This window comes from Gluconacetobacter johannae, from assembly GCF_014174305.1.
In the GTDB taxonomy this organism is placed as follows: Bacteria; Pseudomonadota; Alphaproteobacteria; order Acetobacterales; family Acetobacteraceae; genus Gluconacetobacter; species Gluconacetobacter johannae.
On record NZ_JABEQH010000009.1, the window covers coordinates 1 to 56,902 of the forward strand.

At 67.9% G+C, this 56,902-nt stretch carries 55 protein-coding genes and 1 tRNA gene (1 of these 56 cut by a window edge); 25 read left to right on the plus strand and 31 right to left on the minus strand.

Annotated features, from left to right (window positions below):
* Positions 1-322: 322 nt before the first annotated feature.
* The 5 genes from HLH21_RS07760 to spt all read left to right on the plus strand — a co-directional run bounded on the left by HLH21_RS07760 (position 323) and on the right by spt (position 6,303).
* Complete coding sequence (locus HLH21_RS07760) at positions 323-1,717, plus strand: lipopolysaccharide biosynthesis protein (RefSeq protein WP_246379399.1); 1,395 nt, start codon at positions 323-325, stop codon at positions 1,715-1,717.
* 6 nt (positions 1,718-1,723) lie between these two features.
* The gene (locus tag HLH21_RS07765; RefSeq protein WP_182943010.1) at positions 1,724-2,857 is read left to right on the plus strand and encodes a sensor domain-containing protein; all 1,134 of its coding nucleotides are present in this window, start codon (positions 1,724-1,726) and stop codon (positions 2,855-2,857) included.
* Positions 2,858-2,907: 50 nt separating this feature from the next.
* The gene (locus HLH21_RS07770; protein ID WP_182943257.1) at positions 2,908-4,644 is read left to right on the plus strand and encodes a fatty acyl-AMP ligase; all 1,737 of its coding nucleotides are present in this window, start codon (positions 2,908-2,910) and stop codon (positions 4,642-4,644) included.
* 189 nt (positions 4,645-4,833) lie between these two features.
* Positions 4,834-5,085, plus strand: coding sequence for an acyl carrier protein (locus tag HLH21_RS07775; RefSeq protein WP_182943012.1), 252 nt, complete (start codon positions 4,834-4,836; stop codon positions 5,083-5,085).
* 3 nt (positions 5,086-5,088) lie between these two features.
* Entirely contained in the window at positions 5,089-6,303 is a 1,215-nt protein-coding gene (gene spt, locus HLH21_RS07780; RefSeq protein ID WP_182943014.1) for a serine palmitoyltransferase, read from the plus strand.
* On the opposite strand, the gene HLH21_RS07785 is transcribed toward spt, so the two are convergent.
* The gene (locus HLH21_RS07785; protein WP_182943016.1) at positions 6,275-7,252 is read right to left on the minus strand and encodes a hypothetical protein; all 978 of its coding nucleotides are present in this window, start codon (positions 7,250-7,252) and stop codon (positions 6,275-6,277) included. The two genes, spt and HLH21_RS07785, sit on opposite strands and share 29 nt — an antisense overlap.
* Positions 7,249-8,223 (minus strand): diacylglycerol/lipid kinase family protein, encoded by a 975-nt coding sequence (locus tag HLH21_RS07790; protein WP_182943018.1) that lies wholly within the window; start codon positions 8,221-8,223, stop codon positions 7,249-7,251. The genes HLH21_RS07785 and HLH21_RS07790 overlap by 4 nt, the downstream gene beginning before the upstream one ends.
* Before the next feature lie 197 nt (positions 8,224-8,420).
* Here HLH21_RS07790 and HLH21_RS07795 point away from each other — a divergent pair, with 197 nt between their 5' ends.
* The 10 genes from HLH21_RS07795 to HLH21_RS07840 all read left to right on the plus strand — a co-directional run bounded on the left by HLH21_RS07795 (position 8,421) and on the right by HLH21_RS07840 (position 18,204).
* The gene (locus HLH21_RS07795) at positions 8,421-9,326 is read left to right on the plus strand and encodes a metallophosphoesterase family protein (RefSeq protein WP_182943020.1); all 906 of its coding nucleotides are present in this window, start codon (positions 8,421-8,423) and stop codon (positions 9,324-9,326) included.
* A 16-nt stretch (positions 9,327-9,342) separates the two neighbouring features.
* Complete coding sequence (locus HLH21_RS07800) at positions 9,343-10,557, plus strand: LptF/LptG family permease (protein ID WP_182943022.1); 1,215 nt, start codon at positions 9,343-9,345, stop codon at positions 10,555-10,557.
* Positions 10,554-11,666, plus strand: coding sequence for an LptF/LptG family permease (locus tag HLH21_RS07805; protein ID WP_182943024.1), 1,113 nt, complete (start codon positions 10,554-10,556; stop codon positions 11,664-11,666). Before HLH21_RS07800 ends, HLH21_RS07805 begins: the two co-directional genes overlap by 4 nt.
* Positions 11,663-12,442, plus strand: coding sequence for a sterol desaturase family protein (locus HLH21_RS07810; RefSeq protein ID WP_182943026.1), 780 nt, complete (start codon positions 11,663-11,665; stop codon positions 12,440-12,442). Before HLH21_RS07805 ends, HLH21_RS07810 begins: the two co-directional genes overlap by 4 nt.
* The gene (locus HLH21_RS07815; RefSeq protein ID WP_182943028.1) at positions 12,439-13,227 is read left to right on the plus strand and encodes a nucleotidyltransferase family protein; all 789 of its coding nucleotides are present in this window, start codon (positions 12,439-12,441) and stop codon (positions 13,225-13,227) included. The genes HLH21_RS07810 and HLH21_RS07815 overlap by 4 nt, the downstream gene beginning before the upstream one ends.
* A 16-nt stretch (positions 13,228-13,243) precedes the next feature.
* Positions 13,244-14,329 (plus strand): glycosyltransferase family 4 protein, encoded by a 1,086-nt coding sequence (locus HLH21_RS07820; RefSeq protein WP_182943029.1) that lies wholly within the window; start codon positions 13,244-13,246, stop codon positions 14,327-14,329.
* Positions 14,330-14,400: 71 nt separating this feature from the next.
* Complete coding sequence (locus HLH21_RS07825) at positions 14,401-14,898, plus strand: MmcB family DNA repair protein (RefSeq protein ID WP_182943031.1); 498 nt, start codon at positions 14,401-14,403, stop codon at positions 14,896-14,898.
* Between the two features lie 95 nt (positions 14,899-14,993).
* A complete protein-coding gene (locus HLH21_RS07830; RefSeq protein ID WP_182943033.1) occupies positions 14,994-15,782 on the plus strand; it encodes an inositol monophosphatase family protein in 789 nt (262 codons plus the stop codon).
* A gap of 139 nt (positions 15,783-15,921) precedes the next feature.
* Entirely contained in the window at positions 15,922-16,764 is an 843-nt protein-coding gene (locus tag HLH21_RS07835; protein ID WP_182943035.1) for a lipid-binding SYLF domain-containing protein, read from the plus strand.
* Positions 16,765-17,148: 384 nt separating this feature from the next.
* Positions 17,149-18,204 (plus strand): acyltransferase family protein, encoded by a 1,056-nt coding sequence (locus HLH21_RS07840; protein ID WP_182943037.1) that lies wholly within the window; start codon positions 17,149-17,151, stop codon positions 18,202-18,204.
* A 57-nt stretch (positions 18,205-18,261) separates the two neighbouring features.
* Here the strand turns inward: HLH21_RS07840 and mltG are convergent, their stop codons facing one another.
* The 11 genes from mltG to HLH21_RS07895 form a co-directional block, all read right to left on the minus strand.
* Entirely contained in the window at positions 18,262-19,242 is a 981-nt protein-coding gene (mltG, locus tag HLH21_RS07845) for an endolytic transglycosylase MltG (RefSeq protein ID WP_182943039.1), read from the minus strand.
* Between the two features lie 37 nt (positions 19,243-19,279).
* Entirely contained in the window at positions 19,280-20,566 is a 1,287-nt protein-coding gene (gene fabF / locus HLH21_RS07850; RefSeq protein ID WP_182943041.1) for a beta-ketoacyl-ACP synthase II, read from the minus strand.
* A 49-nt stretch (positions 20,567-20,615) separates the two neighbouring features.
* Positions 20,616-20,855: an acyl carrier protein gene (locus HLH21_RS07855; protein ID WP_012227163.1), complete on the minus strand. Its 240-nt coding sequence runs from the start codon at positions 20,853-20,855 to the stop codon at positions 20,616-20,618.
* A gap of 272 nt (positions 20,856-21,127) precedes the next feature.
* Positions 21,128-21,877 (minus strand): 3-oxoacyl-[acyl-carrier-protein] reductase, encoded by a 750-nt coding sequence (fabG, locus tag HLH21_RS07860; protein ID WP_182943043.1) that lies wholly within the window; start codon positions 21,875-21,877, stop codon positions 21,128-21,130.
* Positions 21,878-21,903: 26 nt separating this feature from the next.
* Positions 21,904-22,875, minus strand: coding sequence for an ACP S-malonyltransferase (fabD, locus tag HLH21_RS07865; RefSeq protein WP_182943045.1), 972 nt, complete (start codon positions 22,873-22,875; stop codon positions 21,904-21,906).
* Positions 22,876-22,941: 66 nt separating this feature from the next.
* Entirely contained in the window at positions 22,942-23,481 is a 540-nt protein-coding gene (locus HLH21_RS07870) for a YdcF family protein (protein ID WP_182943047.1), read from the minus strand.
* Positions 23,481-24,734: a class I SAM-dependent methyltransferase gene (locus HLH21_RS07875; RefSeq protein ID WP_182943049.1), complete on the minus strand. Its 1,254-nt coding sequence runs from the start codon at positions 24,732-24,734 to the stop codon at positions 23,481-23,483. The genes HLH21_RS07870 and HLH21_RS07875 overlap by 1 nt, the downstream gene beginning before the upstream one ends.
* A gap of 22 nt (positions 24,735-24,756) precedes the next feature.
* Positions 24,757-25,515, minus strand: a complete 759-nt coding sequence (locus HLH21_RS07880; RefSeq protein WP_182943051.1) for a glycine betaine ABC transporter substrate-binding protein — start codon at positions 25,513-25,515, stop codon at positions 24,757-24,759.
* A gap of 100 nt (positions 25,516-25,615) precedes the next feature.
* Positions 25,616-27,703 (minus strand): M13 family metallopeptidase, encoded by a 2,088-nt coding sequence (locus HLH21_RS07885; protein WP_182943053.1) that lies wholly within the window; start codon positions 27,701-27,703, stop codon positions 25,616-25,618.
* A 51-nt stretch (positions 27,704-27,754) separates the two neighbouring features.
* Positions 27,755-28,375, minus strand: a complete 621-nt coding sequence (locus HLH21_RS07890; RefSeq protein ID WP_246379409.1) for a Dabb family protein — start codon at positions 28,373-28,375, stop codon at positions 27,755-27,757.
* Positions 28,376-28,414: 39 nt separating this feature from the next.
* The gene (locus HLH21_RS07895) at positions 28,415-29,239 is read right to left on the minus strand and encodes an acyl-ACP desaturase (protein WP_182943260.1); all 825 of its coding nucleotides are present in this window, start codon (positions 29,237-29,239) and stop codon (positions 28,415-28,417) included.
* 225 nt (positions 29,240-29,464) lie between these two features.
* On the opposite strand from HLH21_RS07895, the gene sucC reads away from it, so the two are divergent.
* The 7 genes from sucC to HLH21_RS07930 all read left to right on the plus strand — a co-directional run bounded on the left by sucC (position 29,465) and on the right by HLH21_RS07930 (position 36,220).
* Positions 29,465-30,667 carry an ADP-forming succinate--CoA ligase subunit beta gene (sucC, locus tag HLH21_RS07900; protein ID WP_182943055.1) on the plus strand — a complete coding sequence of 401 codons (1,203 nt, stop codon included), beginning with the start codon at positions 29,465-29,467 and terminating at the stop codon, positions 30,665-30,667.
* On the plus strand, positions 30,667-31,548 hold the full coding sequence (gene sucD, locus HLH21_RS07905) for a succinate--CoA ligase subunit alpha (RefSeq protein WP_182943057.1): 882 nt from the start codon (positions 30,667-30,669) through the stop codon (positions 31,546-31,548). Before sucC ends, sucD begins: the two co-directional genes overlap by 1 nt.
* A 126-nt stretch (positions 31,549-31,674) precedes the next feature.
* Complete coding sequence (bioB, locus tag HLH21_RS07910; protein WP_182943059.1) at positions 31,675-32,685, plus strand: biotin synthase BioB; 1,011 nt, start codon at positions 31,675-31,677, stop codon at positions 32,683-32,685.
* A gap of 73 nt (positions 32,686-32,758) precedes the next feature.
* Complete coding sequence (gene queE, locus HLH21_RS07915; protein WP_182943061.1) at positions 32,759-33,394, plus strand: 7-carboxy-7-deazaguanine synthase; 636 nt, start codon at positions 32,759-32,761, stop codon at positions 33,392-33,394.
* A gap of 19 nt (positions 33,395-33,413) precedes the next feature.
* A complete protein-coding gene (gene queC / locus HLH21_RS07920) occupies positions 33,414-34,178 on the plus strand; it encodes a 7-cyano-7-deazaguanine synthase QueC (RefSeq protein ID WP_182943262.1) in 765 nt (254 codons plus the stop codon).
* The gene (locus HLH21_RS07925; RefSeq protein WP_182943063.1) at positions 34,171-34,698 is read left to right on the plus strand and encodes a 6-pyruvoyl trahydropterin synthase family protein; all 528 of its coding nucleotides are present in this window, start codon (positions 34,171-34,173) and stop codon (positions 34,696-34,698) included. The genes queC and HLH21_RS07925 overlap by 8 nt, the downstream gene beginning before the upstream one ends.
* Before the next feature lie 52 nt (positions 34,699-34,750).
* Entirely contained in the window at positions 34,751-36,220 is a 1,470-nt protein-coding gene (locus tag HLH21_RS07930; RefSeq protein WP_182943065.1) for a SulP family inorganic anion transporter, read from the plus strand.
* 75 nt (positions 36,221-36,295) lie between these two features.
* On the opposite strand, the gene HLH21_RS07935 is transcribed toward HLH21_RS07930, so the two are convergent.
* From HLH21_RS07935 to HLH21_RS07980, 10 genes are all read right to left on the minus strand, one after another.
* Complete coding sequence (locus tag HLH21_RS07935) at positions 36,296-37,168, minus strand: hypothetical protein (protein WP_246379411.1); 873 nt, start codon at positions 37,166-37,168, stop codon at positions 36,296-36,298.
* Positions 37,165-38,121: an MlaD family protein gene (locus tag HLH21_RS07940; RefSeq protein ID WP_182943266.1), complete on the minus strand. Its 957-nt coding sequence runs from the start codon at positions 38,119-38,121 to the stop codon at positions 37,165-37,167. The genes HLH21_RS07935 and HLH21_RS07940 overlap by 4 nt, the downstream gene beginning before the upstream one ends.
* Positions 38,121-38,816 carry a P-loop NTPase family protein gene (locus HLH21_RS07945; RefSeq protein ID WP_182943067.1) on the minus strand — a complete coding sequence of 232 codons (696 nt, stop codon included), beginning with the start codon at positions 38,814-38,816 and terminating at the stop codon, positions 38,121-38,123. The genes HLH21_RS07940 and HLH21_RS07945 overlap by 1 nt, the downstream gene beginning before the upstream one ends.
* 3 nt (positions 38,817-38,819) lie before the next feature.
* Entirely contained in the window at positions 38,820-39,698 is an 879-nt protein-coding gene (locus HLH21_RS07950; RefSeq protein WP_182943069.1) for an MlaE family ABC transporter permease, read from the minus strand.
* Positions 39,698-42,019, minus strand: coding sequence for an adenylate/guanylate cyclase domain-containing protein (locus tag HLH21_RS07955; protein ID WP_182943071.1), 2,322 nt, complete (start codon positions 42,017-42,019; stop codon positions 39,698-39,700). Before HLH21_RS07955 ends, HLH21_RS07950 begins: the two co-directional genes overlap by 1 nt.
* Before the next feature lie 91 nt (positions 42,020-42,110).
* Positions 42,111-42,791 carry a DNA polymerase III subunit epsilon gene (gene dnaQ, locus HLH21_RS07960; RefSeq protein WP_182943073.1) on the minus strand — a complete coding sequence of 227 codons (681 nt, stop codon included), beginning with the start codon at positions 42,789-42,791 and terminating at the stop codon, positions 42,111-42,113.
* Positions 42,792-42,794: 3 nt separating this feature from the next.
* Entirely contained in the window at positions 42,795-43,418 is a 624-nt protein-coding gene (gene coaE, locus HLH21_RS07965; protein ID WP_182943075.1) for a dephospho-CoA kinase, read from the minus strand.
* A gap of 1 nt (position 43,419) precedes the next feature.
* Positions 43,420-44,274 (minus strand): shikimate dehydrogenase, encoded by an 855-nt coding sequence (locus HLH21_RS07970; protein ID WP_182943077.1) that lies wholly within the window; start codon positions 44,272-44,274, stop codon positions 43,420-43,422.
* On the minus strand, positions 44,271-45,071 hold the full coding sequence (locus HLH21_RS07975) for an N-formylglutamate amidohydrolase (protein WP_182943079.1): 801 nt from the start codon (positions 45,069-45,071) through the stop codon (positions 44,271-44,273). Before HLH21_RS07975 ends, HLH21_RS07970 begins: the two co-directional genes overlap by 4 nt.
* Positions 45,072-45,149: 78 nt before the next feature.
* Positions 45,150-45,746: a TlpA family protein disulfide reductase gene (locus HLH21_RS07980; protein ID WP_182943081.1), complete on the minus strand. Its 597-nt coding sequence runs from the start codon at positions 45,744-45,746 to the stop codon at positions 45,150-45,152.
* Positions 45,747-45,749: 3 nt separating this feature from the next.
* Here HLH21_RS07980 and argH point away from each other — a divergent pair, with 3 nt between their 5' ends.
* Positions 45,750-47,201, plus strand: coding sequence for an argininosuccinate lyase (argH, locus tag HLH21_RS07985; RefSeq protein ID WP_182943083.1), 1,452 nt, complete (start codon positions 45,750-45,752; stop codon positions 47,199-47,201).
* Positions 47,198-47,353, plus strand: a complete 156-nt coding sequence (locus HLH21_RS07990; protein WP_182943085.1) for a lipoprotein — start codon at positions 47,198-47,200, stop codon at positions 47,351-47,353. The genes argH and HLH21_RS07990 overlap by 4 nt, the downstream gene beginning before the upstream one ends.
* Positions 47,354-47,429: 76 nt before the next feature.
* Here HLH21_RS07990 and HLH21_RS07995 read toward each other — a convergent pair whose 3' ends face one another.
* The 4 genes from HLH21_RS07995 to HLH21_RS08010 form a co-directional block, all read right to left on the minus strand.
* Positions 47,430-50,207: a DUF4175 domain-containing protein gene (locus HLH21_RS07995; protein WP_182943087.1), complete on the minus strand. Its 2,778-nt coding sequence runs from the start codon at positions 50,205-50,207 to the stop codon at positions 47,430-47,432.
* Between the two features lie 7 nt (positions 50,208-50,214).
* Positions 50,215-51,573, minus strand: coding sequence for a diaminopimelate decarboxylase (gene lysA / locus HLH21_RS08000; protein WP_182943089.1), 1,359 nt, complete (start codon positions 51,571-51,573; stop codon positions 50,215-50,217).
* A 159-nt stretch (positions 51,574-51,732) separates the two neighbouring features.
* Positions 51,733-52,152, minus strand: coding sequence for a GtrA family protein (locus HLH21_RS08005; RefSeq protein ID WP_182943091.1), 420 nt, complete (start codon positions 52,150-52,152; stop codon positions 51,733-51,735).
* A 17-nt stretch (positions 52,153-52,169) separates the two neighbouring features.
* Complete coding sequence (locus HLH21_RS08010) at positions 52,170-52,862, minus strand: class I SAM-dependent methyltransferase (protein WP_182943093.1); 693 nt, start codon at positions 52,860-52,862, stop codon at positions 52,170-52,172.
* 285 nt (positions 52,863-53,147) lie between these two features.
* Between HLH21_RS08010 and HLH21_RS08015 the strand changes: the two genes are divergently transcribed.
* Positions 53,148-53,546, plus strand: a complete 399-nt coding sequence (locus HLH21_RS08015) for a cytidine deaminase (RefSeq protein ID WP_182943095.1) — start codon at positions 53,148-53,150, stop codon at positions 53,544-53,546.
* Positions 53,547-53,575: 29 nt separating this feature from the next.
* On the opposite strand, the gene HLH21_RS08020 is transcribed toward HLH21_RS08015, so the two are convergent.
* The 4 genes from HLH21_RS08020 to gatB form a co-directional block, all read right to left on the minus strand.
* Positions 53,576-54,607, minus strand: coding sequence for a glycosyltransferase family protein (locus HLH21_RS08020; RefSeq protein WP_246379413.1), 1,032 nt, complete (start codon positions 54,605-54,607; stop codon positions 53,576-53,578).
* Between the two features lie 336 nt (positions 54,608-54,943).
* Complete coding sequence (locus HLH21_RS08025) at positions 54,944-56,239, minus strand: O-antigen ligase family protein (RefSeq protein ID WP_264811619.1); 1,296 nt, start codon at positions 56,237-56,239, stop codon at positions 54,944-54,946.
* 334 nt (positions 56,240-56,573) lie between these two features.
* Positions 56,574-56,666, minus strand: a tRNA-Ser gene (locus HLH21_RS08030).
* Between the two features lie 94 nt (positions 56,667-56,760).
* A protein-coding gene (gene gatB / locus HLH21_RS08035) for an Asp-tRNA(Asn)/Glu-tRNA(Gln) amidotransferase subunit GatB (protein ID WP_182943097.1) crosses the window boundary here: on the minus strand, positions 56,761-56,902 show its final stretch. The gene runs 1,307 nt beyond the window's last position; 142 of the gene's 1,449 nt are visible here — the last part of the coding sequence; its start codon lies beyond the right edge, outside the window; the stop codon is at positions 56,761-56,763.

Sequence of the window (56,902 nt, forward strand, 5' to 3'; positions counted from 1 at the left end):
AACCGGGCCAAAGACCTTAGCAAACCCAGACCCACCAGGCAAGTGCCTTTCGGCCCCGCCCCTGCGGTGAACAGCGATCTACACCCCACCCACATCACCGTCAACAGCGGTGAGGCATAAAAACCAAAAAAAGCGACCATCGCCCGTCCAACCCCAGGGAAACCGCCATTTCGCCAATCGTCGACATGGCATCCCGACAAGAGGCTCCCCCGCCCCCGGCGGACCGCTCAAGTCTGGACATGGGGTCGTCTTTCATGTTTTCGGTCCTGGCCCCCATATGATGTGGCATCCCCTTGGAGCCATCAGGACAGGTTTTCCGTCATTGTCTGCTTCCGCCCCCTTCCCTCCCCCTGTAGAGCCGGACGTTGCTGCCGAGCGCGGGCGCGGGCTGCGGCGGATCTTTCGTAACGTTGGCGTCCTGCTGGGGGGGCGGGCGATCAATGCGCCGCTCAGCCTGCTTCATGCCTCGCTCGCCATCCGGCTGCTGGGCGGGTACGATTTCGGCCTGGTGGTCATGCTATATGCGTTCGCACGCACGATCGGCGACCTGGTGGATTTCCAATCCTGGCAGACCTTGCTGCAATACGGCTTTCGTCCTTTGGCCGACGGCGAACTGCGTCAGTTCCACCGCGTGCTCCGCTTCAGCCTTGTCCTCGACCTGATCGGCGGCATCGCCGGGGTGGTCATCGCCGTGGCCGCCAGCCTGACCTTGGGGCCGGTGCTGGGCTGGCCACCCGCCCTGCATCCCATCGGCTCGATCTATTGCGTGTCGACCCTGTTCATGGCGGCCGCCACCCCCACCGGCATTCTGCGTATCCTGAACCGGTTCGACCTTCTGGCGGTGCAGGGCACCGTCGCGACGATCGTGCGGCTGGCCGGAACGCTCGCCCTGCCGCTGGTCGGCGCCAGTTTCATTCATCTGGCGGTCGCCTGGATGCTGGCCGAGGCCACGTCCTGCATCCTGCTGTTCGGGCTGGCATGGCGCGAATTGCGCCGGAAAGGCCTGACCCGCGACTTGTGGAATACCACGGCCGACATCGTGCCCGACCTGCTGCGCCGGCGGATCGGGCAGGATTTCCCCGGCATCTGGCGCTTTGCCTTCGTCACCAACGCCAATGCGACCCTGTCCCTGGTATTCAGCCATGCCACGACCCTGATCGTCGGCAGTCGCCTGGGCCCTACCAGCGCGGGCTATTACCGGATCGCCAGTCAACTCGCGGCGGGTATCGCCAAACCCGGAACATTGGTGCAGCAGACCCTCTATCCCGAGATGGCCACCCTGTGGCGCGACCGTGCGCTCGGGTCGATGTATCGCCTGGCCCTGCACGCCAGCCTGGCGGCAGGCGGGATCGGCTGCGCGCTGATGGGTCTGGCCTACTGGCTGAGCGCCCCCCTTCTGAGCCTAGTCATCGGCACGCACGACCCGGCCGCGGCGACGATCACGCTGTGGTTGCTTGGTTCCGAGGTCATCGGAATCTGCGGCCTGCCGCTGGAGCCGCTGCTGATGACGACGCGGCGGGCCGGCGCGGTGATGATTTCGCGCTGCGTCGATATGATCTTTTTCCTGCCCACCTTGCTGATTTTCATCCGCCTGTATGGCCTCGATGGGGTGGGGCCGGCGACCGTCGCGGGCATGCTGCTGCTGGTCCTGCTGCAACTGGGGCTGGTGTTTCGCGCCCATGCCGCCATGACGCGGCCCATCCCTATCGAATCATGAGAACCGATGCGTATCGTCTTTCCTTATATCGCCCAGCCCCATCAGACCCTGCATTCGCTTCCGATCGCGCTGGAAATCGCCCGCCGCCATCCGGGCATCGCGGTGCATGTCGCCTGCCTGTCCCAGGCGCATGAGGATTATGCCCGTTACCTCGCCGGCTTTTATCCGGATTCACAGGTGACATTCGACCGGCTGCACCTGCCGGCCCTGTTGCGCCGTCGCATGGACCGGCGGGGTCAGGACGTCCTGACCAAAATGGCCGCCCTGCTATATAACAAGAATTATTTCTCCGGATTTCAGGCCATCGTCGTGCCGGAACGCACGTCGCTCTATCTCCGCACGATGGGCGTGCGTGCGCCGCGCCTGATCTGGACCAGCCATGGCGCCGGGGACAGGGCGATCGGCTTCGCGCGCGACGTGCGAGATTTCGATTTTATCCTGATGGCCGGCCGAAAATTGGAAAACCGCTTTCTGGCCCAGGGCAGCCTGCGTCCTGGCCATTACGTTACCGGAATCTACGCCAAGTTCGACATGGTCCGCCGCCTGCACCAACAGGCCCCGCCCCTGTTCCCGAATGAACGGCCAACAGTCCTGTATAATCCGCATTTCAGCCGGAAGCTGTCCTCGTGGCATAAGTTCGGGTTAAAGGTGTTGGATTATTTTGCAACTCAGGACCAGTACAATCTTGTTTTCGCCCCACATTACAGGCTGTTCGATGGACGGCGCACCGAGGCCGACGCGCTTGTCCGCGCCTATGCGGGCATATCCCACATGCTGATCGACCCCGGCAGCACGCGGAGCATCGACATGACCTACACCATGGGGGCCGACCTCTATCTGGGTGACGTCAGCAGCCAGGTCGCCGAATTCCTGATTACCCCGCGGCCGTGCCTGTTCCTCGACGCGCACGCCGCGAACTGGCGCGACAATCCGAACTACCGATTCTGGACGCTTGGCAACGTCGTCACATCAACCGATTCACTCGGGCAGTCTATCGACAGGGCATACACGATGCAGGCAGATTTCCTTGAACGGCAAAAATCGTATATACGCGACACTTTCGGCCTCTCGGATGCTGGCCCTACCGCGCCTGCCGGCGCGGATGCCATCGTAGAATTTCTCCGGAAGGCCGGCCAGTGACCGCCTTTCCCGCACTCGACACGCTCCAGGTGGAAGATTCGTTACCGGACATGACACGTCATCCGTCTCCGACAGATTCCGGCCAGGCCCGTCGCCTGGGCGATTTTGCAACGTTTCCGGACGCGCTGGACTATGCCGCCCTTGGGGAGGCCGGGTTCAACATCTATTCGGGACGCGGCCAGCTTCTGGAGGCCCTGCCCTACCGCACGCTGCGCGCGCAGGCGCGCGACGTCGCGCGCCGCCTGCTGGCCCGCGGCATGCTGCCGGGCGAGCGGGTCGCCATCGTCGCGGAAAGCGACGGCGACTTCGCCCGCATGTTCTTCGGCTGCCAGTATGCCGGTCTGGTCCCGGCCCCGCTGCCGCTTCCCGTCGCATTCGGCGGCCGCGAGGGATATGTCGCCACCCTGCGCGGCATGATCGAGAGCGCCGGCGCCACGGCCGTCGTCATCCCCGACATCATCGCCTCCTGGACCGATGAGATCGTCGCGGGATTCGACCTGCGCTTCGCCGGCAGCCCGGCCGACCTGCTGGGCCTGCCGATCGGCGATGCCGACCTGCCCGTCGTGTCGCCCGACGACCTGTCCTATCTCCAGTTCTCGTCCGGCAGCACCCGCTTCCCGATGGGGGTCGCCGTCACCCAGCGCTCTGGCATGGCCAACGCCCGCGCCATCGCCCGGGATGGGCTGAAGGTCCGCGAGACCGGCGATCGCTGCGTGTCCTGGCTGCCGCTCTATCACGACATGGGGCTGGTGGGCTTCTTCCTGACGCCGGTGACCTGCCAGTTGACCGTGGACATGCTCCCCACCCGGGAATTCGCCCGGCGTCCGCATGTCTGGCTGGACCTGATTAGCCGCAATCGCGGCACGATTTCCTACAGCCCGTCCTTCGGCTACGAATTGTGCGCCCGGCGCGCCTCCTCCATCTCGCTCGACCTGTCCAGCTGGCGGATCGCGGGCATCGGCGGCGACATGATCCGCCACCATATCCTGGAGGAATTCGCCGAGCGCTTCGCCGCCTCGGGCTTCGACAGCCATGCGTTCACCGCCAGCTACGGCATGGCCGAGGCCACGCTGGCCATCAGCTTCGTCCCGCTGGGCTCCGGCATCCAGACCGATACGGTCGATCTGCGTTTCCTGGAAACCCAGGGCGTCGCGCGGCCGTCGAACGATCCGTCCCATGCCTTGCGGACATTCGTCCGGTGCGGGAAGGTCCTTGCCGAGCACGATCTGGTGGTCCGCGATCCGTCGGGAAATCCCCTTCCCGACCGTAAGGTCGGCACGATCTTCGTACGCGGGCCCAGCCTGATGCGCGGCTATTTCAACCAACCGCAGGACACCCAGCGCGTGCTGGACCGGGACGGATGGCTGAATACCGGCGATCTGGGCTACATGCTCGACGGGCAGGTGGTCGTCACCGGGCGCGCCAAGGATCTGATTATCATCAACGGCCGCAATATCTGGCCGCAGGACCTGGAATGGTCGGCCGAGACCGAGATCGGCACCCTGCGCAGCCGCGATGTCGCCGTCTTTTCGATCGACCAGGAAAAGGGCGAGAAGGTCGTGGCGCTGATCCAGTGCCGGGCCTCGTCGCCCGAGGCGCGGGAATTGCTGCGCAACGAGGCCGCGAACCTGTTCCGCCGGCAGCATGGGGTGGACGTCTCGGTCATCCTGGTGCCGCCGCATACGCTGCCGCAGACATCGTCCGGCAAGCTGACGCGCGCGCGGGCCAAGGCGATGCTGCTGTCGGGGGCGTTCGATACGCCGGCCGAGACCGCCTCGGTCGCCTGACCCCCGGACAGGCGTCCCCGCCCGGCGATCCGTACTGGTCAAGAGGCCGGATTTCGATCATAAGGGCGTCCCTCTTCCCAGGACGGGTGGCGATATCCTGCCTGCGCCGGGACGAGGCCGCCAGATGTGACATGCGGGCGCCCCAGGCCTTGCCTGCCGGGGGGACGGCCCGCAGAAGGATGCAAATACATGAGTGAAACGGTTGCAGACGTCTCTGCCCTGATCGTCCAGACGCTGCTGGCGAACCCCAAGGTTCCCCGCGACATCAACGGCAGCAGCAAGATCGTCGAGGACCTGGCCTTCGATTCACTCGCCGTGATGAATTTCGTCATGGAAATCGAGGATTCGCTCGACGTATCCGTCCCCCTCGACCGCCTTGCCGATATCCGGACCATCGACGATCTGGCCGCCTGCGTCGTATCCCTCAAGCAGGCCACCTGATCCATGTCGATCTTCAGCAAATATGACGGTCTGGCCCAGTCTCTGGCAGCCGTGACGGCAGATGGCGGCCGCAATCCGTTCGCCGTCGTCATCGACCGCCCACTGTCCTCGACCGTCGGCCTGATCGAGGGGCGCGAAACGCTGCTGTTCGGCACCAACAACTATCTGGGCCTCAGCCAGTCCGAAGCCGCGATCGAGGCCGCGATCGCCGCCGCGCGGACCCATGGCGTCGGCACCACCGGATCGCGGATCGCCAACGGCACGCAGGGCCTGCACCGCCAGTTGGAAGAACGGATCGCCGCCTATTTCCAGCGCCGTCACTGCATGGTGTTTTCCACGGGATACCAGGCCAACCTGGGCATGATCTCGGCGCTGGCCGGCAAGGACGATTACCTGCTGCTGGATGCCGACAGCCATGCCAGCATCTATGACGGCAGCCGCCTGGGCCACGCGCAGGTCATCCGGTTCCGCCATAACGACCCCGAGGACCTACGCAAGCGCCTGCGCCGCCTGGACGGCACCCCGGGGGCCAAGCTGATCGTCGTCGAAGGCATCTATTCGATGATGGGCGACGTCGTCCCCATGGCGGAATTCGCGGCCGTGAAGCGTGAGGCCGGGGCCTGGCTGCTGGCCGACGAGGCCCATTCCTTCGGCGTGATGGGCGCGCACGGACGCGGCGTGGCCGAGGCCGACGGTGTCGAAGGCGATGTCGATTTCGTGGTCGGCACCTTCTCCAAGAGCCTGGGCACCGTGGGCGGCTATTGCGTTTCGGACCATGACGGGCTGGATCTGATCCGACTGTGCTCGCGTCCCTATATGTTCACGGCCTCGCTTCCGCCCGAAATCATCGCGGCGACAATGGCGGCGCTGGACGAGATGGGGCGTCGTCCCGAACTGCGCCACACCCTGATGGACAACGCGCGCCGCCTGCATGCGGGCCTGAATGCGGCTGGCCTGCGTACCGGCCCGCAGGCCAGCCCGGTGGTCTCGGTCATCCTGGACGAGGTGGACCAGGCCGTGCGGTTCTGGAACCGGCTGCTGGATCTGGGCGTCTACGTCAATCTCAGCCTGCCGCCCGCGACGCCGGACCAGCATCCGCTGCTGCGGACCTCGGTCATGGCGACACACACACCGGCACAAATCGACCGCGCGGTGGACATCTTCGCGACCGTGGCGCGCGAGTTCGGCCTTATGCGCCCGGCGGCCGCGTCCGCCTGAACAGGCCGGCCCGCCGCAGGGTCCACAGCAGCCACGGCAGGCAGATCAGGGGATGGCGCTCGGAAAAGGGCGTCAGCGCAAGCTCGATCCCCGTATGGCGCCTGATCTTCCAGGCCACGTAACGCGCCCCGCCCGTGAAGGTGAAGGCCCCCTTGGCCAGGCGGGCGATGTTCAGGGGGCGCCCCAGCGTGTCGCGCAGGCGCCAGCGCCGCAGCGCCCGGGCGCGGACGCTGTCACTGACCTCCGGACGCAGGACCGCCCCCTTCTGGCGGAAGGACAGGCCCGAGGCCGTCCAGGCCGCGATCAGCAGATCCCGGTAGCGATCCCCCTTTCCGCCCAGCAGGCTGCGGGGACGTCCTGCGGATTCGACCCGCAATTCCGCGCCGTAGGTCCGTTCAAGCAGCGATTCCCAGTATTTTTCCGCGGTTCCTTCCGCCGGCCCCAGGCACGCCGCCCACCAGGCGGCCACCGCGACCGCCCGCACCAGGCAGCGCAGGATGTCATCGGCGGCCACGGCGTCACGCACCCAGACCAGGCGGAGCGGCTGGCAGAACCGGGCCCACAGCGTGGTGTCGACGGTGCGCCGCCCGGTCATGGCGCGAAACTGCGCGATGGTCACGATCGCGACCTTCGCCCGGAGGGTGGCCCCATTCACGACCAGTTCGTGATATTCGACATTGGGTGGCAGTAGGGCGTTCGCAACCTGTGCGGTCCGGCCGCGGGGCCAGTCGGACTGGCGCTCCACCACGATATAGAAATCCAGGATGCCCTCAGGGTCGGCCTGCCGCAACGCGGACCCGTAGAACAGCACGCCCATGACCGGCGCGTGCCCCACCAGACGGGCTGCGAATGCGGTAACGGGCGGACTGACCGGCTGCACCAGTTCGCCGGTCAGCAGGCGGGCCACCCGTCCGGCGGCCGAACCGTCGAACGGGCCGGGGGCGTTCACGCCACCCCCTGGATGAAATCGAAGGCCGGCCCGGCCGACAGCACTGTCTGCCCGTCGGGACCGGAATTCAGGATCTCGCCATCCAGGACGAAATCCTCGCCGATCCTCAGCGCCAGCCTGTCGGTCTGGCCGCGCTCGTAGGCCGGACAGGCGTCCAGCCATTCCGGAGAGCGGCCACGCAGCAGGTTCCACGTCGCGGCCGCCAGATGGGGCGGATAGGCCCGGACATTCAGATAGGACATTCCCTCCGCCCCCGTCCGGGGGGCGAACGGCCACATCCGGTGCGGCAGGCGATGCAGGGTGGTCGCGAGGAACAGGAAACAGTCCTGCTCCCGCGGGGCCTCAGCCCCGACGGCCAACGTGATCCTGTTGCCGCCCAGCCATTTCCGCCGCGTGGAGCGCAACGCCAGACGCCCGATCGACGACGCGATGGCCACCCCGACCGCGACGTCATGGGAAAACCGGTCGATGGCGGGACGATGCGCGATGGCGACGCCCCGCGTGAAGGCGGCCGCCCCATGGAACATCCCCAGCGTCACCGGGCGATCCGGGTCCGACCAGCGGACCGCCAGCGCCTCGCGCCGAACGACCCGCCGCCGCAGACCGCCGTCGCGGGCCAGGGCGGCCAGCCGGTCGAGCGCCGCGATTCCCCGCAGCCCGAACCCGACATCGCTCGCGATCAGATTGGTGTTGCCCGACGGCAGCACCGCCAGGGCCGGCAGCGCGTCGGCGGGATAATGACGATATATGGCGGACATCACTTCGCTGACGGTGCCGTCCCCGCCATCAATCGCAATCGTCGGGACCTCACGCCGGGCCAGCTCCGCCACGGCGTCCAGCACGTGCTCGCGGCTGGAAGGGCCGACGAACAGCGGACCAAGAAGCCGGGCCGCGCTGTTGCGGAACGTCCCGTCATCCTTGCCATTCCGCCGGCTGCGCGGATTGTGAATCAAGGCAAAACGTTCGGTCACGCGGTACCGGTCCTTTTCTGGTCATCGTCCATCCGTCCGGCCATAAGCCGCGTTCCGACCGGTATTGCAAGGCAAGAAAGCCGGCCGCTCCCTCTCGACAGCGACGATGGAAGGCGGCATGTCCGGGCGTTGGCGACAGGAACGTTGCAGGCCACGCCCCACCGTGCGCCCGGACCGCCACCACAGCGGAGGCCCCCGTGACCGAGATCGTACTCGCCCATCTGTCCGACCCTCATCTTTCGCATGACAAATTGTATCTGCCGCCGGCGGCGCTGCTGAACAAGCGGGCGTTGAGCCAGTTGTCATGGCGCCGCAAGCGCCGCTTCCTGCATGTCGGCGCGATGCTGGACAGGGTGGTGGCGGACCTGCGCGCGACGGCCCCGGACGTCGTGGCCCTGACCGGCGACCTGACCAATCTGGGCCTGCCCGTGGAATGCCGGCAGGCGGCCGACTGGTTGCGGCACGCCATGCCCGCGCAGACGGTCGCAATTCCCGGCAACCATGACATGCTGGTGCGGGAACGCTGGCCGGACTCGCTGGGGCTCTGGGCGCCATGGATGGCCCCGACGCCGGATGATTTTCCCTTCGTGCGCCGAGTGGGACCGCTGGCGCTGATCGGCGTCAATTCGGCGCGGCCGATGCCATGGTTTTCGGCGGCCGGACGGGTCGGGCTGCCCCAGGCCGATCGCCTGGCCGCCATCCTGCACGACACCGGCCGGCAGGGCCTGTGCCGGGTCGTCCTGATCCATCACCCGCCGGTCGCCGGCATCGTGCCCCGCCGGAAGGCGCTGCTGGACCGTGCGCTGTTCGCCGACGCCATCGCCCGCGCGGGGGCGGAGCTGGTGCTGCACGGGCATTCCCATGTATCCGGACTGTCATCCCTGCCCGGCCCCCTGGCGCCCGTCCCGGTCCTGGGGGTGGCGTCGGCCTCGATGCGCTCCGAGCGTCCGGCGCGCGCGGCGGCATGGCAGCAGATCCGGATCTCGACGACGGAACGCGGCTTCCATATCGAAGTCCGGCGGCGGATCTTCCGCCCCGACAGGCCGGTGCTGGCGCTTGCGCCCATGATCTTCACCTCCTATCGCACCCCGTCGCCAATTTGAGTATGTATGGGCCGACATGAGGCGCGCACCTTCCCTTCCGTCGTTCGTCCGGAGCATTTCGGCGGGAACGCTGGACCATTATCTGATCGCGCAGACCCTGCCCCCGTTCGCCATTTCGCTCGGCGTCGTGATGACGGCGCTGCTGCTGGAACGGCTGCTGGTCCTGTTCAACGTGCTGGCGGCGGATGGCGGCACGCTGCGAACCTTCCTCAATCTGCTGGCGGACCTGGTGCCGCATTATCTTGGCCTGGCGCTTCCGGCGGCCATCTGCGTCAGCGTGTTCTCGGTCGTCCGCAAGATGAGCCAGAACAATGAAATCGACGCCCTGATGGCCAGCGGCGTGTCCCTGGCGCGGATCGCGCGGCCGTTCATCGCCATGGGGGTCATCCTCGGCCTGCTCAGCTTCCTGCTTTATGGGTTCATCCAGCCTTATGCCCGCTACAATTTCCGCCAGGGCATGTACCTGGCCAGCCATGCAGGCTGGGCGCCGCATCTGCAGGGGCGGATGTTCGCGACACCGTCCGGCAACCTGATGCTGACGGCCGACCGCGTCGAGGGGGCGGGAACACGGCTGTTCCACGTCTTCATCCGCGACAGGACCCCCGACATGGAACGCGACATTACCGCCGAAAGCGGGACGTTGCAGATCGCGGACGACCGGTCGTCCGTGCGCCTGGACCTGGCGCACGGCGTGATCGTCACGGACCGCCATGACGACCGCCCCACCCTGGCGACGTTCGACACGACGACCCGCATCCTCCAGAGCGATGGCCGGGGCGGTGCCTTCCGCCATCGGGGAAACGACGAGCGCGAACTGACGATGCCGGAACTGCGCCAGGCCATCCGCCATCGCGATCCCGCGATCCTCCAGTCCCATCTGGTGGCCGAACTGCATTTCCGCCTGGCCCGGGCCCTGGCCGTTCCGTTCATTCCGGTGCTGGCCTGCGCCCTGGCGGGGATGGCCAAGCGGCAACGGCGGAATCTGGGCCTGCCCATCGCGGCGATCAGCCTTGTGGGGTTCGACTATGCACTCCAGCTGGGCCTCAGCCTGGCGGCAAGCCGCTCCATGTCGCCCTGGCTGGTGATCTGGGGGCCGTTCGTCTTCTTCTGCGCCGCCTGCGTCGAACTGCTGGCCCGACGCAGCGGGATGTCCGGCGCGGGAGGATACCTGAGGCGACTGGTACGGCGCGGCCCTGCCTCGGCCCGTCCGGCGACGGACCCCGGCCGATGAAGAGGACCGGCCTGCCGATCGGATCGGGGCGCGGGGTGCTGCGGCGCTACCTGTCGCGCGAACTGATCTCGCGCGTGACGGCGACGAGCCTGATCCTGGTCGCGATGATGGAGATCCTGGCGCTGCTGGAGCAGTTGACGCCCATCCTGGACCGGCACCTCGGCGTCGGGGGCGTCCTGTATTTCCTGGCGCTGCGAATCCCCCTGCTGCTGGGCAGCGTCTTTCCGCTGTCGGTCCTGATCGGGGCGCTCATCATGCTGGTGCAAATGACGACGGCGAACGAAATCGCGATCCTGCGCGCGGCCGGGCTGTCCACCCCCGCCCTGGTCCGGCTTCTGCTGCCCGGCGTCATGGGGCTGGCGCTGGTCAGCGCCGTCATCGACGACCAGGTGACCCCCCGTGCCGAACTGGCGCTGGCGCGCTGGTGGAACGCCACCGACCCGCACCCGGAAACCGGGCATACGTTCTGGTTTCGCTCCGGAACGACGCTGATCGACGTTGGATACATCACCCGGGGCGGCCAGGCCACCGGCAAGCTGGACCTGTATCAGCGTGACCCGTCGGGGCGGCTGAACCGCGTCGTCCATTTCGAGGACGCGCAGTTCGTCAAGGACGCATGGACCGGCAGGGGCGGGCGACAACTCACCGTATCGCAGGCGACGGTGGATCCTGGCACCTTCACCGCCACACCCGCCGACGCGGGATGGCCATCCAGGCTGCGTCCGGCGGACCTGGTGCGGCTGTCCATGGACAGCCCCCCCCTCGCCGCCTCGACGATGGTCGCGATCCTGCTGGACCGCCTGCCCTCCAGCCAGCCGCCCAGCTATTTTCGTACCGCATTGCTGGATCGCGCGCTGCTGCCGCTGACATTCATCGTCATGCTGTTAATGGCAATGCCGGTGGTCTATATCCCGCCTCGTACCGGCTCGCGAAGCTGGATTCCGGTCTGGTGCCTGGGTGGGGGCCTGCTGTTTATCGTATTCCAGGGGCTGATGCGGGCCCTGGGCAATGCCGGCACCCTGCCGGCCCTGGCCGCGACCCTTCCGGGCATCGCGATTTTCGCATTCGGAATCGCTGCCCTGATGTTGAGGATAGAAGAAAAATCATGAGCGGTACCCTGCGCAACGCGAATCTCCGGACGGGACGCAGCTTCGACCTGGGGAAGATGAACCTCCAGCAACTCTGGACCGCCTATCTGACCTACCCGACCATCCTCCTCTACATCGCCCTCGCCATCGGCAGCTTCACCCTCCTGGCCCGGCATTTCCCCGGAATCGGGCCGACGCTCCTGGCCGCAGGCGCGGTCGTCGCGGTCTATCCCCTGGCATGGTACGCGATACACCGGTTCATCCTGCACGGGCGTTTCCTGTACCGGATGAAATGGACGGCCGGCCTGTGGAAGCGCATCCATTTCGATCATCACCAGGACCCGCACCTGCTGGACGTCCTGTTCGGATCCCCGTTGAACACGATCCCGACCATCGCGATCATCACCATTCCCATCGGCTACCTGATCGGCCATCTGGGGGGGGCCGCGGCGGCCTTCGGAACGGGGCTTGCGATCACCTGCATCTATGAATTCTTCCATTGCATCCAGCACCTGAACTACAAGCCCCGGATGCGCTGGATCCAGAAGATGAAGCAGCGCCACGTCCTGCACCATTTCCATGACGAGGACGGCAATTACGGCATCACCAGCTTCGTCGTGGACCGGATCTTCGGCAGCTACTACGTCGATGCGCGCGCCCGCCCCCGCAGCCCCAGCGTCTTCAACCTGGGCTACGACCTGGCGGAGGCCAACCGTTATCCCTGGGTGATGGAACGCACCGGCATGCCCCCGCGCGACCGGCCGGCCGGCGCGCCGCCGCACCGAGACGCCGCATGACACCGGACGGCACGCTCAACGTCCTGATCCTGGCGGGCACGCGCGCGGGGGCACATGACCCGATGGCCCTGGCCGCCGGCGTGTCGCACAAGGCGATCCTGCCCGTCGCCGGCCGCCCGATGATCGCGCGGGTCGTCGACGCGCTGTCGGCCGTGCCCCGGATCGGCCGCATCGCCGTCAGCATCGAGGCCCCGGACATCCTGACCGGCCTGCTGGATCATCCCGTCACGATCCTGCCGCCGGCAAGCGGCCCCAGCGGCAGTGTGCTGAAAGCGATCGAAACGCTGGGCACGCCGCTGCTGGTCACGACGGCCGACCATGCGCTGCTGCGCCCGGAATGGATCGAAGCGTTCCTGTCCGCCGCCGGCGACACCTGCGACGTCGCGGCCGGCATCGCGATGGAGCAGGACATCCGCCGCGACGTACCCGGCACGAAGCGCACGATGATCCGCCTGGCCGACGGGGCATTTTCGGGCTGCAACCTGTTCCTGTTCCGCACCCCGGCGGCAATCGGCGTCGTCCGGCTGTGGCAGCGCCTGGAACAGGAGCGCAAGCGGCCCGTCCGCATGGCCCGCCTGCTGGGGCCGGGAATCCTGCTGCGCTACCTGATGGGACGGCTGACGCGCCAGGCCCTGTGCGCGCGGATCGGACGCCTGGCCGGCGCCTCCGCCCGGCTGGTTCCCCTGCCCGACGGACGCGCGGCCGTGGACGTGGACAAGCCGGCCGATCTCGCCCTGGTGCAATCGCTGCTCGCGGCCGCCCCGGCCTGCCGCCCCATCACCTGACCTCCGGACCCGATCCATGCGTATCGCCTATGTCATCAATTCGCTGGAAGGGGGCGGCGCCGCCTTCCCGGTGCCCGACATTACCCGCGTCATGCGGCAGGAAGGGCATGAGGTCGAACTGTTCGCGCTGCTCCGCCGTGACGGTCGCGCCCTGCCGCCCATCGAACGGACAGGTCTGACGGTCCATGTCCGCGACGGGAACGAAAAGGACAATGTCGCCGCCCTGCGCTGGCTGGACCGCCAGGTCGGGGCCTACCGTCCCGACCTGCTGTGGACATCGCTGACCCGAGCCACGGCAATGGGGAAGCTCGTCGGGCTGAAACGGCGGATTCCCGTCGTCAGCTGGCAGCATAATGCGGGGCTGAGCAAGGCCAATATCCGGCTTCTGCGGCTGCTGCGCGGGCTGACGCGGCTATGGGTCGCCGATTCGGGCTGCGTGCTGGATTTCACCCGGCGCCGGCTGGGAATCCCCGAGGATCGCGTCGCCTCCTGGCCGATCTTCCGGTCCAACCCCGACGTGCCGGTTGCCCGCCCCTGGCAGCCCGGCGACATCGTGCGGGTCGGATCTCTGGGACGCCTGCACCGGGACAAGGGCTACGACATCCTGTGCGCCGCCCTGACCATCCTGAAGTCCCATGGCGCGCTCCCGCCCTTCGAGATCACCGTCTCGGGCGAAGGGGCGACGCGCCCGTACCTGGAATCGCTGATCCGCGACAATCACCTGACGACCCTTCGGCTGCCCGGGTTCAACGAACGGGTGCCGGAATTCCTGGCGGGGCAGCACCTGTACGTGCAGCCGTCGCGGCGCGAAGGCCTGTGCATCGCCATGCACGAGGCCATGCAGGCCGGCCTGGGCGTCGTGGCGTCGTCGGTCGGCGAGATGCCCTACACGATCGAGGAGGGCGTCTGCGGCCATGTCGTGCCGCCGGAAGACCCGATGGTCCTGGCAGAGGCCCTGGCGACGGCCCTGCATCGTCCGGAGCGGCTTTCCGAGTTGGGACAGGCCGCCCGCGCGCGCGTGCTGACACGCTTCTCCCCGGCACGCTTCGACGCGGCCGGCCAGACCATCCTGCAGCGCATCGGCCATCAGGTCGCGGCCTGACCTGCGGCCCACTCGCAGGAACGGGAGAACCGCGCCATGACGCGGCGGCCGGATCATGGCACGATGGGGACATGCCATCCGACCTCGCGGAAAACCAGATCGTCATCCGGCGCGCCATCCTGCATCTGTGCGGCCAGATGGGGTGGTCGTCCCTGAACGAACTGCCGCTGCCGGACGGACGGCGGGCGGACATCATGGCGCTGCGCCCGGACAACGGATTCGTCTGCATCGAGATCAAGTCCGGCCCCAGGGATTTCCTGACCGACTCCAAATGGCCCCGCTATCGCGACTGGTGCGACCAGTTCTTCTTCGCCGTGGACCGGGCTTTTCCGCTCGCCCTTCTGCCCGACAGCGCGGGCCTCATGATCGTCGCCACGGATATGCGGCCCCCCGGCTATGCGACCATCGCCGAATCGGCCATCACGCGGGATGCGCCCACAATTCCCCTGGCCTCCGCCCGGCGGCGAAAACTGACCCATCTGTTCGCGACGCAGGCCGCCGAACGGCTGGGCCGACTGGACGACCCGGCGATCACCGCATCGCTGCGCGCCGCCCGGCGTATCGAATAGGCCGGCCGACGACCACCCGCGCCCGGTCGCATGACACGGGGCGCGATGTACGCCATCACCGCCCGACAGTGCCAGCCATCCAGAAAGGCCCCCCGATGTCAGACGCCATCCTGTGCCGGTTCGAAGCCGCCCGTTCCATCGTCCGGGACGCCGCCGACCTGGCCATGTCCATGCGTCCCGCCTCCGGCGGGCCAACCGGCACCCAGAAAAGCGCGCAGGACTGGCTGACCGAGGCCGACGGCGCGGTCGAGGCCCTGATTTCCACCCGGATCGGCGCCCTGTTCCCCCAGGACGGCTTCCAGGGCGAGGAAGAAGGCCGCACCCGTACAGGCCGCCTGCGCTGGGTCGTGGACCCGATCGACGGCACGTCGAACTTCGCGCGCGGCCGCAACCGGTGGTGCGTGTCGCTGGGTCTTCTGGAAGACGATCTGCCGGTCGCCGGCATCATCCAGGCCCCGGCCCTGAACGAGACGTACACGGCGGTGCGCGGCCGGGGCGCGTTCCTCAACGGCCGGCCGATCCACGCCTCGCCGGTCGACGACACGCGCTCGGCGATGATCGAGATGGGGTGGAGCAACCGCGTCCCCGCCGGCGTGTTCGAAGACAAGGTCGCAACCATGCTGCGGCTGGGCGCCATGCCCCGGTCCGGCGGATCGGGCGCACTGGCGCTGGCCGACGTGGCCTGCGGTCGTCTGGACGGATATCTGGAAATGGTCATCAATATCTGGGACGTCGCGGCAGCCCTGGTCATCCTGGACGAGGCCGGGGCCAGGACCTCGCCCTTCGTGCGTGACGGCGGGCTGGAACGCGGCATCACCATCCTTGCCGCCGCGCCGCGAATCGCGGACGATCTGGCGGCGGCGCTCGACGTCCCTCTGGCCTGATCCCCGGCCATTGTTACGACACAAAATTTCATCAATAGTCCCACCCTGAAATCCACGCATGGATCTTGGAACCGGGATACGAGAGACAGCCGCCCGTCGCCCGTGCGATCCGTGCCGCTGTCCCAGGAGAAAACGGAGCATGCTTTTGCGAGACGGCCGATTCCGGTTGAAGCCAGCCCTGCTGGCGGCAACCCTGCTGCTGCCGGCGGCACCGGCCCTTGCCGCCGGAGAAAAGCAGCAGGCGCTGGTGGACCGCGCCACCCTGACCGTGCGCGACATGTTTTCCGGCGCGCGATCCGACAGCAAGATCACCCAGTACATGACCCAGGCCCGCGCGGTAATGGTCTGCCCGTCGATCTTCCGCATGTCGATCGGCTTTGGCGGGTCCGGCGGAGGATGCGTCCTGCTGTCGCGCGACGCGCGCGGATCCTGGTCCGACCCGGCATTCTTCAATCTCAGTTCCGCCAATGTCGGCATCCAGCTGGGCATGCAGGATTCCCAGGTGATGTTCTTCGTCATGACCGATCGCGGCCTGCAGGCGCTGCTGGACAACCAGTTCCAGCTCGGCGCCAACGCGGCGGCATCATTCGCGACCATGGGATCGGGCATCGAAAGCGGCACGACCGGCCAGCGCAACACCGACATCATGGCCCTCCAGAAATCCAAGGGCCTGTTCGCCGGCGCGGCGCTTGGCGGGTCGAAACTGTCGGTCAACAGCGGTGCCAACCGGTCCTATTACAACCAGATCGTCGGGCCGGAAGACATCGTGATCTCGATGCGGGTCAACAATCCGGGCGCCGATCCCCTGCGCGCGGCCCTGACCGACGTGCAGGCCCGGGCGACGGCGTCCGGTCCCGCAAACCGCGCGCCCGCCACGCCGGTCTACGGGCAGCCCGCCTATCAGGACGGCGAACCCGCGCAGGTCACCCCGCCGCCCGCTTCGGGCGCCATCAGCAGCCAGCCGCTCGCCCCGCCGCGCTAGGGCCCGTACCCGATCCATATCCCGAACGGGAGCGTCGTCACGCGCCATGCTTTGGCGTGGATGATGCTCCCTCGTTCCGTCCCGCTATCGCCCCCTTACGGTAAGGATGCGTGACCGCCGCCGGGCCGGCCGGCACCGGCCGGAATGGCCCACCATCATCGGTCGGCGCGAGTCTGCAATGAAACTCGCGCGACGGGCTCACGTTGGTCTGGCAACAGGGCACGATCGGAACGGATCGATCCGATCGCATGCCCGGTGTCCAGAACGCCACTCTCTGCCAATGTTGGGTGCCATCGGCGCCCCGTCAGCCTTCCGATGCGGTGCAGCCAACGCCGCCGCCATGCGTGAATTTTCATTCCGAAACCGTGAAGGGAATCCGATGTGATGACACGACAGGCGTTCCATACCCTGGATGGGCTACGCGGCCTGGCCGCGATTGCGGTCGTCCTGATCCATATGGGAATGATCTTCCCGCTGGTCTGGTACCCCGCCGGGGCCTATCTCGCGGTGGACCTGTTTTTCGGCCTCAGTGGTTTCGTGATGGCCGAGGCTTATTCGGCGCGGCTGGACGCGGGGATGCCGGTGTCTGACTTCATGCGAAAGCGTGTGCTGCGCCTGTGGCCGCTTTACGCGCTCGGCCTGACGATCGGCGCCGCGACGACGGCGTCACGGGTAATCATCCATTATTCCCCGCCCTCGGACCTGACACCTTATCCCCTGGCATTGCTGTACATTCCGTGGAGCGGGCCGAAGGGCGAACTTTATCCGCTCAACCTCCCCGCCTGGTCACTTTTCTATGAACTGGCGGTCAATATGGTCATGGCGGTCGGCTGGCGCAGGCTGACCAATCGGGCGCTCATCGTCCTGGTGGCTCTCTCCGCGCTGGGCCTGGTCGCCTCGGCCTTCGCCACCGGGTCTCTGAACAGCGGGTTGTCGTGGGTGGGCGCGCCGGTCGCCCTGTCCCGTGTCACCTTCTCGTTCTTTCTGGGCATCCTGCTGTGGCGCGTCAGGCGGGGGTCATCGAAGATCGGCGCGCCGATACCGCTGATTATCCTGGCGATCGGCCTGATGATCGACACTACCCTGCTTCCGCGCGCCGTCATCGACCTGCTGGAGGTGTTCCTGCTTTTTCCGTCGGTCATCCTGCTTGGCGCATCGACGCAGCCCACCGAAGGCGGCATAGCCCTGTTCAATGGCCTGGGGAGCATATCCTACGCCCTCTACGCGGTGCACGAGCCATTGCTCCAACTGACCAGTTCCGTCGTCCACAACGTCCTGCACGTTCCGGTAAGGGCGGTGCCGCATTGGGCGTGCATGATCCTTCTGGCCGGGCTGCTCGTGATCGCCTGGGTCCTGAATGATCTGGACGTGACGCTGCGCGGGCATCTCGATCGCCTCATCAGAGGGCTGACGCGGCGCCCGGCCCAGACCGTGACCTAGGCTCGGTACCCCACAGCCGTGGGTCAACTGCGAACGGCGACGCCTGGGGGCGCCGCATCACGGCGTCCGGTGCCCCCGATAGGCGCCGACATTGCGATTGTGCTCCGCCAGGCTGGACGCGAACATGTGGCCGCCCGCGCCGTTCGCGACGAAATACAGCGCGTCGCCGGATGCAGGATGGGCCGCCGCCTCCAGCGCCGCCCGCCCTGGCGCGCAGATCGGACCGGCGGGCAGGCCCGGCAGCGTGTAGGTGTTGTAGGGCGTGAGGGTTTCCAGATCCGTCCGCGTCAGCGCATGACCCAGCGGCCCCGCCCCCTGATTGAGCCCGTAGACCACCGTCGGATCGGATTGCAGGCGCATGCCGCGTTGCAGCCGGTTGATGAAGACCCGCGCCACCATCGGCCGTTCGGATGGGATGGCGGTTTCATGCTCCACCATCGACGCCAGGATCAGCAGCGCGCGCCGATCGGGAATCTCGGGCACGGCGTCGCGCCCGCGCCAGACCGTATCCAGCGTCGTCGCCATCGCGGCCTGCATCCGCGACAGAAGCACCGCACGCGGCGTGCCCCATTCGTAATCGTAGGTCTGCGGCAGGATGTCGCCTTCCGGCGGCACGGCGATGGATCCGGTCAGGACCGGCGCATGCTCGATGATATCGGCGACCTGCATCGCCGACAGCCCCTCGGGCACCGTGATCCGGTGCAGGACCGGCCGGCCATGGCGCAGGACGAACAGCGCGTCGCGGATCGACGCATGGGCCGGGAATTCCAGTTCGGCGGCATGCAGGACCCCGTCCTTGCGCGTCAGGCGGACCGCCACGCGGAAAACCAGGGCCACGACATCCCCGCCCTCCAGCACCCGCGCCTGCTGAAGGGTGGAAATGGTGCTGCCCAGCCCCCCGCGCGGCACGACCACCGCACGAATCGCCGGCAGAGGGCCGGGGGCGCGATACAGCCACCACCCCCATCCCGCCAGGCCGCCGGCGACAAGACCCGGCAGCACCAGCAGGGCCGCGAGCCATTTCAGCATCCTGGCCATCTAGCGGACCGTCAGCCCAGGCAAGGCCGATGGCCGGTCAGACGCGCCGCAGGATGACGCTGGCGTTGGTGCCGCCGAAGCCGAAGCTGTTCGACAGGGCGATGTCGATCTTGCGGCGCTGGGCCTCGTGCGCCACGCGGTCGATCGCGCTTTCGCGGGACGGGTTATCCAGGTTCAGCGTCGGCGGCGCGACATTGTCGCGAATGGCGAGAATCGAGAAGATCGCCTCCACCGCGCCGGCCGCGCCCAGAAGATGCCCGATGGCGGATTTGGTCGATGACATGGCCACCTTGCCGGCGGCGTCGCCGAACAGGCGCTCCACGGCTTCCAGTTCCAGGTCGTCCGCCATGGTCGAGGTCCCGTGGGCATTGACATAGCCGATGTCGGCGACGTCGATGCCGGCGCTGCGAACCGCCGCCTGCATCGCCCGGTAGGCGCCCTCATGCCCCTCGGCGGGGGCGGTGATGTGATAGGCGTCGCCGGACATGCCGTAGCCGACGACCTCGCCATAGATCTTGGCGCCGCGCGCCTTGGCGTGCTCATATTCCTCGAGCACGACGATCCCGGCCCCCTCGCCCATGACGAAGCCGTCACGGTCGCGGTCCCAGGGACGGGACGCCTTTTCCGGGGTCGCGTTGAAGGCGGTGGACAGCGCGCGCGCCGAACTGAAGCCGGCGATGCCCAGCGGGCAGACCGCGGCCTCGGCGCCGCCGGCGACCATCACGTCGGCATCGCCCAGCATAATCAGGCGCGAGGCATCGCCGATCGCATGCACGCCGGTGGCGCAGGCGGTCACGACCGAATGATTCGGCCCCTTGAATCCGTATTTGATCGAGACGTGGCCCGAAACCAGGTTAATCAGCGCCGACGGAATGAAGAACGGCGACAGGCGGCGCGCACGCCCCTCATGCACCGTGATCGACGCGTCATAGATCGTCTGCAGGCCGCCGATGCCCGACCCGATCATGACGCCGGTCCGGCAACGATCTTCCTCGGTCTGCGGCTTCCATCCGGAATCCTCGACCGCTTCGGTCGCCGCCACCAGGCCCAGATGGATGAAGCGATCCATCTTCTTCTGGTCCTTGACCGGCACCCAGTCGGACAGCGTCAGGCCGCCGGTGCCTGTCGGCCCGGCGGGAACCTCGCCCGCGACATGGGCGGGCAGGTCAGATGGATCGAACGAGGAAATCCGGCCGAAGCCGTTTTCCCCGGCCACGAGACGCGACCAATTATGTTCGAGCCCAAGCCCGAGCGGGCTGACAATGCCCATACCGGTGACAACAACGCGTCGACGTTCCGACGCCACTCCGGCAGATTGTATCAACCCGCACCGCTCCCTGATAACGAAAACCGTTTTTCCGGCAGAACCGACTTCAGGCGGCCTTCTGCTTCTCGATATAGTCGATCGCGTCCTTCACGGTGGCGATCTTCTCAGCCGCGTCTTCCGGGATCTCGACGCTGAACGCCTCTTCGAACGCCATCACCAGCTCGACCGTGTCCAGGCTGTCCGCCCCGAGATCGTCGATGAAGGAGGCTTCCGGTGTGACCTTGCTTTCCTCGACACCGAGGTGTTCGACCACGATCTTCTTAACCTTGTCGGCGATTTCGCTCATCTGTCTTCGCTTCCTGTCTGCCCCAAAGAAACGGGCGGTTCGAAATTCATTCGTCCTGTCTGACGTCCCGCAAACCGGAACCGGCGGAACACGTCCAGCCCGCTTCGGACGAAGCAGCGGGCGATTAGCATGGTTTTCAGGTCATCGCCAAGGCAGGGATCGCATTTCTGGCATAATCCCCGGCATAATCCCTGGCCCCGGCCCAGAACGAATCCGGAAAAATCGCACCGTTTTCCGTCATATCCCGGCCGGCGTCCAGAGGATTCGGCGCCTCAGGGCATCGCCATCCCGCCATTGACGTTCAGGGTCGTGCCGGTGATCCACCCCGCCTCGCCGGACACCAGATAGGTCACGGCAGCGGCGATGTCATCGGGCTGGCCCATCCGGCCCAGCGGAATGCCGGCCAGCAGCTTTTCGCGCTGGGCCTCGCCCAGCACGTCGGTCATGGCCGTCTGGATGAAGCCCGGCGCCACGACATTGACCGTCACGCCGCGCGAGCCCGCTTCCTGCGCCAGGGACTTGCTCATGCCGATCATGCCGGCCTTGGCGGCCGAATAATTGGCCTGCCCGGCGTTGCCGGTAACGCCCACGATCGACGCGATGCTGACGATCCGGCCCGAGCGGCGGCGCAGCATGCCCTTCAGGGCGGCGCGGCACAGGCGGAAGGGGGCCGCCAGATCGACCTCGATCACGCGGTTCCAGTCCTCGTCCTTCATGCGGATCGCCAGCCCGTCACGCGTCAGCCCGGCATTGTTGACCAGGATATCCAGCGGGGCGCCCGCGGCGGCCTCGGCCGCGGCGACCAGCGCGTCGGCGGCGGCCGGGTCCGACAGGTCGGCCGGGCAGACATGCACCCGCGCCCCGTCCGGCGCGATCCGCGCCGCCACGCTGTCCAGCACCGCCTGGCGCGTGCCGGACAGAACGACGGTCGCCCCCTGCCCGTGCAGGGTCCGCGCGATCGCGGCACCGATTCCCCCCGACGCGCCGGTCACCAGCGCGGTCTTGCCATCCAACCTGAACATCAGCCCGTCCTTGTTCGTCATCTCTGTCACAGCGCGGCCAGGAACGCCTCGATATCGGCAGGCGTGCCGACCGAGCGCGTCGCGACAGCGCCATCGATCCGCCGGACCAGCCCGGACAGGACCTTGCCGGCGCCCAGCTCGACGAAGCTGTCGACCCCCATGGCCACCATTGCTTCCACGCTTTCGCGCCAGCGCACGGTACCGGTCACCTGCCGCACCAGCAGGTCGCGAATCGCCTGCGGGTCGGTCACCTTCGCGGCGGACACATTGGCCACCACCGGCACCACCGGCACAGCGACCTCGGCGCGGTCCAGCGCCTCGGCCATCGCATCGGCGGCGGGCGCCATCAGCGAACAGTGAAACGGCGCCGACACCGGCAGCAGCACCGCGCGCTTCACGCCCCGCCCCTTGGCGATGCCGATCGCGCGTTCCACCGCCGCGATCCGCCCGGAAATCACGACCTGGCCGCCACCGTTGTCATTGGCGACCTCGATCGTCTCGGCCACGTCCGCCTGGCCCTCGACCCGCAGGATCGCGGCCTCGGCGCAGATCTCGCGCGCCTGGTCCAGATCCACGCCGATCAGCGCGGCCATGCCGCCCACGCCGGGGGGCACCGCCTTCTGCATCGCCTCGCCCCGCACGCGCAGCAGGCGCGCGGTCTGGGCGACACCCATCGCCCCCGCCGCCGCCAGCGCCGAATATTCGCCCAGCGAATGCCCGGCGACCAGCGCCGCCGTCCGCTTCAGCTCGAGGCCGCCTTCCCTTTCCAGCACCCGCAGCACCGCCAGCGAGACCGCCATCAGGGCCGGCTGCGTGTTCTCGGTCCGCGTCAGCTCGTCCATCGGGCCCTCGAACATCAGCGTCGACAGACGCTGGCCCAGCGCGTCGTCGACTTCCTCGAAGACTTCGCGCGCGGGGGCGAAGGCTTCGGCGAGTTCGCGCCCCATTCCGACGGACTGGCTTCCCTGGCCGGGGAATATGAAGGCGTGAACAGGCATGGCGTCCTCGTGATCCGGATATGTTTTCGTCTGGTCCGGGGACATGGCGGCAGGAGCCCGGCCCTGTCAATCGTCAGCGGCGCCCGGCCCATGCGGCAGCCGGCGCCGCGCCAGCAGCAGCGCATCCCACGGCACCGCCGGGATCTCGCGCAGGCGCCAGAACCAGCGGCGCGCCCAGCGCCGCGCGGCGGGCACACGCGCCGGCGGCACCCTTGCCACCCGCCACCCCGCCAGCCGCATCAGGATCAGGCAGCGCGGCAGATGATAGGCGCTGCTGGCCACCGCGACGCAACCGCGATGCCCCCTCTCCCGCAGCAGGACCGAACAGGCCAGGACCGACTCCAGCGTGTCCAGCGCCGTATCCTCGACCAGGATGGCCGTGTCGGGAATGCCGGCCTCACGCAGCAGGCGGGCCATGATCGCGGCCTCGGCGGGCCGCCCGTCCGGACTGCCGCCGGTCGGCACGAACACGGCCGACGGCCACGACCGCGCATAGGCCAGTGCGGCCTCGACCCGCCGGCACAGGGTCGCGGTCGGCGTGCCGTCGGGGCGGACGCGCGCCCCGAAGATCACGATCGGCCGGATCTCGGACGGCAGGCCGGACATCAGGCCGGCGCGCGCAGCAGCACCCGGTTCAGCCCGGACAACGTGTCGAACATCGTGCGCCAGACCGTGGCGAACCGCCCGGCCGACACGCCACGCGTCTCCAGGATCGCCGCCAGGTCGCCCACCGTCCGTTCCCCGTCGATCAGCGGCAGCAGGCCGCGCGCCTGCGGGGGGACAGGCACCGCGACCGACAGCGTGCCGAACGCGAAGGGCAACCGGTCGTCAGGCAGGATCTGCCGCGCCAGTTCGGCGCCCGGAATTTCCCGCATGATGGGGACGGATCGCGGATCCATCGGATCGGCAAACGACACGTCATCACTCGCCCGGCGCACATAAGCCACATGCGTCGCCATGTTGCCGGCCAGGGCCTCGGCCACCGCCGCGCGCGCACGCTCGGGCAGGTGGGCGATACGCGCCCGCAGCCTGGGGTCGGGCAGCAGCAGCGCGGGGTCGTAGCGCAACGGCTCCATCAGGCAGGTCGCGCGCAACCCGGCGCCGTCCAGCAGCGCGAACAGGCCCGGCACGTCATAGGCCCGGTCGCGCGGGTTCAGCAGCAGGTCGTACAGCCCGGCGTCGCCGCCCGTCAGATGATCGCCGAAATTGCCGTTCTGCCGCAGCCATGCCGTCTGCGGCAGATGGCGCATCACCCGCCGCGCCACATCCAGCCGCTGGGGCGGCGGCTCGTCATGCGGGGCCAGCCGGGCCAGCGCCTCCTGCAACATGTAGACGCCGGTGCGGCCGTACGGCGCATAGACCATCAGGCCCATGCCCCCGCCGGGGGCCAGCACCCCCACCAGGCCGGCCAGCGCCGCGTCGGGATCGGGCAGATGGTGCAGCACGCCGCAGCAATCGACGTAATCGAACGGTCCGGGGGCAAGGCGGCCCAGCTCGTCCAGCGATCCCTGCACGAAACGCATGTTGTCCAGGCCGCGCACCGCCGCTCGCGCCTTGACGATGGCCAGCGCCCGGGCCGAACGGTCCAGGCAGACGATTTCGCCGGGCCGGCCCGCACGCGACAGATGGGTGGCCAGCATGATGGCGCCGTCGCCGGTGCCGCACCCCGCCACCAGCGCGCGCAGGGGCTGCGACTGCGGGCGGGTGGCGCCGAACACCCAGTAGTCGATTTCCCGCAGATGGCTGGGGCTGCCGATCAGCAGCCGCCGGGCCTCGTCCGCCGGATCGCGCCCGGGATAGGGATAATGCTCGTACTGCGCCGCCAGCCCGGCGTCGCGGCTATCGTATCCGGCCGTCATGCCATCCCCGCCCCGCCGGCCACTAGCGCGGCAGCAGCTTGCCGCGCTGCCAGGCCTCGGCGGCCTCGTCCGCGCTCATGCCCTCGCACCGCATGGCGTAATCCAGCGCGCTGACCACCTTGTTGCCCAGGGTCAGTTCGTCCAGCTCGTCCAGCAGGTCGGAATCCAGTTCGTCCCGTGCCCCCGGCCGCAGCAGCATCCGGGCCTGCTGGTCATTGCCCAGCCCGCCCCTGGGGTCGTCCAGCAGGCGCAGCCGTCCGCCATGATGCAGGAAATGCGGCTGCCACAGCGGCAGGATCACAGCCTCGTCGGCCTCGATCGCGCGGACGGCGTGCTGGAACGCCTCCTCGTCGGGACGGGCCTCGATCGTGAAGCCGCATTCGGTCAGCCCATATGTCGCCACACAGTGCCGCACCCGTTCCAGCACCGAGGCCGGGGCCACGATGTTGCGGCCGACCGCGCCGTCATCGCCCGGCAGGTCGGCGATCGACGCGATGTGCCCGGCGGCCCCGACCGGCAGCCCCCAGCCGAAGGACGGCTTGTACAGCAGGCCGAAGGTTTCCATCCCCAGGGTCGAAGCCTCCCAGTCGGCATCGACGTCCGGCAGCCAGGCCGACACGAACAGGTCGATGCCGCCGGCCGCCATCCGGGCGGACAGTTCCGCCCGGCTTCCGGTGACGTACTCGACCTCCAGCTCGTAGGCTTCCAGCACACGCACCACCGCCGCCGCCGCGGCTTCGTGCTGGATGGAATCCGGATGGCCCAGCGTCACCGTCGTCATATCACTCTCCCCCGTTCTCGGGAGCGTTCCAGCAGCTAGGCTCCGTTTACGCAAGGGCCGGCAGGGCAAAAAGACCGGGCGGCAGGCTCCCGGACCAGGCCTACCAGATCTTCACCCGATCTTCCGGTTTCAGGTAGAGCGTGTCGCCCGGACGGACATTCCAGGCCCGGTACCAGGCGTCGATATTGTGCATCGGCATGTTCACCCGCGCCTGGGGCGGCGAATGCGGGTCGGTCATGATACGCTGGCGCGCGATGTCCTCGCGCAGCTTCTGCCGCCAGACCTGCGCCCAGCCCAGGAACACGCGCTGGTCGCCGGTCAGCCCACCCAGCACCGGCGACGGCTTGCCGTGCAGCGAGGCATGGTAGGCATCCAGCGCCAGGGTCAGGCCGCCCAGATCGGCGATATTCTCGCCCATCGTCAGCTTGCCGTTCACATGGACGCCCGGCAGCACCTGGAACGCGTCGTACTGCGCGCCGAAACGGGCCGCCCGTTTCAGGAACCCGGCCTCGTCATCCTTGGTCCACCACGCCTTCAGGCGGCCGAGATAATCGAATTTCCGCCCCTCGTCGTCGAAGGAATGGGTCATCTCGTGACCGATCACGCCGCCGATGGCGCCGTAGTTGATCGCCGGATCGGCCTTCGGGTTGAAGAACGGCGGCTGGAGGATCGCGGCGGGGAACACGACTTCGTTGAACAGCGGGTTGTTGTAGGCATTGACCGTCTGCGGCGTCATGTCCCACTCGTCGCGGTCCACCGGATGGCCCAGATGGCCCAGCCAGTAGCGCCATTCGAACGCCACCGCCCGTTCCGCGTTGCCGTAGGCGTCGCCCTGGCGGATCTCCAGCCCCGAATAGTCGCGCCAGCGGTTGGGATAGCCGATCTGGACGGCGAAATGGTCCAGCTTCTGGACCGCCGCGTCACGGGTCTGCGGCCCCATCCATTCGTTATGCTGCAGGCGCACGCGGAAGGCGGCCTTCAACTCATCGGTCAGGGTCCGCATCGTGTCGCGATAGGCCGGCGGGAAATAGCGCGCGACATAGACCCGGCCCAGCGCCATGCCCATCGCGCTGCCGGTGGCCGAGGCCCCGCGCTTCCACCGGACGGGAAGCTGCGGCTGGCCGGCCAGGATCCGGTCGTTGAAATCGAACGACGCATCGACGACGGCATGGGGCAGGTAGCGCGCGGCGTTGTCCACCAGATGGAAGGCCAGCCAGGCGCGCAGGGTCGCCAGATCGGTCTCGGACGCGATCCGCGCTTCACCGGCGATGGCGTCGGGCTCGCCGACGATCAGCGTGCCCGTGCGCGTGACCGGCTCGGGCAGTTCGGCGGCGGCCAGATAAGCCGTCCAGTCGAATCCCGGCGCGCGCTTCTGCAGGTCCGGCACGGTGATGGGGTTATAGACCTTGTCCGGGTCGCGCAGGTCCGCCCGCGCCCAGTGGACGCCGGCCAGCCGGGTCTCGAACGCCACGATCGCCGGCGCCATGCGCGCCGCGTCCGGCCAGTGGATCATGTCCAGGATTTTGGCCACATAGGCCTGGTAGGCGGTCTTCTTCGCCGCCATGGCGGGCTTCAGGTAGTAATCGCGGTCCGGCATGCCGATCCCGCCCTGGTCCAGGGTCAGGGCATAGGCCGTCGGATCCTTGGCGTCCGGCTGGATCCCGAAGCCGAACAGCGAATACTGGAACCCCGTCTGCGCCCGGCCCAGCAGGGTTGCGAACGCCGTGCGATCGGTCACCGCGCGTATGGCGTCCAGGCCGGCGGCCAGCGGCTTCTGGCCCAGGGCCTCGATGCCGCCTTCATCCATGAAGGTCGCGTAGAACGTGCCCAGCTTCTGCTCGATCGTCGTGGGCCGGGCGGTGGGGTGCGCGGCCAGGTCCTGCAGGATGGTCTGCACCCGCTTGCGCGACAGTTCGCTCAGGGCGTTGAACGGCCCGTAGGACGTCATGTCCGGCGGAATCACAATATCGTGGACGGCACGGCCATTGGCATAGCCGAAGAAATCATTGCCGGGGCGAATCGCCGTGTCCCGCCCGGCGACATCGAACCCCCATGCCCCATAGGTCGGCGCGTCATCGGTCGCATGCGCCGTGGCGGCGCCCGCCCCGCCGGACAGCAGCATCGCCACACCGCACAGCCACGCCGCGCGGGTCCGTCTCCCGCGCGGGCTTGCATTGAATTCCGCCATCGTGGTCCCTTCTTTACGTTCGCTCGGCCGGCGCACTCAGCACCTTCCGGCTCATTTCCGGCGACCGGCCTTGCCGGCCGGGGCATGGGCCGCCGCCGGCGACACCTCGGCGGCAACCCGGTAGTCGAACGTCATCACCCCCGCCAGATAAGGCGCCGCGAAGGCCTTGAAGGCATCGTGCGCGGGATCGAACAGGCCCGGCTGGTTCACCACCGGACGGCCGACATAATAATTACGATCCCCTTCCGAACGGAAGGTCACGAGGAAGGCGATTTCATAGCCCTCGTCCTGCCCCTCGCCACCGTTCTGCACCCCGGTTTCGATCGACACCACCAGCGGCCGGCCGTCCGGACGGCGCGAATCGGTCGCCAGTTCCAGGAATCGCCGCACGACCTCCGCCCTCTGATACGGGGTCGCGGATTTCAGGAACCGGAACAGCACCACATGCCTGACCACGCCCGGACGGAAGTCCGGGGCGGTGAAAGTCGCCGCACCGACCTGCGCCAGCACCTGCCGGGCCGCGATCGCCGCCGCGTTGGGCGGGGCGGTCCCGGCAGGGGAACTCGCGATCGGCAGGGAATAAGGATCGGCCAGCGCCGGCGCGATCGTGGCGGCGCCAGCAACGGCAAGAAACCCGAATCCGGCCATGGCCGTCCAAATCCGATCGGTCATCATGGTGTCCTTCCCTGTTCCTATTTCATGGCGATGGCGTCAGGCGACGGCCGCCTGGCGCACGAACTTCTTTCGGCGCTGACGGATCAGCAGATAGACGACCCTGCCGATCAGCGCATGGACCCAGCCATGCGGCGCAATGCCGATCGTCTTGAGGATCATGCCGGTCACCCGCGCGGTGTGTTTCGGCTGGTAGACGCCCATCGCCCGCGACATGTAGGCGGCGATGCAGCGCCCATGGTCGTAGGGCATGTCGACCGGCTCGTTGGTCGTATGGTACGCCGACGCCAGTTCGTCGTCCTCGCTTTCGGTGACACGGCCCAGCGCGATGCGCGTGCGTTCCCACACCCCCAGGCGCTCCCGCTTCAGGTAGCGGTGCATATGGTCGTAGAACAGCTTGAAATGTCGGTATTCATCGGCCGCGATCTGCTTGCAGATCGCCTTCAGCAGCGGCTCGTCCGTCGCATCGGCCAGTGCCGTATAGAAGGACGACGTCCCGGTCTCGACCATGCAGCGCGCGATCAGTTCGCCGGTGCGCGACCCGCGCACCGAACTGTCGACCTCCAGGTCCAGCCTGTAGGCCGCGCGATAGCGTTCGAACGCTTCGGGATAGTTCCAGGACGGGTCCGCCAGCATCGCCCAGCGCCCCAGCGCGTCGCCGTGCTGCACCTCCTCCACCGCCCAGTTGTCGGCGGCCGCGCGGAAGGCCGGATCGTCCGAGAACACATTGTTCAGGTAGACGGCATAATCGACGCCATTCCGCTCGACGACCGAAGCCGCCTTGACCACCGGTATGATGTCGGGGTCCACCCGCGACGGGTCGAAACTGTCCCAGTCCATCTGTTCAATGCGCCAGTGCTTCATCGTCCCCAGTTCTCTTGCGTCCGTTGCGGTCACAGGCGGCCGGACATCCTGCCATCCCCGGCCCGGATCGGGCATTACGGCCGCATATGCACGGCCTGCACAAATCCTTTTCAGCATCCGAGATGGCATAAACGGCCGCATTATGCCATGCAGGCAAACCCCGGACGGACGCGCACGCCCCCTGGCGCCCCACGGCATGACAATAACGAACGCGGACCAAACCGTATGAACATCCATGAATATCAGGCGAAAACCCTGTTACGCAGGTTCGGCATGCCCATCCCCGAGGGCCGTGTCGTCCGCTCGCCGGACGAGGCCGTGTCGGCCGCCCGCGCGATGGCCGTCCCGCTGGTCGTCGTGAAGGCGCAGATTCACGCGGGCGGCCGGGGCGCCGGCCATTTCGCCCACGACCCCGCCGGCAAGGGCGGCGTCCGCCTGGCCCGCACGCCCGACGAGGTCGAGCAGGCCGCCGGGGCCATGCTGGACCACACGCTGGTCACCCGCCAGACCGGCCCGGCCGGCCGCGTCGTGCGCCGCCTCTATATCGAGGCCGGCTGCGACATCGGGCGCGAGCTGTACCTGTCCCTGCTGGTGGACCGCGCGACGGGGCGGATCGTCATCGTGGCGTCGCAGGACGGCGGCATGGCGATCGAGGACGTGGCCGAGGCGACGCCCGAGCGAATCCTGAAGGACTCCATCGACCCGTCCGTCGGGCTGGCCGACTACCAGGCCCGCAACCTGGCGGCGCGGCTGGACCTGCACGGGCGCTCCATCCGCGCCTTCACCGCCGTGCTGCGCGCAGCCTACGACGCCTTCGTCGCGCTGGACGCCTCGGTCGTCGAGATCAACCCGCTGGTCGTGACGCCGGCGGGCGGCCTGCTGGCGCTGGACGCCAAGATGAGCTTCGACGACAACGCGCTGTTCCGCCACCCGGAACTGGAAGAACTGCGCGACGAGAACGAGGAAGACCCCCGCGAGCGCGAGGCCGCGCGCCACGGCCTGGCCTATGTCGGGCTGGACGGCACGATCGGCTGCATGGTCAACGGCGCGGGCCTGGCCATGGCCACCATGGACATCATCAAGATGGAAGGCGAGGAACCGGCCAATTTCCTCGATGTCGGCGGCGGCGCGACGCAGGAGCGCGTGGCCGCCGCCTTCCGCATCGTGCTGTCCGACCGCAAGGTCCGGGGCATCCTGGTCAATATCTTCGGCGGCATCATGCGCTGCGACATCATCGCCGAGGCCATCATCGCCGCGTCGCACGAGACCGGCCTGCATGTGCCGCTGGTCGTCCGGCTGGCCGGCACCAATGTCGAACTCGGGCAGGACATCCTGTCGAAATCGGGCCTGCGTATCATCCCGGCCGACGACCTGGCCGACGCGGCGCGCAAGATCGTCGCCGCCGTGCGCGAGGAAGGAGCCGCCTGATGTCCATCCTGGTCAACCACGCCACGAAACTCATCACCCAGGGCTTCACCGGGGCGCAGGGCACCTTCCATTCCGAACAGGCCCTGGCCTACGGCACCCGCCTGGTCGGCGGCGTCACCCCCGGCCGGGGCGGCGAGGTCCATCTGGGCCTGCCGGTGTTCGACACCGTCGCGCAGGCGCGCGAGGCCACGGGCGCCGACGCGACGGTCATCTACGTGCCGCCCGCCGGCGCCGCCGACGCCATCCTGGAGGCCATCGCGGCGGACATCCCGCTGATCGTCTGCATCACCGAGGGAATCCCGGTGCTGGACATGGTGCGCGTGCACCAGGTGCTGTCCCGGTCGAACAGCCTCCTGATCGGGCCGAACTGCCCGGGCATCATCACGCCCGACGAATGCAAGATCGGCATAATGCCCGGCGCGATCCACCGGCGCGGCCATGTCGGCATCGTCTCGCGCTCGGGCACCCTGACCTACGAGGCCGTGGCCCAGACCACCGCCGTCGGCCTGGGGCAGAGCACCTGCGTCGGCATCGGCGGCGATCCGGTCAAGGGGCTGGATTTCACCGATGTGCTGGAACGCTTCATCGCCGATCCCGATACCGATTCGATCATCATGATCGGCGAGATCGGCGGCACGTCGGAAATCGAGGCCGCCACCCTGATCCGCGACAGCGGGACGACCAAGCCCGTGGTAGGCTTCATCGCCGGCGCCACCGCCCCGCCGGGCCGACGCATGGGCCATGCGGGCGCCGTCATCACCGGCGGGCACGAGACGGCGGCGGCCAAGATCGACGCCCTGCGCGCGGCGGGCATCCATGTCTCGGCCAGCCCGGCGGCACTGGGCCGCACCCTGGCCGACGTGCTGTCCGGCCGCGCCTGACACGCGGCCGCCCCCTGTGTCCCGTCCGTCGGGGCCAGGGGGGCGGCCCGACAACGGGTGACATCCGGCCCCGTTCTGTGGCACAGCCGTGTTTCCCTATTCGCCGAGTTCGAGGAAACCTGCCCGATGCCCGATGGTGTCATCCCGGCCACATCGCCGTATCATACGGCCGCGTCGCTGCCCCAGCCGCGCACCGACTGGACCCGTGACGAGGTCGCGGCCCTGATTGCCCTGCCCTTCCCCGAACTGATGTTCCAGGCGCAAAGCGTGCACCGCGCCCGCTTCGACCCGACCGAAATCCAGATTTCCACCCTGCTGTCGATCAAGACCGGCGGCTGCCCCGAGGATTGCGCCTACTGCCCGCAGAGCGCGATGCACGAGGATGGCGGCGTGAAGGCCAGCCGCCTGATGGCGGTCGAGGCCGTGCTGAAGGAAGCGCGCGCCGCCCGCGACGCCGGCGCCGCCCGCTTCTGCATGGGGGCCGCCTGGCGCTCGCCCAAGGAACATGACCTGGACACGGTCTGCGCCATGATCGAGGGCGTGAAGGGCCTGGGCCTGGAAACCTGCGTGACGCTGGGCATGCTGGATGACCGGCAGGCCGGCCGCCTGCGCGACGCGGGGCTGGATTACTACAACCACAATCTCGACACCTCGCCCGAGCATTACGGCGCCATCATCTCCACCCGCACCTACCAGGACCGGCTGGACACGCTGGCCCATGTGCGCGACGCCGGGATCAACGTCTGCTGTGGCGGCATCGTGGGCATGGGCGAGGACGACGGCGACCGCGCCGGCCTGATCGCCAGCCTGGCCAGCCTGCCGAAACATCCCGAAAGCGTGCCGATCAACCTGCTGGTCCGCGTCGCGGGCACCCCGCTGGCCCAGGCCGAGCCGGTCGATCCGATCGACTTCGTCCGCATCATCGCCGCCGCCCGCATCACCATGCCCGCCAGCCGGGTCCGCCTGGCGGCGGGGCGCGAGGACATGACGGACGAAGCCCAGACGCTGTGCTTCCTGGCCGGCGCCAATTCGATCTTCTATGGCGAGAAGCTGCTGACCACCCCCAACCCCGAGGCCAGCCGCGACGCGCGCCTGCTGGCGCGACTGGGCATGCACACAAGCCTCAACCCGCACTAGGCAGGGCCACCGACCGGCCGGCGCGACCATTTAGGGCTTGCGTCCGGCCGCGCTCTGCCCGACATCACCCTTCATGTCGTATGCGATCAAGGAGATGTTCGCGACCCTCCAGGGCGAGGGCGCGCATGCCGGCCGTGCCGCCGTGTTCTGCCGCTTTGCCGGATGCAATCTCTGGTCGGGGCGGGAGGCCGATCGCGCTGCCGCGGTCTGTCGCTTCTGCGATACGGATTTCGTCGGCACCGACGGCGAAGGCGGTGGACGCTTCGCCAGCGCCGCCCTGCTGGCCGACGCCATCGCCGCCACCTGGCCGTCAGCCGACCGGTCGCGCGCCTTCGTCGTCTTCACGGGCGGCGAGCCGCTGCTGCAACTCGACGCCGCCCTGGTCGAGGCGGTGCATGCCCACGGGTTCGAGATCGCGATCGAGACCAACGGCACCCTGCCGGCGCCCGACGGCATCGACTGGATCTGCGTCAGCCCCAAGGCCGGCGCAAAGCTGGTGCAGCGCAGCGGCCATGAGCTGAAACTGGTCTACCCTCAGCCCGACCTGCCGCCCGAGGACATGGCCGGGCTGGATTTCGCGCAATTCTGGCTGCAGCCGATGGACGGCCCGGACCGGGTCGCCAACACGGCCGCCGCCGTCGCCTATTGCCGCGCGCACCCGCGCTGGCGCCTGTCGTTGCAGACCCACAAGCTGATCGGGATTCCCTGACATGACCGCGTCGCCTGGCATGGCCACCTCCCCGGCCGCATCCCTGGCCCCGGCCGACCCGCTACGCGAGACGGCCATCGTGCTGTTTTCCGGCGGCCAGGATTCCGCCACCTGCCTGGCCTGGGCGCTGTCGCGTTTCGGCCGGGTGGAGACGCTGGGCTTCGAGTACGGCCAGCGCCACGCCGTCGAACTGACCTGCCGGGCCAGGCTGCGCGACGGCATGGCGGCGCTGAACCCGCTGTGGGCCGAACGGCTGGGCGAGGACCACACGTTGGCGCTGGATGCGCTGGGCGCGGTGTCGGACACCGCGCTGACGCGCGATGCCGCGATCACCATGAACGAAAACGGCCTGCCCAGCACCTTCGTCCCCGGCCGCAACCTGATCTTCCTGACCTTCGCCGCCGCCCTGGCCGCCCGGCGGGGGGCACGCCACATCATCGGCGGCATGTGCGAAACCGATTATTCCGGCTACCCCGACTGCCGCGACGACACGATCAAGGCGCTTCAGGTCGCGCTGAATCTCGGCATGGCCAGCCGCTATGTCCTGCATACGCCCCTGATGTGGATCGACAAGGCCGAGACCTGGCGCATGGCCGAAGGGCTGGGCGGCGCCGGGCTGGTCGAACTCATCAACCGCGAAAGCCATAGCTGCTACCTGGGCGTGCGCGACACGCTGCATCCGTGGGGCCATGGCTGCGGCACGTGCCCGGCCTGCGACCTGCGCCGCGCGGGCTGGGAACGCTACGTCCGTGATCGCCCGGCCGGGGCGACGGCGCATGCTTGACCTGACCTTCACCCGTCGGTTCTCGATGGGCCACCGGCTGATCCACGGGGCGAGCGAAAGCTGTGCCCTGCCCCACGGCCATAACGAATTCGTCACCGTCCGGCTGCGCGCCACCGCCCCGCGCCCGCTGGACGGCGCGGGCAACATGGTCGTCTCGTTCCAGCGCGCGAAGGGCCGGTGGCACCGCTTCGTCGATGACCGCCTGGACCATGCGCTGCAACTGTCCGAGGACGACCCCCTGCTAACGTGGTTCCGCGCGCACGAACCCGAACGCGCGCGCCGCATCGTCGTCACCCCCGGCGACCCCACGACCGAACTGATGGCCTGCCTGATGATGGCCAAGCTGAACGCGCTGCTGGATGCCGACGGCGGCGTGCTGCGCTGCGCCGAAATCACGTTGCAGGAAACGCCGACCAACACCGTGCACTATGCCGGCGACCCGCTGGACATGCTGCCCACGCCCCGGCCGCCCGAGCGCTGCTGGTGGCGGCGCGCGGACGACAGCATCTCGGATTCCTGACCGGGGCCGCCGCCCCGCCCACCCGACACCCCGCCCGACACAAGGACCCCGCATGACCGGCCTTGCCCGCTACCGGACCGAATGGTTCGGCAACGTGACCCGCGACATCCTGGCCGGCATGGTCGGCACCTTCGCCCTGATCCCCGAGGTCATCGCCTTTTCCTTCGTCGCCGGCGTGGACCCCGAGGTCGGGCTGTATGCCTCGTTCGTCATCAGCGTCGTCATCGCCTTTGCCGGCGGTCGCCCGGGCATGATCTCGGGGGCCGCGGGGTCGGTGGCGCTGGTTGCGGCAGCCCTGGTGCGGGCGCATGGCGTGCAATACCTGCTGGCCGCCACCCTGCTGGCCGGCGCCTTGCAGATGCTGGCCGGGGCGCTGCGGCTGCATCTGCTGATGCGCTACGTCTCGCGCTCGGTCCGGACGGGGTTCGTCAATGCGCTGGCGATCCTCATCTTTTCGGCGCAACTGCCGCACATGATGCATGTCACCTGGCATACCTATGCCGCGATCGCGCTGGGGCTTGCGATCATCTACGGCGTGCCGCGCCTGTTCAGCGCCATTCCCTCGCCCCTGATCTGCATCGTGGTCCTGACCGTCGTGGCGTCGGTCTGGCCAATGCCGCTGCACACCGTCGCCGACCTGGGCCGCCTGCCCGACAGCCTGCCGCGCCTGGTCTGGCCCCAGGTGCCGCCCACACTTGCGACCCTGGACATCATCCTGCCCTACGCGGCGGCCATGGCGATGGTCGGCCTGCTGGAATCCATGATGACCGCCAGCGTCGTCGACGACATGACCGAAACCCACAGCAGCAAGCGCACGGAATGCGTGGGGCTGGGCGTCGCCAACATCGCCGTCGGCCTGTTCGGCGGCATCGCCGGGTGCGGCATGATCGGCCAGACGGTCGGCAACCTGCGCTATGGCGGGCGCGGACGGCTGTCGACCTTCGTCGCCGGGGCGTTCCTGCTGCTGCTGATGGTGGCGTTGCGGCCGTGGGTGGCGCGGGTGCCGGTCGCGGCCCTGGTGGCCATCATGATTATGGTATCGGCCAGCACATTCTCATGGTCGTCGCTACGCGACCTGCGTACCCACCCCGCGACCGCCAGCCTGGTCATGCTGGCGACGGTGGCGGTCGTGGTCGCGACCCACGATCTGGCGGCCGGGGTGCTGGTCGGCGTGCTGCTCAGCGGCCTGTTCTTCGCGTTCAAGGTGTCGCGTATGGTGACGGTCGACAGCACGTACGACGCGGCCCGCGATAGGCGCACCTACCGCGTGGCGGGGCAGATCTTCTTCGCCTCGTCCGACCTGTTCACCGACCAGTTCGACACGCGCGACAGCGCCCGCCATGTGCAGATCGACCTGCGTCAGGCGCATTTCTGGGACATCACCGCCGTCGGCGCGCTGGAAGAGGTCGTCGCCCGCCTCGAACGGCACGGGATCGCGGTCGAACTGATCGGCCTCAACGCCGCCAGCGCCACGCTGATCGACCGCCATTCGGCGCTGGAAATCCCGGCGACCCCGTCATAGGGGGGCCTGAGGCCCTGCACCCCAATCATTTGATAACGAATGGGTTTCCAAAGGGCGACTGCCCTTTGGCGGGTTTCAGGGCAGCGCCCTGAGACGTGACGTAGACTGGACATCCGGCCCTTCGGCGAACGGATCCGGCCCCGCCGCCGGCAGGGCGCCGGCCGTCGCGGGGTTGCCCAATGCCCGCGCGCTCTGCGTGGCCCGAAGCGACAGCGCCGCCGCACCGCTGGCATCCCCGGCCAGGCCGGCAGCCCGCGCCGCGACCGTCAGCGCCCGCGCCATGCCGCGATAATCCACCATCCGCCGTCGCAGGTCGGCCGCGTGCTGCGCCAGTTGGCGCGCCTGCCCGGGATCAGCCGTCAGCAGCAGGCGGGCGCGCAGTTCATCCTCATCCGCCTGCCATTTGTCCGGAACCGGGCGCGTGTGCGCCAGACGCCCGGCGGCGGCGGACAGGGTCGCGCGGTCGCCCCGCGCATCGGCGATCAGGCCGGTCAGCAGGCTGGCCTGCTCGGCCACACCGGGGTCGGCGACATCCATCGCGCCGGCCGCCAGGGGGGCGGCCTCGGCATCGCGCGACAGGCGATGCAGCGCCGCCGCCTGCACCAGGTCCAGTTCCGCATCGCCGCCGTCCCGCCCCCGGACCGCCAGCGCCGCGCGCGTGGCCGCCACGGTGGACAGCGCGTCGGCCGGCCGGTCCTGCGCCAGTTGCACCACGGCCAGATTATATCCGGCATCCCCGATCGCCCCGGCATCGTCGCGCGCCAGCGCGCGGGTCCCGGCCTGCCGGTACTGGCCCTCGGCCACCGACAGCCGGTCCAGTTCGGCGGCCTGGCGGGCGGCATCCATCGACTGGTTCAGGGTCTCGTCCCGCGGGGCCGCCACACCCCCGCCGCCACACCCCGCAAGGACCACGGACAGCGCCGCCATCGTCAGGCGCGCCCCCCTCATGGCTGGATCCTTCCGGCCGGCAGGCGTCGCGGCGTGGGCGCCGAACCACCCCCGCCGCCCAGCAGCCACAGGCCGCGAAGCTGGTCGGCCAGCTTCTGCAGGCTGGCCGCCGTCACCTGCGCCTGCGTCAGCAGCACGGGCAGTTCGGCCGACGTTTCCTGCAGGTTGCGGGCGATTGCCGGCAGGCGCGGGCTGGCCTTGCGAAGGTCGCCGGTCGCGGCCCGGACATTGGCCATGCTGGCGTCGGCCTTGGCCATCACCGCCGACATCTGGCGTTCCACCGGCGCCAGTTGGGCGATGGCGTCGTTCAGCGCCGCGACCGTCTTTTCCGCCTGGCGGATCAGCTCGTCATTGGTCATCAGGCGGCCCACGGTGCCCTTGCCGGCATGCAGGTCGGTGATGGTGCCGTCCATTTGCGCCATCATGTGCTGCGCGCTGTCCAGCACGGGCAGGATCCGGCTGCGGATATCGGCGAAGGTCTGCGTGACCATGTCGGCCGGGTTGGGCGCGTTGTGCGCGGTAACGACGGCGTAATGCCAGTCCATCTCCTGCCCGGTGCCACGGCTGATATCGATATAGTTCGCGCCGGCCACGACGAAGCGCTTGCGAATGACGGCGGTGCTGTCGCGCCGGATATAGGTTTCGATCTCGGGGTCGATGTCGGCCACCGCGTACATGCCACCCGACGGGTTGATCCGGATACGGCGGATATTGCCGGCATGGATGCCCAGCACCTCGATATCGTCGCCGATGGACAGGCCGCTGACCCCGACGTCGGGCAGGACGATCCGCAGCCGCCCCTCCGGCGTCAGCCAGTCCCGCAGGACGCCCGCCTCGATGATCGCGGCAAGGCAGATCAGCAACGACAGCAGCACGAGCACCCCGACCCATTCGTCGGCATAGCGCACCCGCACGAGTTGCCGTGCCAGGTCGGTTTTCTGATCCTGGGCCATCATACCCCCCGCATGACGAAAAGGCCTTCGTCGAGAAGGCGCAGATGGACATTCACCGCCTTGCGGTATTCGTGCCAGACCGCGGCATTCCGCGCGAACCACACCACCGCCGCCCCCCGATCCCGCGCGGCCGTCACGGCCTCGAGGAACGGCAGCATCGCATCCGGCGGCAGGGTGTCGGACACATCTTCCAGCAGCAGCAGGTCCGGCCGGCCCAGAAAGGCGCGGACGCAGGCGGCGCGCGCCAGGTCGGCGGCGGACAGGCGCCCCGGTGGCGAGACCGGCAGGCCGGGGAAGCCGAAGGCCTGGCCCAGCGCCATGGCGGCATCGATGACCTCGTCGGTCGGCCGCGTGGTGTGATGCAGTTGCGGCAGCATGATGTTGAGATGCGTGCCGAACAGATCCACCCACGCGCCCTGCCGGGCGATCCGCCCGACGCGCCCCCGCAGGGCGTTCAATTGCCGGTCCCCCAGATCCTGCCAGTCCAGCCCCATGAAACGCACCGACCCGGCGGCCAGCGGCACCATGCCGCAGCACAGGTCGGCAAACAGCGTTGCCCGGCGCGGGTCGCGGCATTCGATGACGGCGGAATCGCCGGGCATCAGCCGCAGGTCGAAGGGCACTGGCGTCAGGCCGCTCTCGTCGAACGACGGCAGGGCCGCGCGAAGCTCCAGCATCGGGCCGCTCGCCACCATCGCTCAGAACCCCAGGCTGAACAGGATATTGACGATCATCACCATCATAATTCCGCGCGCGAAGCCGCGCGGCATGATCGTGGCGACGGTGTCATCCTGGCTGACCAGCAGCCCGGTCATGCACGCCCCCAGCCCGACGAAGAACCCGACCAGGATGAATTTCAGCGGAATGACCAGAAAATCCCATGCCGACATCGCCGTCAGCACATCGGAGAAGAACGTCCAGACCGACATGTTCATCGCCCCGGTCGCATGGGTCACGATGAAGCCCATCAGCAGGGAAATCACGGCGAAGATGATCCCCAGCGTGAAACCGCCCACCGTGAAGGCGAAGGTCCGGGGCATCACCAGCACCAGGAACGGGTCGATGCCCTGCGCCTGCATGGCGCGGATCTGCCCCCCCAGGGTCAGCAGGCCGATTTCGGTCAGCGACAGCATGCCGCTGCGGCCCAGCAGGATGATGCCGACCAGCACGGGGGCGATTTCACGCACCAGCACCGACACCAGGATCGACCCCGTCATCTGCGCCATGCCCGCGAAGCCCAGCCAGTACGCGGCCTGCGACACCACCGTCAGGCCGGCCAGCGTGGCGGTGAACACGGTGCTGAGAAACCCGCCGGCCACCACCTGGCGCAGGCTGAGCCGGAATTCGTAGCGGACGGTCCGGCGCCACGAATTGGGCCGCACGCTTTCGCGCAGCACACCCCATCCGGCGCCGACCAGGACCAGCGCGAAACGGACCTGATGGCGCGTGATGCGCCCGATCCACGCCAGGGGGGGCCTGGCCCGGCCACGCCAGGCCACGATCCGGCGCCGGATCGACCCGCCCGGCGCTCCGTCCGGCGCATCCTGCCCCGGCTGCGTGGCGGCCCCATCCGCCATCACCGCCGCCCTGCCAGGACATAGGTGCGGGTCATCCCCGCCTGCGGCACGAAGAACCGCCCCCGTTCCCGGAACAGGAAACGCTGCCGCAGGATCAGGTAGACCTCCTCGGTCACCTGGATGGTGCCGACGTCCGGCGCCCCCTGCGCCATCATCTCGGCCATGCCGATGGCATCGCCCCACAGGTTGAAGACCTTCGGGTCCTGTCCCAGCAACCCACCGAACACCGGCCCCACATCAATTCCCATGCGGAAGACCGGCTCCATGTCCGCCTTGGCCAGCATCGACAGCGACGCCTCGCGCATCGCCAGCGCGGCATTGGCCATGCGCTCGGCAGCGCCGGGGTCGGGCGTGCGGGAACATCCCGCGACGCAGACCAGCCGGTGGCCCAGCATCTTGATCGAATACAGGCCGTATTGACGCGCCACGCTCTGCAACTGCGTGGCCAGGCCCTCCACCAGCGCCAGGACGCTCGCCGGGTCCCTGTGCGACGACGTAATCATGTCCGAGAACGTGATGACCATGACGGCCACCGCCGGAAACAGCCCCTCGGGCACCGTGCCCGCCGTCCCGTCCAGCGACCCCGGCGGGACCAGGAACCCATCCCCGAACGCATGGTCCGCCTCCTCGGGCCGGGGCTCGCTGGCCAGTTCGTCGGCCGCCGCCGCCACCGCGCTATAATGCTGGGCCGCGAAGCGCGCCGCCACCACGCCCGCCATCATCGTCACGAAATGCGGCACCAGCCCCACGCGCGGCGCGTCCTCCAGCGTTATCACGCCGACCGGCCCCGACGCCCCCACGACCGGGGCCAGGAACAGCCCCCGGCTGCCGAAGGTCCGCATAAACAGGCGGTAGAAATTGGCCGTGCGCGGATCGGCTCCGGCATCATCCACGCTGATGGCGTCCCCATGCGCCACCGCATCGAAAAAGGCGGTAAGGTCGTTGCGCGACAGTTCGAACCCGCCGGAATGGGCGTCATGCCGCGAATCGTAGCTGTCCACGCACAGCAAGGTCGCCCCGTCATGCATGATCCGCCAGATCGCCGCCCGCCGCGCGGACGCCAGCTCGGCTAGGCTGCGCGTCAGGATCAGGGCTTCGTCCGTCGGGTTGAACAGGTCGGGATAGGCCGCGACCCGCTGGAGGACCTGGCTTTCATATCCGGAAATGGCCTGGAAACGCTCCAGCTCCCGCGTCACATGGTCGGTCCGGCGGCCCTGGCGGAACAGCAGCGCGCCCAGCAGCGTCGCCAGCAGCACGATCAGCAACGAGAACAGAAGGTTCTGCCGGCCATCCACCATCGCGAAACCGGCGAAATCGCTTTCGGGCGCGACCAGCAGCAACACCCATTTCTGCGCCGTCGCCGGCAGCGCCGCCGCGATGGTGACGAAATTGCGCTTGCGGCTGCGGACCGTGTGCGGGCCATAGCCCTCGACCCGATAGGCGTCGAAGGCCCCGGCCAGGACCGGATAGGTCTTCGGGTCGATCGTCATCTTCGACGGGTCCCACCCCGCCGCCTTCGCGATGTCGGTCATACGGCGTCCGGCCAGCAGGTGCCCGTCCTGGTCCACGATCAGGGCATGGCCGTTCTGCCCGATCTTCAGCGAATCGAGGAAATTGGTCAGTTCGTTCATCGACAGGTTGATCGCGAAGACATATTTGCGACCATTCAGCCCCTGATAGGCGATCGAGGCGGTGATAATCATCTGCCCGGTCTGCGCGATCAGGTAGGGCGCGCTCCAGAACAGCTGGCCCGACTGCATCGCCCCCGTATACCACGGACGGGTGCGCGGATCGTAATTCGCCGCCGTGTTGCTCTCGGTCCGCAGCGGCTTGCTCTGCGCGTCGAAGAACTGGTGCGTGAACTGTGCCCCGGCCCCTTCGCCGGTCAGTTCGGTGGTTTCCAGCCCCTTGCCGTTGGGGTCGCGTTCGATCAGGCTGAAATGGCCGTCGGTATCCGCAAGATAGAAGGAATGGATCTGCGGCACGTGCCGCAACATGCTGCCGCCATAGGCATTGAAGATCTTCCGGACTGCGGCCTCCGGCCCATGTTCCAGCATGTCCCGCGCAATGACCGCCCCGGACGACGCGGGGGCCAGGTACTCGCCCACTTCCTGCGCGATATAGTTCTGCTGGCTGGTCAGCAGGTCATGGGTCAGGCCCAGCGCGCCGCTGCGAATCGTGCGGTAGGAATGAAGGCCGATTCCCGCGATGACCGCGATGACCAGGACGACGCCCAGGACGGGCACCCCGACATGGAGCAGGAAGCGCCTGACCCGATCCGAATGGGCGGCGGCGGGATCCACAATCTCGTCAGCGGCCAATGATATCTTCCCGGTCTGGTAGCGATACCACCCCACCATAGGACGCACCCGTCCGGGGTGCCACCCTCAGGCCGGCTTTTGGCGCAGCGGCTCAACCCGTCCAGATCGGCTCCTTGATCTTCTCCAGGAAGCGCGCATGCGCGGCCAGTTCGTCGGCTGTCGGCATCACCGGGCGCGGCGTGCGCTGGGCGGCATGGTCGTAGGTATAGGACACCTGGGCGGTACCCGCATCCTGCACCGCCAGCCCCAGCCCGCGCTGGCGGCCACCCATCAGTTCCAGATAGACCTCGGCCAGCAGGCGGCAATCCAGCAGGGCGTTATGGGTGGTGCGGGCCGACAGGTCGATGGAAAAGCGCCGGCACAGCGCATCGAGGCTGTTCGGCAGGCCCGGATAGCGTTCGCGCGCGATGTCCAGCGTATCGACCATGCGCTCCAGCGACAGCGGCGGCCGCTGCACGCGCTTCAGTTCGGCGTTCAGGAAGCCGAAATCGAACCGCGCATTATGGGCGATCAGCGCATCTTCCCCGATGAACTCCAGGAAGCCGTCGGCGATGTCGGCGAATTTCGGCTTGCCCTCCAGATCCGCCAGCGTGATGCCGTGCACCCGCGACGCCTCCTCGGGGATATCGCGCTCGGGGTGGACCAGCACATGGTAATGCTGGCCGGTCGGCAGGTCGCCGACCAGCTCCAGCGCCGCGATTTCGATCACCCGGTCGCCTCGGGCGGGGTCCAGGCCGGTGGTCTCGGTATCGAACAGGATCGACCGTTTCATCCGCTATTCCCCCTTGCGTCTGCATGTTCGCGGGTCGTCCGCCCGGCGCAGCCGCGCGATCAGGCGCCTGACCCGGCGCGTGGTGTCGGCACGCGACAGGCCGGTCAGGATCACGTCGTCGGCGCGCCGACGCTTCTCGCGGTCCGGCATCTGCCGCGCGATGACCGCCTTGACCTGCTCCGGCGCCATGTTGCGCCGGCGGCGGACACGATAGGCCTGCACATCCACGGGCGCCGAGACGACCACCACCCGGTCGCACGCCCGATCGCCGCCCGTTTCAAACAGCAACGGCACGTCCAGCACCGCCCAGCAATGGCCCGACCGCCGCGCCCGGGCCAGGAAGCGCGCACGTTCCTGGCGCACCAGCGGATGGATGATCCCCTCCAGCCCCGCCAACAGGGCCGGGTCGCCGATGACCGCCCGGCGCAGGGCCGCGCGGTCCAGCACACCATTCGTGACCGAGCTGGGCACCAGGCGGGCAATGGCCGGCAGGGCCCGCCCGCCCGGCGCCTGCACCGCATGGACCACGGCATCGGCGTCGAACACCGGAAATCCCGCCCCCCGCAGCAGGCGCGCCACGGTCGATTTTCCCATCCCGATCCCGCCGGTCAGGCCCAGCACCCGCATGTCAGCCCGCCAGGTCGGCGTCGAGCAGCGCCTGCAGTTCGGCATCCACCACCGGATCGACGCCGAACCATTCCCGAAAGCCCAGCCGCGCCTGATGCAGCAGCATGCCCAGCCCGTCCACCGTCGGCAGCCCACGCGCCCGCGCCGCGCGCAGCAGCGGGGTCATGCGCGGGACATAGACGATGTCGCAGACGGCCATGCCGTCCGGCGCGCGCGCCAGGCTGGGCGCGAACAGGTCGTCCGGCCCGCCATGCATGCCCAGCGAGGTCGTGTTCACCAGCGCCGCGTAGGCCGGCAGGCTGTCTTCCCACCGCGCCCAGTCCATGACCGTGATGCCGTCCAGCATTCCGGCCAGCGCCTCGGCCCGGCCGCGGGTCCGGTTGGCGACGGCGACCGGCACGCCCCGGTCCAGCAGGCTGGCCGCAATGGCCCGCGCGGCCCCCCCGGCCCCCAGCAGCAGGACGGGACCCCGCGCCACGTCGATGCCGTGCGCTTCCAGATTGGCGACGAACCCGTCGCCATCCGTCGAATGCGCCTCGATCCGTCCGTCGGCGGCGAACACCAGCGTGTTGACCGACCCCGACCGCAGGGCCGACCGGTGCAGGGTGTCGGCGATCGCGAACGCCGCCTCCTTGTGCGGGATGGTCACGTTGGCGCCCCGGAATCCGGCGGCCTGCAGGCCCCGGACGGCAGTCTCGAACTGTCCGGGCCGGACCGGCAGGGGCACGTACGCCCCGTCGATGCCATGCCGCGCCAGCCAGAAATTATGCAGCAGGGGCGAACGGGAATGTGCGACCGGCCAGCCGATGACACCGGCCAGCATCGTGCGGCCGGTCAGGGTGGGGCGCGCGCTCATGCGGTGTGACAGGCCCAGGCCTGGGGCAGCACCCGGGCCAGGCGGTCCGCCCATTCGCGCTGGCCGCGCGCGTCCGCCACCAGATCCTGCCGGATTTCCAGTTCCACATAGGCAAGGCCGTTGCGCTCGGCATGGACGGGAATCGTGTAGTCGCTGCCGTCGGTCAAGGCATAAGGCTCATTGTCGCCGACCAGCAGGCCGCCTTCCTCCTCCAGCAACGACTTGACGATCAGGCCGAAGCGCGGGGCGCGGTTGTGCAGGACCCCGGCATGCCAGGGCCGGGGCACGCCATCCATGTCCGGCGTGAAGCTGTGCAGGGCCACCACCACCGTCGGCCGCCCGTGCCGCGCCGCCAGTTCGTCGGCGATGCGCGCGTGATAGGGACGGAAGATCTCGTCCACGCGCCGGGCGACGTCGGCCGCATCCAGGTCCAGGTTGGCCGGCACGTCGGTCCCGTCACTGGTCCGCACGACAGAGGTCGGATGGCCCGGCGCCCGGTTGCAGTCGATCACCAGCCGCGAATAGACCTGCTCGATCAGGATCGTGTCCAGCCGCTCGGCCAGCAGGCGCCCCATGCCCGCCATGCCGATGTCCCAGGCGATGTGCCGGTCCCAGTCCGGCCCCGGCACGCCCAGGTCGCCCAGGCCGGACGGCACCGCACGGCCCGCATGGTCGCTGAGCAGCAGGAACGGCGACGCGCCCGATCGCCCATGGACGCCGACCGGCGCCGGGTCGCGGGGGCCCAGCAGCGTCCCCGACGGCAGGCCGCCGTCACGCGGCGGGTCATCCTGTCGCATCGCTTCATTCCTCACGTGCATTCCATCCTGCCACTGGCTTTAGCGTGCCCGCCTGCCGCGCGAAAGCTGTCCGCGCGCCTACGCGCCGCCGGCCAGGCGGCGAATCCGTTCCTCGGCCCCGGCCTCGTCCCAGAGGACTGGCCCCACGACGCGCAGCACCTCGCGCCCCTGGCGATCGACCAGCAGGCTCAGCGGCACCCCCTCCTCGCGCAGGGCGGTGGGGATCTGCATCTGCGGGTCGCACAGCACCGGAAGCCCCGCGATGGCCCGCGCCTTGTAGAACCGGCGCACCGTCGCCGCCCCGCCCCGGTCGACGGACACCGGCAGCACCGCGATGTCGCCCGTCGCCGGCAATCGCGCGGCCAGACGCGACAGGGCCGGCATTTCGGCCACGCAGGGCTGGCACCAGGTGGCCCAGAGGTTCAGGATCACGATCCGTCCACGCCAGTCGGCCAGATGCCGCGCCGCACCGCCTTCGTCCGTGAAGTCGATGGCCGGAAGCGGGGCCGGCGCGTGCCCGCGCAGGGCCGACAGCGAGACGGGCGCCAGTTCGTCCGCCGCCCGCGCGCCGGACGGTGCGAGGATGGAATTGCACCCGAGCCATGCGGCCAGTAGGGTGCCGCCGTTCGCGAGCAGGGCGCGGCGATCAACGGGTGTCGACAGGGTCTGGGGCATGGAATGTCTGTGAACGAAAAAAGCAGCGCAGGGAACGGCGAAAACAACGCGGGCCGCGACGCGGCGCAGGCCAACGCCCAGTGGGGCGGACGGTTCGCGGGCGGGCCGTCGGCGATCATGCAGGAAATAAATGCCTCGATCGGGTTCGACAAGGCATTGTGGCGGCAGGATATCGCGGGGTCGCTGGCCCATGCCGCCATGCTGGCCCGGACCGGCATCATCTCGACGCAGGACGAGGCCGAAATCCGCCAGGGCCTGACCGAAATCGGGCAGGAAATCGAATCCGGGCGTTTCGTCTTCAGCACCGCGCTGGAAGACATCCACATGAATATCGAGGCGCGCCTGTCCGAGCGCATCGGCGAGGCCGGCAAGCGCCTGCATACCGCCCGGTCGCGCAACGACCAGGTGGCGACCGATTTCCGCCTGTGGGTCCGCGACGCCATCGACGGGCTGGACGCGCAGGTCGCGGCCCTGATGCGCGCCCTGTGCCGCCGCGCGCAGGAGCATGCCGCCGACCCCATGCCCGGCTTCACCCACCTGCAGACCGCCCAGCCCGTGACCTTCGGCCATCATTTGATGGCCTATGTCGAGATGCTGGCCCGCGATCGCGGGCGCCTGGCCGACACCCGCCGCCGCCTGAACGAATGCCCCCTGGGGTCGGCGGCGCTGGCCGGCACGTCCTTCCCGATCGACCGGCGGATGACCGCCGCCACCCTGGGGTTCGACCGGCCGACCGCCAATTCGCTGGACGCGGTGTCCGATCGCGATTTCGCCCTGGAATATCTGTCGGCCCTGTCGATCATGGGCATGCACCTGTCGCGCCTGTCCGAGGAAATCGTGATCTGGTGCTCGGCCCCGTTCGCCTTCGTCCGCCTGTCCGACGCCTTCACGACCGGCTCGTCGATCATGCCGCAGAAGCGCAACCCCGACGCCGCCGAACTGGTCCGCGCCAAGATCGGCCGCGTCAGCGGCGCGCTGGTCGGGCTGCTGACCGTCATGAAGGGCCTGCCGCTGGCCTATGCCAAGGACATGCAGGAAGACAAGGAACCGGTCTTCGCCGCGACCGACGCCGCCGCCCTGTCGCTGGCGGCCTGTGACGGCATGATCCGCGACCTCGCGGCCAATACCGATCGGATGCGCGCTTATGCCGGGTCGGGCTATTCGACCGCGACCGACCTGGCCGACTGGCTGGTCCGGGTGCTGAAACTGCCGTTCCGCACCGCCCATCATGTGACCGGGCGGCTGGTCGGCCTGGCCGAGAGCCGGGGCGTCGATCTGGCGCAACTGTCGCTTGCCGACATGCAGGCCGAGGAACCCGGCATCACCCAGAACATCTTCTCGGTCCTGACGGTCGAGGCCTCGATCGCGTCGCGCACCAGCGAAGGCGGCACCGCCGCCGGCAACGTCCGCGCACAGGCAACACGTTGGCTGGCGGAACTGGAGGGCGCAGCATGAGCCCGATCCGCGCCAGGACCGGACTGGGCGCCCTGCTGCTGCTGGCGGCCCTGGCCACCAGCCTTGCCGCCTGCGGCAAGAAGGGCCCGCCCGAGGCCCCCGGCCCGGCCTCGAAAATGACCTTCCCCCGCACCTATCCGGCGCCGGACTGAAAGAGAAGGTCGGGCGCTGCCCGAACCCGGCAAGGGCCTCGGCCCTTGCCTTCGCCCACCCGAACGGCCCGCACAATCAGAACGGCTTCAGCAGCCGGTCCAGATAGTCCAGTTCCTCGCGCGGACGGGTCCGGTCGGAATCGCGGCGACGCAGTTCCTGCTCGATCTCGCGCGCCCGCTCGCGCGAGATCGTGTCCGGCACATGGGTGTCGGCGTCCAGACCATCCTTGCCCTCGCCGGTCTTGCGGCCCAGCGGGTCCTGATCGCCTTTCGCGGCGTCTTCGGACTCCGCGTCATCCTCCGGCGTCCCCGTCCCGCCCGATCCCGATCCGGTCGCGAAACCGGGGAAGAAGCTTCCGGCCCCGCCGCCCGAGCCTTTCATGGACTGGCGCATCTGCTGGCCAGTCTTCTGCAGGTCGGCCAGCGCCTTGCGCTGGGCGTCGGCGGCCACGCCGTCATGCCCGTCCGTCAGGGCGGTGCGGGCCTCCTTCATCGCGCCTTCGGCGTCGGCGAAGCCCGAGGGCGCCTTGCCCGTCAGCCCCTTGAATTCCTGACCCAGTTCGCCGAGCGCGCGCCCCAGCGCGTGCTGCACCGCCCGGTCGGCATGCTGGCCGTCGGTTTCTTCCGGTCCCGGCGGCTGCTGCTCCGCCTGCCCGGCCTGAGCCGGCGGCGTACCCTGCCCGGCCGGGGCGGCCGACCCGTCCGGCATCTCGGGCGACGGATTCAGGCCAAGCTGGCGCAACAATTCCGCCGTCGGCATCGTGGACAGATCGCCATCCGCCCCCTCGCCCCGCACCGCCCGGCGCGTCGCGTCCTGCTGTTCCCGCAGGCGGCGGGCACGGTCCAGGCGTGCCTGGCTGCGATCGAGCAGGCCCGATTGCCGCCGGATCAGATCCTGCAGCGCCTCCCCCTGTTCCTTTGCCTGCTGCCGCGCCTGCATCTGCCGCGCCAGATTGGCCATGTCCTGCGGCGTCGCGTTACGCATCCGCTCCAGCATGTCCTCCATCTGCTGCAGTTTCTGCATGGCGTCGGCCGAACGGCCGTTCCGGGCATCGTCCTGCATCTGCTGCATCATGCGCGACAGGGCGCGGTCGCCATCCTGGGTCAGGCCCGGCAGGTTGGGGATGGCGGTATGGGCCTGCAACGCCTGCTGCGCCAGCGCCTGCATCCGGCGCATGATGGCCTGGCGCAACGTCTCCATCCGCCGCTGCAACTCGGCCTGCTCGCCGGCCGACTGTCCCTGGTCGCCCAGTTGCCGCATGTGGTTCAACTGCGCGGCCACGGCCTCCTGCGCCGCGCGCACATCCAGCGAGGCCTGCGCGCCGGCGCGATCGCCCTGCCGGTTATCCTCGATATCCAGGGCGAGGTACCACAATTGCCCCACCGCCCCGTCCACCGCGTCCCGATCCGGCATGTCGTGACTGTCCATCTGCGCGGCGGCGCTGGCCAGGTTCAGCACCATGCCGGCATTCGTCTGGAACGGGCCCGGCGTCTCGCCCAGCGCCGTCAGGTCGGCCGCCCCGTCGAACCGGCTCTCCCGCCCGATGGCGACGCGCCTGCGGACATCGAGGACCGCCTTGGCCACCGGGCTGCGGAACAGCCTGGCCCCGAGGCGGAACCGCGCTTCGGGGCTTTGGCCGACGCGGCCGCTGGTACTGGTCGCCACCAGCCGCCCGACGACCTCCTCGCCCGCCCATGGGTCGGCCGACAGGTCGGGCGTCGCCGTCCCGGTGACTTCCTTCGGGTGGCCATCGACCGGGATCGGGACGTTCAGGACCCGGACCGGAACGCCGTCACCACCATGGACCAGGCGCAGTTCCGCCCGCAGCGCGGCAATGCCATAGGCCTGGCGGGCGGCATAAGGCAGGCGCGTGCGCCATTCCCCCCGTCCGCCGCCGGCCCCCGCCCCCCACGCCACGGACGGCGCGGCATCGGGCAGGACCGTGACATTCCACCGGCTGAGCGACCGTCCCCGCCCGCGCAGGGTCAGCGACGCGCTGCCCAGCAGGGGGACATCCACCGACCAGCTTCCGGAACCGAGCGGCCGAAACCGGTCCGGCCCGACGGCCGGCCCGCCCCCGGTGGCGGAGGCGCGCAGGTCCGGCCGGCTACGCAGGTCGGTGACGCTGATGCTCAGGACCGCGCCCTGCGGCACCGTCGCCTGCCCCGCCCGGTCGTCGAGAAAGACCGGCGCGCCCGGCGCGTAGGCCGGCATGGTGATCCATGCCTGGATATGCGGCCGGGGCGCGCCGGGGGCATCCAGGCCGGGCCAGAACGCGGACGCCAGCCGCCCGGGCGCATCACCGCCCGCCCACAGCAGCGCCAGCAGCAGGGCCGGCACCAGCACGAAGCCGATCCGCAAGGGGTCATGCGCCGTCAGCGACAGGCGCGGCCAGCCGGCCCGCAGGGCGCCGATCCCCTGTCCGGTACGCTCGACATGCAGGCGCCATAGGGCCCGCTGCCCCGCCCCGTCTTCCGCCGGCCGGTCCCCAAGGGTCTGGAGCGGACGGTGCGCCAGGCCCGACGCCTGTTCGATGCGCCGGTCGCCCCCCTCCGCCGTCGGAGCCGGCACCCGCCGACCCCGCCACCAGACCCAGCCGACGGCCCCGCCGGCCAGCACGGCCAGCAGCACGGCATGGACGATGTCGGGAAGACCCTGCGGCAGCCCCAGCAGGCCGGCAATCATGTAGGCGGCCAGCAGGCCGAGCACGGGCAGGACGACCGGCCACACCCCTTCGATCCACAGGACGTTGCGCGCACGGTGCCGCGCTGCCGCCAGCCTGACCGGAAAAGCGGTCAGCGCCGCCCCGGACGGCGCCGGCCTCTCCTGCGGATGAGCGGTCCCGCCCGCCATGAATCGCTCAATCGCCGGCCGGGGCCGGCCCGACCCAGTCCGGAACCCGGTCGGCCGCCCACAGGGCCTCGACCGGCTGCCGGTCGCGGATAATGGTCCAGCGGCCGCCGTCCACCAGAACCTGCGCCGCCATGGGACGCGCGTTATAGGTCGAACTCATGACCATGCCGTAGGCCCCGGTATCCAGCAGCGCCACCCTGGCCCCATCCTCCAGGCGTGGCAGGGTACGCCCCTGGCCGAACGAATCCGCGCTTTCGCAGACGGGCCCCACGACGTTCACGCTTTCGACCGGCTGCACGGCGTCACGGGCGGACAGCGGCAGGATGCCGTGCCAGGCATCGTACAGGCTGGGCCGCATCAGGTCGTTCATCGCCGCATCCAGGATGAGGAACGGCGGTCGACCGTCAAACCCCGCCTTACGCAGGATCACGCGCGACAGCAGGACGCCGGTCGGCCCGACCAGCCAGCGCCCCGGCTCGATCGCCAGACGCACGTCCAGTTCGCCCAGTTCCGCCCGGATCGCCCCGGCCAGGGCCGCCGGCGACCCCTCGATCTCGTCGCGCTGGCAGATCCCCAGGCCCCCGCCACAATCCACCAGCTCCACCGGCAGGCCACGCGCCCGCACCGCGCGGACCAGACCGGCGACCCGGGCGAACGCGGCGCGATAAGGCGCCATGGCGACGATCTGGCTACCGATATGCAACGAGAAGCCCAACGGCAGCAGGCCGGGCAAGTCCACCGCCCGGGCATACAGGTCCGCCGCGTGGGCGTAGGGAATGCCGAACTTGTTGGTCGACAGGCCGGTGGTGATCTTTTCGTGCGTCCCGGCATCGACATCGGGATTGACGCGCAGAGTGATTCGCGCGGTCCGCCCCGCCGCCACCGCCAGCGCGGACAGGATCTCCAGTTCCTCGGCGCTTTCGACCGCGACATGGGCGATGCCCTCGGCCAGGGCCAGGCGCAGTTCGTCCGCCGTCTTGCCGACGCCGGAGAACACGATGCGCGACGCCGGAACCCCGGCGGCGCGCGCACGGCGCAGTTCCCCACCGCTGACCACGTCGGCGCCGGCCCCTTCGGCCGCCAGGATCTGCAGGATCGCCAGATGGTCGTTCGCCTTCACGGCGAAATAGATGGAGGGCGTCAGGCCGGCGTCGCGCATGGCGCCCGCCAGGCGACGGTAGCGCGCGCGCAGGGTCGCCGCCCCCATCACCCAGGTCGGCGTGCCAACGGCATCCGCGATGGCGTTGAGGGGAACGTCCTCGAGCACCAGGCCGTCGAGCGCGTGCATCGACAGGTGCGGACGGGCGGCCAGCAGGTCTCCGACAGTCGGATCCGGCCCCGCGAGCGGAGAAGTCAGGTCAGCCATCCCGTCAGGATACCGGCTCGCGACCCCGCTTCCAAGGTCTTAGTGTCCGGCCGGGAACGTCTTGAATCAGTGAATAATTCGATTCTGCCGGAGCGATTCGCGTCGTCCTGCCCGCTTCCGGCGACGATGACGCAACTCCCAGCCGCATAACCGAGCCGTTCATACCGAGGGTTCCATCGCGAAGGCAAAAAAGCGCCCCCCCAGAAAGGACGTCATGGTGTATACCGCAATACCGGTAATCTGGGCGGTATAGATGCCGATCCCCATTTCAGTATGGGTGAAGACGACCACGCTCAGATTGACCAGATAGGCGATCAGGGCAACGAGGCTCCACCGCAGAAAGCCTTTCTTCCAGCATCCTGCATGGCGGAAGGTCCATAACCGATTGAGGCTGAAGCTGATGACGTAGCCGGCCATGTAGCCAAGGAAATTGGCGACGCGGTAATCCGCCCCGGCATAGGAAATCAGCATAAAGATCAGGAGCAGACCAAACAGGGTATTGCCTGCGCCTACAAACAGGAATCTGGCAAGCTCGCCGAGCCTGAGATACAGGTCTGACCTGGCATGTCCGTTATTCATGAATTCAGTCTATCTGATTATTTGTTCAAAATAACAGCAATCGAAAGACCGAAGGGAAGGTTGCCATGTGGGAGGATTTTTTTTTCGAACGAGAAAATTTTCAGTAAAATTTTATTCGTCGTCGGCGCGGGCATCGTGCTGTCGTCGCTTGTGTCACCTGTCATATTCTTGATGATACGCACGGCCGCGGCCAGCGGGAAAAGCAGCGTGTTGAAATAGGAACAGCGCTCGACCCTGAAGCCGAGCCTCCTTGCCAGAGCCAGTAATTGTGCCTTGTTATATCTGCGTTTATGATGGTTTTTGACGTCATGATTGGACCACATCCAGCTATAGGCCGGAACGGTCAGGAACAGACGGCCATCGGGCTTCAGCAGGTTCGCCACCGCTCGTAAACAGCCTGCGTCATCGTCCAGATGCTCCAACACATCAAACATGACGACCAGATCCGCCTCCCCCGGCCTGAACGGGAGATCCGGCAGCATGCCGTCGCAAACGTCGAAGCCACGGCTGATGGCGAATTGTCGGCCGAAACTATTGGGCTCCATCCCTACGACGTCGCCGTACGCGGACAACATCGTCAGGTTTCCGCCTGTTCCCGACCCAAGCTCTATAATTTTCAGTTTCTTTTTTTCTCCTATCTTCTTCAGAAAAGAAGAAATAATCTTGCGACGACCAACATACCACCAATGATTTTCTTCCATGGAAGCCATGGATGTGTACATGTCCGCGTCCATGTTCTACGAATCTCTTTCACTTGTCGTGATATTGAAGGATTCTTGTAAAAAACGGCGATCGGTCTTCACGTATCAGAAAATACTGATCCGCGCCGGGCCTCCCGGCGACGGACCTGAACGCGTCAGGTTCCCATAACCGAGCCTCGATCGGCAACATGGAAATTGTCCTGGCCTCTGCCAGCGAAGCGCTCTGAAAAACCCGCCTCTGTCATTCCACCCGCCCCTCCGGTACATCTGGCGCACAGCACAGGAGAGACGACAATGACCGACGACCCGCTGATCGAGGCCGCCGTGGCGGTTCGCGCCAATGCCTACGCCCCCTATTCCCGCTTTCATGTGGGGGCCGCGCTACGCAGCGCCGATGGACGCATCTTCGCCGGCTGCAATACCGAGAACGCGGCCTACCCCGAAGGCATCTGCGCCGAAGGCGGGGCGATCTCGGCCATGATCGCGGCCGGACAACGCCGGATCACGGACATCGTCATCAGCGGCGGCGGCGAAAAAGCCTGCGCGCCCTGCGGCGGCTGCCGCCAGAAAATCCGCGAATTCGGCGCCCCCGACCTGAGGGTCCGCATGGTGGGTGCGACGGGACAGGTCCTTCTGGTCCGCACCTTGGCCGAACTGCTGCCCGATGCGTTCGGTCCGGACGATCTTGCGTAATCGCGGCATCTTCTCCGCCCCGATCCGCCTCAGCTCAACGGGACCATGGCCTCCCTGCGCTCCCGTTTTTCAGGAACCGTTTCAGTCTTCAGACGGTCGCGTATTCTAGCACTCATCCTCCGCTCCAACCCGCCGTAGCGCAGATTCAGCATTGCCGTGCCGCCCCCCACTGTCGGCACGGCGATGGTATTATTCAGTGAATGCCGAATGTATTCTTTACTTGCCAGATGCACGATGCCGACAGGCGGGTGCGGATAAAACAGATTCACCAGCCGATCTGATTTTTCATCCAGCAGCCAGGGGCCGAGATAGTTATGCCCGTTGTCCAGAAACGTCACCCCCGCCCCGTCGATGTAGACCGTCAACGCAACGGCAAGCTGGTCCTGGGTGAAGATGACCCCCCCTCGCGCAATAATCGTCTTCTGCCATTTTCGAAACATATCCCAATGTGGGGCATCCCGCCGCAAGCAGAACACGCCCGTATTCAGAAGTGCCTTCACCCCTATACGCTTACGGATGGAAAAGGGGAGCCGAGCCCTGGTCGCGCTCTTGTACAGAAACGACCTGACCTGCATCCACCCCGGCATGATCCATCGCACAGCCAGAATATCGGTCATCTTCGCCCCGATTTCCGGCACGATCGCAATAGTTCCCGTCGCGGCGGCCCCAAACAGACGTTCAATCGCCGCGACATCCTGTACCCAGGCATCCGCATCAATCCATAATAGGAGATCGAATTCGGGCAGAAGCCGGTCCAGCCACAGCTTCGAGATATTGATCGCCAGGTTCGGACGGCGTGTCAGCGAGGCTTTGGAAAAGAAATCCGGCACAAAGGGCGTCACCGTGCTGACCCCCATGGAATGGAACCAGGCAACATGCTCTGCGGACAGCCCGGCATCAAGTACGATTATAGAAAAATCAATGTCGCAATTTCGCAAAGATGAGACTAATTCACGGGTCAATTCAAAATAATTATCATCACACCCCGTGACAACAGCACGCCTATACACCACAAAGTCTCTCCCGGACAATTCCCGACCGACAACCTTGTGTTGACTCAATTATATTCTCCTGTCTATCCGGCCAGCAGCATCGCAGACCATACGCCTTGAGTTCTCGGGATCTGTTGAGGACGGTTTCGGGAAGGAATCATCCCCGCTGACATGGAATCCCGGACATTCCCGCGGCAGGCAATACAGGCTCCTGTATGGACAAGGAACTTATCCGGCCCTCGACGGAAGACCAATCCAAAACCAGGCGTTCTGAAGTCATTCTCGGAACGAGCCGGAAATATATTTCATCCTTGATGAATGAATAATCGCTGACACAAACACGATCTTAGTGCCTGTGGGGCTTCGCCCTCGTCCTTTTCCTCATACCTGATGCGCGACAGGGGATCAGAACAGAAACGGCCGGCGGATGCGGCGTTCGCCGTCGATGTCGCGCGAGGCCGCCAGTCCCCACCCCACCATCAGGAACACCCATCCCGCCGTCCGCACGGTGAACAATGCGCTATTGGAAGCGACCGGCCACAGCAGAACGCAACAGGTGACAAACAGCATGGCCTGCTGCGGCGCTTCCGCAGGGGCCAGGGCCCGCATCATCCGCCCCAGCCACATCGCGACCAGCACCACGAAACAGGCCAGCCCGAGTAGTCCCGCAGTCGTCGCGACTTCCAGATAGAAGTTATGCGGATGGATATTGCACCCGCTTGCGATGTCCCGCGCCGCCAGGGGCCAGCCGAACGGGGCCAGACCATGGACATAGGCCGGATTGGCGCAGAAATCGCGAAACCCGTCGAACCCCATGCCCAGCCATGGATGATGCCGTATCATCACCGCCGCCCGAAGATAGATCTGGCCATAGGGCGTGTTGGGAAAGTCCTTCATTTGCGCCAGGAAATGCACCACCAGCTTCGCATAGGCCGGCGGCGACAGGACCGGCAGCAGGCAAAGCCCCACCACCCCCGCCAGGGCCGCCGCAACGACCGGCCATCTTGTCCAGCGGACGATCAACGCCATAATCACCAGTCCCAGCCCAAACAACAGGCTGGGCATCCTTTGCCCGATCAGGATCATCGTCAGGACAAGGAATGCTATGCCGGCGGCGCCCGACAGCTTCCGCCCCCATTCCCGGGCCTCCAGGCGACGGACGGCGTAGATCATCAGGCCGGGAAAGACCACGATCTGCAACGCGACACCGGCACGGGGCTTGTAGAACGGCCCGGTCAGCGCTCCATCCATCCAGCGCGGATAGCCCCAGATATTCCGGCCCACCAGATATTGCTGCCAGCATTCAACGACGATCCAGACCGCCGCCACACCGACCACCAGCCCCAGCCAGCGCCGCGACCGCGCGTCGCGCAGCACCCAATGCTCCAGCGCGGCAGCGAACAGAAAAAATCGGCCAATAACAAGAGATTCCGAAACAGAATGGGCGGATCCGTTCACGATCGACGACAGCACAGCCAGCGCCCAGAACAGCATCGCGACGGGGAACCAGCCCCGACGCCACCAGGCGCCATCCCGCGTCATCGCGCAATGCGCCAGGAACAGGATCCCGACCCCCGAAATGATACCGTCGGAAATCGCACGCCCACGCAACTGAAAGAACGGCAGGGTCAGGGTCATCGTGAGCGCCAGCCAGCCAATGAACCGATCGACCGTCCTGCCCCGCAATTTCGTCTTCTCCACGATCACTCCACAGACACGACCCAGACAAGCTGGCGATTCCGCCCAGTCTGCCGCATCACCATCATTCTGTTCGGACACATGAACGTCAGTTGAACCCGGCCCCGGCTACGCCGTTACATATCGTAATAATAATCACGCGAGCACATCATGGGACGTTTACTGATCGCCATCATCGGTACCATTCGCATGAACCGCCTTCACTATAGAGAATGAAGGATTTCGACATGACAAGGCCGGGCACATTGCCCGATCTTCGGAAGCAGCGCATGGCGGTACAGGCGCTGATCCGACCGATAGCCTCTGTCGTCGATATTCGAATGTTCGGAAAGGAAACTGGCGGAGGGGATGGGATTCGAACCCACGGTACGGCTTGACACCGTACAACGGTTTAGCAAACCGCCGCCTTCAGCCACTCGGCCACCCCTCCGCCGAAGAGCGTGTTTTTCACACGGCGTTTGCAGCGCTGCTTGTAGACCGTCACCACAGCGCCGTCAAACCCGAAACCCGCCCCGACCGGCCAGTTACAGAACTTTCTTCAGGGCCGCGTTCACCAGTGCCGGATTCCCCTTGCCGGCCATGGCTTTCATGACCTGACCGACGAAGAATCCGAACAATTTATCCTTGCCGGACCGGTATTCGGCCAGCTTGTCCTGGTTCGCATCC

Excerpts from the sequence above, each read along its gene's own strand:
- HLH21_RS07925 (WP_182943063.1), top strand. The coding sequence starts at position 34,171 with ATGCTTGACCTGACCTTCACCCGTCGGTTCTCGATGGGCCACCGGCTG.
- sucC (WP_182943055.1), top strand. The coding sequence starts at position 29,465 with ATGAACATCCATGAATATCAGGCGAAAACCCTGTTACGCAGGTTCGGC.
- HLH21_RS07880 (WP_182943051.1), bottom strand. The coding sequence starts at position 25,515 with ATGACGACGGTGACGCTGGGCCATCCGGATTCCATCCAGCACGAAGCC.
- HLH21_RS07775 (WP_182943012.1), top strand. The coding sequence starts at position 4,834 with ATGAGTGAAACGGTTGCAGACGTCTCTGCCCTGATCGTCCAGACGCTG.
- HLH21_RS07990 (WP_182943085.1), top strand. The coding sequence starts at position 47,198 with ATGAGCCCGATCCGCGCCAGGACCGGACTGGGCGCCCTGCTGCTGCTG.
- HLH21_RS07885 (WP_182943053.1), bottom strand. The coding sequence starts at position 27,703 with ATGGCGGAATTCAATGCAAGCCCGCGCGGGAGACGGACCCGCGCGGCG.
- HLH21_RS07805 (WP_182943024.1), top strand. The coding sequence starts at position 10,554 with ATGAAGAGGACCGGCCTGCCGATCGGATCGGGGCGCGGGGTGCTGCGG.
- HLH21_RS08005 (WP_182943091.1), bottom strand. The coding sequence starts at position 52,152 with ATGAATAACGGACATGCCAGGTCAGACCTGTATCTCAGGCTCGGCGAG.
- HLH21_RS07940 (WP_182943266.1), bottom strand. The coding sequence starts at position 38,121 with ATGGCCCAGGATCAGAAAACCGACCTGGCACGGCAACTCGTGCGGGTG.
- HLH21_RS07870 (WP_182943047.1), bottom strand. The coding sequence starts at position 23,481 with ATGTCCGGCCTGCCGTCCGAGATCCGGCCGATCGTGATCTTCGGGGCG.
- HLH21_RS08010 (WP_182943093.1), bottom strand. The coding sequence starts at position 52,862 with ATGGCTTCCATGGAAGAAAATCATTGGTGGTATGTTGGTCGTCGCAAG.
- HLH21_RS07825 (WP_182943031.1), top strand. The coding sequence starts at position 14,401 with ATGCCATCCGACCTCGCGGAAAACCAGATCGTCATCCGGCGCGCCATC.
- queC (WP_182943262.1), top strand. The coding sequence starts at position 33,414 with ATGGCCACCTCCCCGGCCGCATCCCTGGCCCCGGCCGACCCGCTACGC.
- HLH21_RS07800 (WP_182943022.1), top strand. The coding sequence starts at position 9,343 with ATGAGGCGCGCACCTTCCCTTCCGTCGTTCGTCCGGAGCATTTCGGCG.
- HLH21_RS07930 (WP_182943065.1), top strand. The coding sequence starts at position 34,751 with ATGACCGGCCTTGCCCGCTACCGGACCGAATGGTTCGGCAACGTGACC.
- HLH21_RS07890 (WP_246379409.1), bottom strand. The coding sequence starts at position 28,375 with ATGACCGATCGGATTTGGACGGCCATGGCCGGATTCGGGTTTCTTGCC.
- HLH21_RS07970 (WP_182943077.1), bottom strand. The coding sequence starts at position 44,274 with ATGAGCGCGCGCCCCACCCTGACCGGCCGCACGATGCTGGCCGGTGTC.
- HLH21_RS07945 (WP_182943067.1), bottom strand. The coding sequence starts at position 38,816 with ATGGTGGCGAGCGGCCCGATGCTGGAGCTTCGCGCGGCCCTGCCGTCG.
- bioB (WP_182943059.1), top strand. The coding sequence starts at position 31,675 with ATGCCCGATGGTGTCATCCCGGCCACATCGCCGTATCATACGGCCGCG.
- HLH21_RS07815 (WP_182943028.1), top strand. The coding sequence starts at position 12,439 with ATGACACCGGACGGCACGCTCAACGTCCTGATCCTGGCGGGCACGCGC.
- sucD (WP_182943057.1), top strand. The coding sequence starts at position 30,667 with ATGTCCATCCTGGTCAACCACGCCACGAAACTCATCACCCAGGGCTTC.
- coaE (WP_182943075.1), bottom strand. The coding sequence starts at position 43,418 with ATGCGGGTGCTGGGCCTGACCGGCGGGATCGGGATGGGAAAATCGACC.
- fabD (WP_182943045.1), bottom strand. The coding sequence starts at position 22,875 with ATGCCTGTTCACGCCTTCATATTCCCCGGCCAGGGAAGCCAGTCCGTC.
- HLH21_RS07830 (WP_182943033.1), top strand. The coding sequence starts at position 14,994 with ATGTCAGACGCCATCCTGTGCCGGTTCGAAGCCGCCCGTTCCATCGTC.
- HLH21_RS08015 (WP_182943095.1), top strand. The coding sequence starts at position 53,148 with ATGACCGACGACCCGCTGATCGAGGCCGCCGTGGCGGTTCGCGCCAAT.
- HLH21_RS07855 (WP_012227163.1), bottom strand. The coding sequence starts at position 20,855 with ATGAGCGAAATCGCCGACAAGGTTAAGAAGATCGTGGTCGAACACCTC.
- argH (WP_182943083.1), top strand. The coding sequence starts at position 45,750 with ATGTCTGTGAACGAAAAAAGCAGCGCAGGGAACGGCGAAAACAACGCG.
- HLH21_RS07810 (WP_182943026.1), top strand. The coding sequence starts at position 11,663 with ATGAGCGGTACCCTGCGCAACGCGAATCTCCGGACGGGACGCAGCTTC.
- HLH21_RS07995 (WP_182943087.1), bottom strand. The coding sequence starts at position 50,207 with ATGGCGGGCGGGACCGCTCATCCGCAGGAGAGGCCGGCGCCGTCCGGG.
- mltG (WP_182943039.1), bottom strand. The coding sequence starts at position 19,242 with ATGGCCAGGATGCTGAAATGGCTCGCGGCCCTGCTGGTGCTGCCGGGT.
- HLH21_RS07840 (WP_182943037.1), top strand. The coding sequence starts at position 17,149 with ATGACACGACAGGCGTTCCATACCCTGGATGGGCTACGCGGCCTGGCC.
- HLH21_RS07820 (WP_182943029.1), top strand. The coding sequence starts at position 13,244 with ATGCGTATCGCCTATGTCATCAATTCGCTGGAAGGGGGCGGCGCCGCC.
- spt (WP_182943014.1), top strand. The coding sequence starts at position 5,089 with ATGTCGATCTTCAGCAAATATGACGGTCTGGCCCAGTCTCTGGCAGCC.
- HLH21_RS07835 (WP_182943035.1), top strand. The coding sequence starts at position 15,922 with ATGCTTTTGCGAGACGGCCGATTCCGGTTGAAGCCAGCCCTGCTGGCG.
- HLH21_RS07875 (WP_182943049.1), bottom strand. The coding sequence starts at position 24,734 with ATGACGGCCGGATACGATAGCCGCGACGCCGGGCTGGCGGCGCAGTAC.
- fabG (WP_182943043.1), bottom strand. The coding sequence starts at position 21,877 with ATGTTCAGGTTGGATGGCAAGACCGCGCTGGTGACCGGCGCGTCGGGG.
- HLH21_RS07770 (WP_182943257.1), top strand. The coding sequence starts at position 2,908 with ATGACACGTCATCCGTCTCCGACAGATTCCGGCCAGGCCCGTCGCCTG.
- HLH21_RS07935 (WP_246379411.1), bottom strand. The coding sequence starts at position 37,168 with ATGAGGGGGGCGCGCCTGACGATGGCGGCGCTGTCCGTGGTCCTTGCG.
- lysA (WP_182943089.1), bottom strand. The coding sequence starts at position 51,573 with ATGGCTGACCTGACTTCTCCGCTCGCGGGGCCGGATCCGACTGTCGGA.
- queE (WP_182943061.1), top strand. The coding sequence starts at position 32,759 with ATGTCGTATGCGATCAAGGAGATGTTCGCGACCCTCCAGGGCGAGGGC.
- HLH21_RS07950 (WP_182943069.1), bottom strand. The coding sequence starts at position 39,698 with ATGGCGGATGGGGCCGCCACGCAGCCGGGGCAGGATGCGCCGGACGGA.
- HLH21_RS07980 (WP_182943081.1), bottom strand. The coding sequence starts at position 45,746 with ATGCCCCAGACCCTGTCGACACCCGTTGATCGCCGCGCCCTGCTCGCG.
- HLH21_RS07765 (WP_182943010.1), top strand. The coding sequence starts at position 1,724 with ATGCGTATCGTCTTTCCTTATATCGCCCAGCCCCATCAGACCCTGCAT.
- HLH21_RS07895 (WP_182943260.1), bottom strand. The coding sequence starts at position 29,239 with ATGAAGCACTGGCGCATTGAACAGATGGACTGGGACAGTTTCGACCCG.
- HLH21_RS07975 (WP_182943079.1), bottom strand. The coding sequence starts at position 45,071 with ATGCGACAGGATGACCCGCCGCGTGACGGCGGCCTGCCGTCGGGGACG.
- dnaQ (WP_182943073.1), bottom strand. The coding sequence starts at position 42,791 with ATGAAACGGTCGATCCTGTTCGATACCGAGACCACCGGCCTGGACCCC.